The following is a 55,228-nucleotide window of genomic DNA, read 5'->3' on the forward strand; positions in this document are numbered from 1 at the left end:
GTTGATAGTTTCATAGTGTTTCGGTGGTCATAGCGTGAGGGAAACGCCCGGTTACATTCCGAACCCGGAAGCTAAGCCTTACAGCGCCGATGGTATTGCAGGGGGGACCCTGTGGGAGAGTAGGACGCCGCCGAACAATTCTTCAGAAGAACCCCCATCCGGGATCCGGATGGGGGTTCTTCGCGTTTTGCGGGGACCGACGGGGGGTCACCAGCGCTCCGAGCAACGCCTCGGGGGGTCAGACGCTCCGGCGGGACAGCCAGGTGCGTCGGCGCGCTGCGGGCGCCGTGCCGACGGGCGGTGAGTGGAGGGCGGCCACGGTGCTGCGGATCAGGATGCGGATCCCCTCGGCCGCCGTCTCCGCCGACATCGACGCGCTCTTCTCCCGGCCGGACGCCTGGCTCGGCAGGTACGGCAGGCGTGCGAACCCCCCGCGCAGCTGCGGGCGTTCGGTGGCGATCAGGTGCGCCAGCCCGTAGAAGACGTGGTTGCACAGGTGGGTGCCGGCGGTGTGCGAGACGGTGGCCGGGATCCCGGCCTGCTGGACCGCCTCCACGCAGGCCTTCACCGGCAGGGAGGAGAAGTACGCGGCCGGGCCGTCCGGCACGACCGGCTGGTCGACCGGCTGGTTGCCCTTCCGGTCGGGGGCCCGGACAGCGTCGTCGAGGTTGATCGCCACCCGCTCGACCGTGAGGTCAGGGCGGTTGCCGCCCTGGCCGGTGGCGATGACCAGGTCCGGCTCGAACCGGGCCACCGCCCGGCGCAGTTCGGTGATCGAGTCGCCGAACACCCAGGGCAACCCGGCGAACTCCAGGGCCACTCCGGCCGGCGGACCGGCGGCGACCAGCCGGCCCGCCTCCAGGGACGAATTCAGGGGATCGCGGCCGAACGGTTCGAAGGCGGTCAGCAGGACGCGGATGATGGCGGACCTCCGAGCGTGCGGGAACGTACGGACCCGATTTGTGCCGTTCGAGCGTAGGGCCGTCCCGAATGTCCCGGCAAGCCCCGCCGGTTGCCGGTGGACACCGCGGACCGGTTCTGCGTCAGGTCCGGCGCAGGGCGCCGTCCGCGCGGAGGGAGGCGAGGGTGGGATAGCCGTCGACGGCCATCAGGAGATCGGCCTCGGCGAGCAGGGAGCGCAGTACGTGGACGATGCCGTCGGTGCCCTCCAGTGCGAGGCCGTAGGCGTACGGGCGGCCCACACCGACGGCGGTCGCGCCGAGGGCGAGTGCCTTGACGACGTCGGCGCCCGAGCGGATGCCGGAGTCGAAGAGGACGGGCAGACCGTCGGCGGCCGCGACCACGTCGGGGAGCAGGTCGAGCGCGGCCAGGCCGCCGTTGGCCTGGCGGCCGCCGTGGTTGGAGCAGTAGATGCCGTCGACTCCGCCGTCCCTGGCGCGGCGGACGTCCTCGGGGTGGCAGATGCCCTTGAGGAGGATCGGCAGGTCGGTGAGCGAGCGCAGCCAGGGCAGGTCGTCCCAGGTCAGTGGGTTGCCGAAGACGCCTGCCCACTCCAGGACGGCCGCCTGCATGTCCTCCTCCGGTGTCTTGGCGAGGCGGGCGCGGAACACCGGGTCGGAGGTGTAGTTGGCCAGGCAGTGGCCGCGCAGCTGCGGGAAGTTGGCGGTGGCCAGGTCGCGCGGGCGCCAGCCGGTGACCCAGGTGTCCAGGGTGACGACGATGCCCCGGTAGCCCGCGGCCTGAGCCCGGCGCACCAGGCTCTCGGCCAGCGCCCGGTCGGTGGGGGTGTAGAGCTGGAAGAAGCCGGGGGTGTCGCCGAACTCGGCGGCCACCTGCTCCAGCGGATCGACCGTCAGGGTGGAGGCGACCATCGGCACGCCGGTCCGGGCGGCGGCGCGGGCGGTGGCCAGGTCCCCGTGGCCGTCCTGCGCGCACAGGCCGATCACCCCGATCGGCGCCATGAACAGCGGGGTCGGCAGCCGCAGGCCGAACAGCTCCACCGACAGGTCCCGCGTGCTCGCGCCGACCATCATCCGCGGCACCAGACCCCACCGCCCGAAGGCGGCGACGTTCGCCCGCTGGGTGGACTCGTCGCCCGCCCCGCCCGCGACGTAGGAGAGGACCGAGGGCGCCAGCGCCGTACTCGCCCGCGCCTCCAGGTCGGCGAAGGTCATCGGCATCGTCGGCAGCACGCCGCCGAGTCCGTGCAGGTAGATCTCGTTCTGGTAGTCGCCGAACCGTCCGTGGAACGCCTGGTCCATCCCGCTCGCCGTCCTTCCGCCCTCGGCCGCCCGGGACCGTCCCGGCCGGCGGCGCCGCCTGCCCGCCCCCGCTGCATGGGCGGCCGGGCCCGACGGCACCCCGGCATTCTCGCCACGGACGGAGCGGACGGCCAGGGGCCGGCCGCAGGTGCGTCAGGGCGTCGGCCGGGTGAGGGCGTTGGCCGGCCCACGGCGCCGACCGTGTGAGGGCGCCCGCCATGTCAGGGCGTCGGCCGTGTCACGGCGCCGGCTCGGGACGGACCCGGTGGCCGTACCGCCACACGGCGGCCGCGGCGAGCAGGGCGACCGTCCCGCCGAGCAGCATGACGGTGCCGGGGGAGGAGTGGTCCACCACCACGCCGCCGGTCAGCGCGCCGATCGAGAAGGCGGCCTGGAACGCCGAGGTGAACACCACGCCGGCGCCCTCCGGGGCGTGCGGGGCCGCGGCGAGGAACCAGGTGAGGGAGCAGACCGGGACGGCGCCGTACGCCGCGCCCCAGAGCGTCAGCAGGACGGCGGCGCCCGGACCACCGGTGCCCAGCAGCGGCAGCAGCAGGGCCGCGCCGGCCAGCAGGAGGGCCGCCGCGCCGAACACCGGCCGCAGTGCCCCGGCCGCCCGGCCGCCGGCCAGGACGTTGCCGAGCAGCCCGGCGGCGCCGTAGGCGAGGAGCAGGGCGGTGATCAGGCCGGTGCCGGCGTGGGTGGTGTCGGTGAGGAAGGGGGTGACGTAGGTGTAGCTGCCGAAGTGGGCCGGCACGATCAGGAAGGTCACGGCGATGCCGGTACGGGTGCCCCGGCCGGCCAGCAGGCCGCGCAGCACGCCCAGCCCGGTGACGGTCAGCGGGGGCAGCGGCGGCAGTGACCGCAGGAGGGCGACCAGGGCGAGCAGGGTCAGCGCGGCCATCGCGAGGAAGGCGGCCCGCCAGCCGGCCAGCGAGCCGAGGAACACCCCCGCCGGTACGCCGAGCACCGAGCCGAGCGGGACGGCGGAGAAGATCAGCGTGTTGGCCCGGGCCTGCCGGTGCTCGGGCACGAGGCGCGGGGCGAGCCCGGAACCGATCGACCAGAACGCCCCGATGACCAGCCCGAGGGCGATCCGGGCGGTCAGCACCGCCCAGTAGGCGGGGGCGAGCGCGTTGAGCAGGTCCGCGAGGGTGAGGACCAGCAGCAGTGCGCAGAGCATGGTCCGCCGGTCCGCGCGCCTGGTCACGACGGTCACCACGGGCGCGGCCACCGCGGCGACGATGCCCGGCAGGGTCATCATCAGCCCGGCCGTGCCGGCGGAGACCCGGAAGGTGGCGCCGATCGGGGTCAGCAGGCCGATCGGGAGGATCTCGGTGGTGACGATGGAGAAGACGCCGGTCGTCACGGCGAGGACGGCGAGGGTGCCGCCGTCCCGGGGGCGGGGCTTCGGGGCGGGCGGAGCGGGGTGGAGGGTGGTGCCGGTCGGCATGCCGGAGGTCCTGTCGGTGGGTGGCGGGCGTGTGACCCGAAGTCCACCAAGCCGACCGGGGGTTGGGCTGGCGTGAATCGGACGTCAACGCTTCCGCGCCGGGTCGGCTGCTGTCCCGCCCGTGGGCGGCCTCCCGGGCATCCAGGTCGTCGGTGCGGGGACGACCGTCAGGCGGGTGCGTCGTGTGTGGTGGTGAAGCGGTTGCGGTACTCGGTCGGCGTGGTGCCCAGGCGGCGGGCGAAGGCGCGGCGCAGGGTCTCGTCGCTGCCCAGGCCGCTGAGCCGGGCGGCGGCGGTGATGCCGTGGCCGTCGAGGAGCAGCTGCTGGGCGCGGTCGAGGCGGACGCGCTCGACCCAGCGGGCGGGGGTGGTGTGCAGCTCGGCCTGGAAGAGCCGGGTCAGGTGGCGGGGGCTGACGGCGGCGGTGGCGGCCATCGCGGGCAGGGTGTGGTCGGCGGCCGGGTCGGCGAGGACGGCGTCGGTGAGTGTGCGCAGCAGGTCGCTGCGGGCGGGCGGGGTGGCCAGGGCGGTGGAGAACTGCGACTGGCCGCCCGGGCGCTGCATGAAGACGACCAGCTCGCGGGCGATGGCACGGGCGACCTCGGCACCGTGGTCGTGTTCGACCAGGGCGAGGGCCAGGTCGATGCCCGCGCTGATGCCGGCGCTGGTGTGGTAGCGGCCGTCCCGGACGTGCAGGGCGTCGGGCTCGACCCGCACCCGGGGGTGGCGGAGCGCGAGGGCGGGGGCGTGGCGCCAGTGGGTGGTGGCCCGGCGGTCGTCGAGCAGTCCCAGCGCGGCGAGCACGAAGGCGCCGCTGCACACCGAGGCGACCCGCCGCGCCCGTCCGGCGAGGCCGTTCGCGGCGGAGAGCAGGCGCTCGTCGGGGCCCCGGGTGGCGAGGTGGTCGGCTCCGGCGACGACCAGGGTGTCGAGGGATGCGTCGGTGTCCTGCGGGGCGGCGGTGTCCGCGAGGGCCACGCCGTTGGAGGCCGTGACGGTGCCCCCGCAGGGGGAGACCAGGAGGGTTCCGTACGGGTGGCCGAGCCGGCCGGCCTGGTGGAAGACCTCCAGCGGACCGCTGACGTCGAGCAGCGTCACCCCGTCGAACACGAGGAAGGCGACCTGGCGCGTCATGTCCGAATCCGAGGTGCAGGTGTCTGTACGGACATGGCGGCAGCCTACGCCACCGAGCGAGGGTGGAGGAGTCAACCGAACGGCCCCGAAAGCGGAGGAAGTCATGACGAACGAGACGATCGCGGGCGTGCGCATCCCGGACAGCGCCCTGGCCCGTGAGGCGACCGAACTGGTGCGGGAGGCGGCCTCGCCCCTGCTGTTCGACCACTCGCGCCGGGTGTTCCTGTTCGGGGCGCTGCGCGGCGCCGAGCAGGGGCTGGAGTTCGATCCGGAGCTGTTGTACGTCGGCGCGATGTTCCACGACCTCGGCCTCACCGGCCGCTTCGCCCGGACCGACCAGCGGTTCGAGATCGACGGCGCCGACGAGGCCCGCCGCTTCCTGGTGGCCCACGGCATCACCGGCGAGCCGGCGCAGCGGGTCTGGACGGCCATCGCGCTGCACACCACCCCGGAGATCCCGCTGCACATGGCGCCGGAGGTCGCCCTGGTCACCCGGGGGGTGGAGCTGGACGTCCTGGGCATCGGCTACCACGCCGTCACCGAGGAACAGCGTGCCGCCGTGGTCGCCGCCCATCCGCGGCCCGACTTCAAGAACCGCATCCTGGCCGCGTTCACCGACGGCATCAAGGGCCGCCCGGACACGACCTTCGGCAACGTCAAGGCGGACGTGCTCGCCCACTTCGTGCCCGGTTTCGAGCGCGGCGACTTCGTGGCGGTGATCAAGGACTCCGAGTGGCCGGAGTGAGCCGGATCGAGGGCTCTTGAGGGCAGGCCGAAGGCCCGGTCGGCGTCGTCCGGCCGGGTTTGACGGCTGCTCGGGCTTCCACCACTCTTCCACTAATCAAATAGTGAAAGGGTACTTTGTCGATGCCCGCTTCCGCTTCCGCGCCTGCTTCCGCCGCCTCCCCGCCCCGAGCCCTTCCGCCCGCGTCATCCGCCCGGTTCGTGACCCTTCTCGCCCACCGCCCCGCCGTGCTCGCCTGGGGCCTGGCCGCCGGGTTCGCTGCGCTCTACGCCTGCGTCGCCGTCAACCGGCACCGGCGCGGCCTCACCAAGGCCTACGACCTGGGCATCTTCGAGCAGGCCGTCCGGGCGTACGCCCACGGGCAGGCGCCGATCGTGCCGCTCAAGGGGCCCGGCTACCACCTGCTCGGGGACCACTTCCACCCGCTGATCGCCGTCCTCGCCCCCGTCTACCGGGCCTTCCCGAGCCCGCTCACCCTCGTGGTCGCCCAGGCGCTGCTGATGGCGCCGGCCGTCGTCCCGCTGACCCGCTGGGCCCACGAGGTGGCCGGGCCGCGGGTGGCGCTGCTCGTCGGCTGCGCCACCGGGGCCTCCTGGGGGATCGTCCGGGCGGCGGCCGACGACTTCCACGAGATCGCCTTCGCCGTCCCGCTGCTCGCCTTCGCCGCCACCGCACTCGGCCGGGGCCGACCGCTCGCCGCCGCGCTCTGGTCGTTGCCGCTGGTGCTGGTCAAGGAGGACCTGGGGCTGACGGTGGCCGCCGTCGGCGCCCTCATCGCCTGGCAGGCCCGCCGGGAGCGGCACCGCAGTCCGCTGCCCGGTCTCGCCCTCGCCGCCGTCGGCCTCGCAGCGACCGCGCTCACCGTGCTCGTCGTGCTGCCGGCCTTCAACCCGAGCGGGGGCTTCGACTACTGGCGGCAACTGGACGGCGGCGGGCAGCCCTCGCTCTGGGCGCTGCCGCTGCGGCTCGGCTGGCCGCCGGTCAAGTGGCTGCTGCTGTTCCTGCTCGCCGCCACCGCCGGCTTCGCCGGCGTGCGCTCGCCGCTCCTCCTGCTCTGCGTGCCCACCCTCGCCTGGCGGCTGCTGTCGTCCAACTCGCACTACTGGGGCGTCAGTTACCACTACAGTGCGGTGCTGATGCCGATCGCGCTCGCGGCCCTCGTCGACGTCCTCCGCCGTGTTGACGCGCGTCGCGCCAGGCGCGCGCTCGCCGTCAGCGCCCTGGTGACCGCCGTGACGCTGCCGCTCTACCCGCTGCACGAGGTGGTGATGCCCGAAGCCTGGCGCACCTCGCCCCGGCTCACCGAGACCCGGGCACTGCTCCGCCGGATACCCGACGATGCCACCGTGGCCGCCTCCAACCGGCTGGCCGCCCAGCTCACCGGCCGGGCGGAGGTCACCCTGGTGTGCCAGGCGCCGGTGGGCCCCGGACCGCAGTGGGTGGCCGTCGACCTGCGAGACCCGAGCGTGCAGTCCCCGTGCGCCACCGCCGACACCGCCCGGATGCTGGCCGTCTACCGGGAGCGCGGCTACCTGCGGCTGGTCGAGCAGGACGGTCTGCTCCTGCTGCGACGTCCCTGAGGGCCCCCGTGCGGGGCCCCCGGGTCCAGCTTGACCCGAGTGCCGCAGTGGGCCACTATTCCACTATTGAACTAGTGAAAGGCCGAAACGCGGGTGATCGAGTACCGCATCGAGCGGCGCAGCGGCGTCTCCACCTACCAGCAGATCGTGCAGCAGACCAAGCAGGCCCTGCGGCTCGGGCTGCTCCAGCCCGGGGACAAGCTGCCGACGGCCCGTGAGGTGGTCGAGCTGACCGCGATCAACCCCAACACCGTGCTGAAGGCCTATCGCGAACTCGAACGCGAAGGACTGGTCGAACCCCGCCCGGGGCTCGGCACCTTCGTCCGGCGCTCGCTCGCCCGGCCGGAGGCGGCGGCCGACGGGCCGCTGCGTGCGGACCTGGTCGGGTGGGTGGACCAGGCCCGGGGGGCCGGACTGGAGCGCGAGGACATCGCCGCGCTGATGGCCTCCGTCCTGGAACAGCGCTTCGACACCGGGGTCTCCGGCTCCGGCACCGGGGCTGGAGCCGGAGCCGTGGACTCCGACACCGGGGCCTGAGCCTCCCCGGCAACACCGAACCGAGAACAATGGGGGGACCGGGTGGACGACCCGACGACCACGGCGCCCGCGTCGGCGCCCGTGCTGGAGGCCGCGCAGGAAGCGGGCCTGGAATCTGCCCTGGAGGCCACCGGCCTCGGCAGGAAGTACCGGAGCGGCTGGGCCCTGCGCGACTGTGACGTCACCGTCCCGGCCGGGCGGATCTGCGGCGTGGTGGGCCCCAACGGCGCGGGCAAGAGCACCCTGCTCGCCCTCGCCGCCGGTCAACTCACGCCCACCGAGGGCCGGTTGCAGGTGCTCGGCGCCGCCGCCGGCGCACCCGAGCTGCGTGCCCGGGTCGCCTACGTGCCGCAGGACAAGCCGCTGTACCCGGGCCTCACCGTCGCGGAGACACTGCGGATGGGCCGCGAGCTCAACCCGGTGTGGGACGAGAGGCTGGTCCAACGGATCGTCGAACAGGGCGAGTTGAACCCCAAGACACGGATCGGTTCGCTCTCCGGCGGCCAGCGCACCCGGGTCTGCCTCGCCCTCGCCCTGGGCAAGCTCCCCGACCTGCTGCTGCTCGACGAGCCGATGGCCGACCTCGACCCGCTCGCCCGGCATCAGCTGATGGGCACCCTGATGTCGGCCGCCGCCGAGCGCGGCACCAGCATCGTGCTGTCCTCGCACATCCTCCCCGAACTGGACGGCGTGATCGACCACCTGCTCCTCGTCCAGGGCGGACGCATCCGGCTGGCCGGCGACCTGGAGGAGATCCTCGACGGGCACCGGCTGCTCACCGGGCCGGCCGGCCGGGGTTCCGTGCTCCCGGCCGGGTCCGTGGTCGAGCAGCGCGTCAGCGGCCGCCGGGCCATCGCCCTGGTCCGCACCGACGAACCGGTGGACGGCCCGTGGGAGAGCGAGCGGCCGAGCCTGGAGGACCTGCTGCTCGGCTACCTCCGCGCACCCGCCAACCCGCACGACCCGCACGACCTGCACGACCCGCACGACCCGCACGACCCGACCGAGGTGACCGCATGAGTACGACCGTCCTGCCCGACCGCGCCGCCGCTCCGGTCGTCTCCGCGGCCCCCGGTCCGCGCGGGCTCTTCTGGCTGGTGCTCCGCCAGAACCGCTTCCTCCTCTGGACCTTGGGCACCCTGCTGATCCTGGCGGTCGCCGACCTCCTCTGGATCCACATCGCCAGCAGCCGGATCGTGAGCGATCTGCGCCGGACCGACTGCTACTACCCCGAGGCGTGGGACAGTCACCAGTGCTGGAACCGCCTCCAGTCGATCGACCGCCCGAACTTCTGGTACCTCCAGCTCCTCCAGCCCGCCGTCACCGCGCTCCCGCTGCTGATCGGCGTGTTCATCGGCGCCCCGCTGCTGGCCCAGGAGTACGAACGCGGCACCATCCGCCTGATCCGCGCACAGTCCGTCAGTCCGATCCGCTGGCTGGCCGTCCGCCTCGCCGTCCCCGGCCTCGCCGTCCTGGCCGTCAGCGGCGTGCTCGCCGTGCTGATGACCTGGGTGTGGTGGACGGACATCGTGCACGGTCCGGTCGCCTTCGACCCGCCGTTCCAGTTCTTCACCTACCCGGCCCTCGGCCTCGCCCCGATCGCCTGGTCCCTGTTCGCCCTGACCCTCGGCGTCCTCGTCGGCCAACTCGTCCGCCGCACCCTGCCCGCGATGTTCCTCACCGGCGCCCTCGTCGCCGCCACCCACGGCCTCGTCCTCTGGGCGCGTCCCTCCTTCTACCCGGCCGTGGACCGGGTGGCCGCCCTCGGCACCACCCACCCCACCAACTCGTGGCTTCTCGACCGCGGCGTCGTCCTGCCCGACGGCACCCGCGTCAGCACCAGCAGCTGCGGCTACAGCTTCAGCACCGACTGCGACGGCGCCACCGCGTCCTGGCTCCGCTATCACCCGGCCGACCACCTCGTCCCCGTCCAACTCGTCGAGGCCGGCATCCTCCTGGCGCTCACCGCGTTGTTGCTGGTCGCCGTCTTCCGTCGGATACGGGCGTAAGGCGCGGCCTCAGGGCTTCTGCAACAGCCGCCGCTGCCAGTAGGGCGTGAGGCGGGGGCGGATCAGCACCACGCCCTGCTGGGTGGCGACACCGAGGTCGAGGTGGGGGCTGTGGGGCCGGGCCGCGAGCGAGGTGACGAGAGCGGGGAGCGGAGTCGACCACACCTCCTCGGCATCGGGAAGGGTGAACAGCCTGATCCCGAACTCGTCGCTGATGGCGAGGAGGGAATCGCCGCTCGGGGCCGAGCCCGTCCAGAGGAGACGGCGCGCCCGGACGGGGAGTTCGCGGGCGGGGGCTTCGGGGTGGGCGGAGTCCCAGATGACGACAGGGGAAAGGTCGGTGTCGTCACGGCGCGGTCGGCCGGTCTCCTTCTACTTCAGCCCTGCGGTTACGGCCCGGCCGGTCTCCACCGCGGTGAGGTAGTGCGTCGCGTCGTGCATGTGCGATCCGTTGTTCACCGGGATGTCGGTGACCCGGGGGCCGAAGGCGGGGCGGAGTTCCCGCACGGTGGCGACGATGTCCGTCGAGTCGGCGATGTTGGTCCAGGCCCGGAGGGACTTGGGCCACCTGGCCTTGCGGTCCAGGGGCTCGGGCTGGAGGCGGTCGAGGACGAGCGCGCCCATGCCGAGCGGTGAGCCCAGGGTGACGAGCATCCGGACGTCCCGGTCGGGGTGGCCTTCCTGGCACAGGGTTTCGTACGCGACGACGGAGCCCAGCGAGTGGGCCACGACCACCCGGGTCTCCGGGCCGATCTGCGCGGCCAGCCGTGCACGGGCGGCCTCGCGGATCCGCTCGTCCTCCAGGTAGCGCGTCAGCTGCTTCAGACTGCCGATCAGCACAGCGTCCAGGACTCCGCGCAGGTACTTCGCGCCGGTGAGCGCGTCGAGGGCCCTGCGGACCGTGTGGATCCTGAGTGACTGGGACGCGGCCCAGCCGGCCGCCCCGCGGGTACCGGTCTCGTCCGGGGCCGGGACGCCGGGGTCCGTCCGGGCGGCCTCCGCCCACCAGGCCATGAGGAGTCGGAACTCCTCCTCGGTCTCGATGTCGGCCGCGTCGTAGTTCGGCTCGTACCCTGCGCGGGTGCCCCGGGGGCGGAACAGGTCACCGTAGAAGGCGACGGCCACGTCCGTCGGCTCGGGGACGGGACCGCCCGCCAGCCGTGCGCCGCCCATGAGTTCGGGAACGACGTCCCTCGCCAGCGAGTCCTCGCTGAGGTACTGCTTGGCGACACCGTGTACGAAGACGACCTTGGCCATTGTCCACCCCTCCCTGCGTGGCGAGAGCCTACCGCCGGTGGTCACGGCCGTGGTCCCGCACGGGCGAATGGAATCACGGGGGCTCCTGGGTGCACGGAGCGAGACGGGGGTCGGGCGGTGGGGGAGAGGCGGCGGGGTGGACGGGTTCGGTGCCGCGCCCGGGCACGCGGTGCTGCTCTGCCAGATCCAGGCCGGGGGCCTGGGGCTGAACATCCAGGCGGCTTCGGTGGTGATCCTGTGCGAGCCGCAGGTCAAGCCGACCCTGGAGGAGCAGGCGGTGGCGCGGTCGCGCCGGATGGGGCAGGTCCGCCGGGTGCGGGTGCACCGGCTGCTGGCGACGGACAGCGTCGACCAGCGGATGCTGGACCTGCTGCGGGCGAAGGGCCGGCTGTTCGACGACTACGCGCGGCGCAGCGAGGTGGCGGAGTCGGCCCCGGAGGCGGTGGACGTGTCGGAGGGGTCGCTGGCGGCGCTGATCGTCGAGGAGGAACAGCTGCGGTTGGCGGCTTCGGAGGACGGGCGGGCGGCGGAGGGTCACTCGTCCGCGAGCGTGCGCAGGTAGGTGAGGACGGCGCGCACCCGGCGGTGGCCGGTGTCGGGGGTGGGCATGCCGAGCTTGCCGAAGATGCTGCCGATGTGCTTGTTCACCGAACTCTCGGCGAGGAAGAGGAGCCGGGCGATGGTCGGGTTGTTGTGGCCCTCGGCCATCAGGGCGAGCACCTCGCGCTCGCGCGGGGTGAGGGCGGCCAGCGGGTCGGGGCCGGTGCGGTGGGCCATCAGCTGGGAGATGACCTCCGGGTCCATCGCGGTGCCGCCCTCGGCGACCCGCCGCAGCGCCTGGAGGAACTCCTCGGTGTGGCCGACCCGGTCCTTGAGCAGGTAACCGACGCCGGTGGCGCTCTGGGCGAGCAGCTCGGCGGCGTAGGCGCGTTCGACGTACTGGGAGAGGATCAGGACGGGCAGCGCGGGCAGTCGGCGGCGGGCCTCCACGGCGGCGCGCAGGCCCTCGTCGCGGAAGCCCGGCGGCAGCCGGACGTCGACCACGGCGACGTCCGGGCGGTGGTCGAGCAGGGCGGGCAGCAGGTCGTCGCCGTGCTCGACGGTCGCGCACACCTCGTGTCCCTCGCTGTGCAGCAGCAGGACCAGGCCCTCGCGGAGCAGGGCGTTGTCCTCGGCGATCAGGATCCGCACGGGATCTCCACCTCCAGTACGGTCGGGCCCCCGGGCGGGCTGGACAGGCGGGTGGTCCCGTCGAACGCGGCGACCCTGCGGCGCAGGCCGGGCAGCCCGCTGCCGGCGCCCTCGGCGGCGCCGCCCCGGCCGTCGTCCTCGACCCGGACGGCGATGGCGTCGGCGGTGATCCGCAGCCGGACCAGGGCGCTGCGGGCGCCGCTGTGCCGGGCGACGTTGGCGAGCGCCTCGGAGACCACGAAGTAGGCCGCGGCCTCGGCGGCGGCCGGTGCGCGCGGCGGCGGGCCGGCGGATGCGCCGGGAGCGTCCAGCCCGACCCGGGTGGGCACGGCGCAGCGGTCGGCGAGCGACCGTACGGCCTCGGCGAGGCCGCGGTCGGCGAGCAGCGGCGGGTGGATGCCGCGCACCAGGGCGCGCAGTGACTCCAGGGCCTGTTCGGCGACGAGCTGGGTGGAGTCCACCAACGCGGCTGCCTGCTCCGGGCGTTGGTCGAGCGCACGGCGGATCATGCCGAGCCGGAGCGAGACGGCCACCAGGTTGGCCTGGGCGCCGTCGTGCAGGTCCCGTTCGATCCGGCGCAGTTCGGCGGCGTGGGCGTCCAGCGCCTCGGACCGGCTGGTGGTCAGCTCCCGGACGCGCAGGGCGAGCGACGTGCCGGGCCGGGCGACCAGCAGCCGGCGGGACGCCCGGGCGTGCAGGTCGGCGATCGGCGGCAGCGCGGCCAGGGCGATCACGGCGTAGCCGACCCCGTCGGCTGCTGCCGCGGTGGCCATCGGCCAGGAGTCGACGGTCAGCAGGATGATCTTCCCGCGCTCGGTCGGCAGGAGCTGCCACCACACCGGCGCGGTCAGCCAGTTGACGGCGTGGCTGCACAGGGTGAGGGCGACCCCGCACAGCACCGTTCCGGCGGTCCCGTGGGCGAGAAGCCAGGCCAGGTCCTTGCGGACGGCCGGGTCGCGCACGGACACCCGGTCGCCGTACGGCGTGCTCAGCGGGCCGCCGCCCAGCCGACGGCCGACCCGCCGCCGGTGGAACTCGGCGCAGCGGCGCAGCAGTTGCAGGGCCGGCGGGAGGAGCAGCAGGCCCACGCCGACCAGGCAGAGGGCGAGGACGACGAGCAGCAGGCCGAGCGCGACCAGCGCGGCCAGACCGGTGCCGAGGCAGAGGAGGAGATAGCCGGCGGCGGCGGGGGAGCGGCGCACCGCGGACCGGGCGGCGGAGCGGACGGCGGACCGGACCGTGGCCCCTGCAATCCTGGTTGCCCGCACGACTGTTCAGTGCCTCCGAGCCTCCGAGCCGACTTTCCGATCACCCTAACACCGGCGGCGGAGCCGGCTGCGGCCTTGCGGCCCTTCCTTCGGCAGCGGGGCCCCTCCACAATGGGGCGGGTCGATCGCGGAAGTGGGGGACCGGGGTGGAGTGGCTGCTGGGGATCGGTGGGGCGCTGCTGCTCGGCGTGCTGACCAATGTGGTGTACGACTTCGCCAAGTTCGGCGGCTCGCGGCTCGGTTCCCGGGTGCCGGTGCCGCGGGTCCGGCGGGCGAGCCTGACGGCGGCGGCCCGGGCGCACGACGTGCGGGCGGACGGGCTGGCGCCGCTGATCACCTGGTCGGCGGCCAGACCGCTGACACCGAACACGCTGGTGACGGCGCACCACGGACGGGTGGAGCGCCCCCACGTGCTGGACGCGTTCGGGTGGGCCGACGAGGTGGCACGCCAGCGGGCGGCCGGTGCGGCGGGCCGGACGGCGTACGTCTCGCGGCTGACGGTCGATCACGGCGAGCACGGCGGCGCGCGGGTCTGCGAGGTGGACATCGTCGAGAGTGACTACGCGGAGTGCATGGCCACCACCCGGCTGGGCCGGGAGGACCCGGAGGCGGCCCGGCGGCTGCGCGAGGCGCTGGACGAGGGCCTGACGAGCTTCGTGGCCGTCGCGCCGCCCACGATGGTCAGTGCCTGCGTCGCAGTGCGCGACCGGCAGGGCCGACTGTTGCTGCTCCGCCGCTCGCTGGCGGTCAACACCTTCCCGGCGCAGTGGACGGTCGGGATCAACGAGACGATGAAGTACCGTGACGAGCCGGGCGCCGCCGAGGACTTCTACGGGCTGGTCCGGCGGGCGCTGGAGGAGGAGCTGGGGCTGCTGCCGGACGACGTCGGGCCGGCCGTGATCACCTGGCTGGGCTGGAGCGAGCCGGCCTCCTGCTACACGCTGGTGGCCACCGTCCGGTCCCGGCTCGACGCGGCCGAGATCGACCGCCGTCGCGAGGCCTGCCACAGCACTTTCGAGCACGACATGGCCGTCTGGGTGCCGTTCACCCGGCGTGCGGTCTCCGAACTGGTCGAGGGCGGCACCTGCCCGGACGGCTCGCGGCGCTGGTCGTACCTCGCGCCGTTGGTGGCCTGGGAAGCCTGGCGGGCAGCGCAGCAGCAACGGGTGTAGGCCGGAACGGGCGTTCCTGGGAACGGGCGTTGCGAGGAGCGGGCGTCCGTTCGGGACGGCCCCCGTCAGCCGACGGCGGCCCGCCGGTCCGCCGGACCGCTCGCCGGGAGGTGCTCCGGCAGGCCCGGGGTCCAGCGCTTCGAACCGTCCGGCAGCACGGCCAGGGCCTCGATGCCGGGCCGGCGGGCGGCCCAGGCGAGGGCGCGGTCCGGGCCCATGGCGAAGGCGGCGGTGGCCCAGGCGTCGGTGCGGGCGATGCCGGTGCCCGGGGCGCCGACCAGGGTGAGCGAGGCCAGGCCGCTGGCCGGGCGGCCGGTGTGCGGGTCGAGGATGTGCGCGCCGCGCTCGGCGGTGCCCGAGGTGGCCACGGCGAGGTCGTGGCCGGCCAGGACGGCGGCCAGCAGCCCCGGCTGCCGGGGGTCGGCGACGCCGATCCGCCACGGCCCGCCGGCGGTCTGTACGTCCCCGCCGCCGCTGATGCAGTACTGCCGGGCTCCGGAGGAGCGCAGCAGGGCGGCCGCCTGCTCGACCGCCCAGCCCTTGACCCAGCCGCTGGGGTCGAGCCGGCCGCCCGGCCGTTCGGTGAAGTACCCGTCGGTCTCGGCGGCCACCTCGCGGCAGGCGGCCAGGACGGCGAGGACCTCCGGATCGCAGTCGTCCGGGGCGAGTTCGCCCCGGTCGAGGCGGCTGATGTCGCTGTCCGGCCGGTAGGTCGAGAACACCGCGTCGATCCGGTGCAGCCGCTCGGTGATCCGTTCCAGTACGGCCGGGGTGCCGGGGCCGGGGTCGCGCACGGCGATGGAGAAGACGGTGCCCATCACGGGCTCGGCGTGGCGCAGCACGGCGCCTCAGCCCTTGGCCCGGTCGAGGGCGCTCTGCAGGGAGCGGACGTAGCCGTCGCTGGTGTACGTCGCGCCGCTGACCATGTCGATCCGGGCGCTCTGCGCGGCTATCGCCTCCTGGTTGAGGACCGGCAGCGCGGAGCTGTTGATCTCGCGGTCGCGCCGTTCGGAGTTCGGGTACTTGACCACGTCGACGGCGGTGATCCGGCTGCCCGCGAGGGTGACCTGCACCTGCACGGGGCCGTAGCGGGTGTTGACGGTGTTGCCGCTGACCTTCCGGGTGGCGCCCGCGGCGGATGCGGAGGCGGAGGGCGCGGGGGTGTTCGACGTCCCGGAGACGTCGGTTCCGGAACCGGAACCGGAACCGGAACCTGAACCGGAACCGGAACCTGAACCGACAGCGGAGCCGGAACCGGTGTCCGGCCCCGAGCCGATCACCGGGGTCGGTCCGGTCGCCTCGTGCGGTTTGAGGGACAACAGCAGCACCACCCCGGCCGCAGTGGCGGCGCTGGTGACGACGGCTCGGCGCATGGGATCGACGCTCCTCAGGGACGTGGAATCGGAACGGGCTCAGAAGGAAAAGCTCTCGTGGTGGATGCCCCCCGGCCGCACCCCTGCCGCCCGCAGCGCGCGGACGGCCTCCTGGGCCATCGCCTCCGGGCCGCACAGGTAGACCTCGTGCCGGGCGAGGTCCGGGACCAGCCGGGCCAGCGCGGCCCCGAGGTCGCCGACCTCTTCGCGCGAGCCGAGCAGCTCGTGCACCGCCGCGCCGCGCCGCCGGGCGATCGCGGTCAGCTCCGCCCGGAACAGCACGTCCTGCGGTCGGCGGGCCCGCTGGACCAGCGTCAGCTCGCCCGGCAGGGTCTCGAACAGGGCGCGCAGCGGGGTGATCCCCACCCCGGCGCCGAGCAGCAGCACCCGGTGCTGCCGCAGCCGCCGCCCGGTGAACGCCCCGTACGGGCCCTCGGCGCGCACCCTGGTCCCCGGGCGCAGGGCGGCCACCGCGGCGCTGTGCCCGCCGAGGTCCTTGACCGTGAAGCGCAGGAAGTGCGGGTGCGGCGGCGCGGACAGGGAGTACGGGTTGGCGGCCCAGCGCAGCCCGGGCGCCTGGAACTGGAGCCGGAAGAACTGGCCCGGCTCGGCGCCCAGTTCGTCCAGCCGCCGCCCGCTCAGGAAGAGCGACACCACGCCGGGGCCCTCCGGGCGCACCTCGGCGACCTCCAGACGGTGCCGCCGGTCGAGCAGCCACGGCCGCAGCAGCCGGAACCAGCCGAGCAGCGCCGCCGTGCCGAAGTAGAGGGCGTACCAGGCGGCCTGGCCGGGGCCGCCGCCCAGGTCGGCGCCGGTGGCCAGCTGGTGGGAGAAGGCCAGCGCCACCGCGAGGTAGGTTGCCAGGTGCAGGTAGTACCAGGTCTCGTACGCGAGGCGGCGGCGCGCGATCCGGGCGGAGACCACGCCGGTGCCGAGCAGCAGCAGGGTGCCCAGGGTGGCCTTGATCATCTCGGGGTAGTGGAACACGACCTCCACGCCCTCGCCGACCAGGCCGCGGCCGTCGGTCAGCGCGTAGCCCCAGACGATCGTCAGCACGTGCACCGAGACCATGGCCACCATCCAGCGCCCGCCGAAGGCGTGCCAGCGGGCCAGCCGGTCCGCGCCCACCCCGCGCTCCACCGGCGGCAGCCGGGCCATCAGCAGGAGCAGTACCGGCGCGGCGTAGCCGGCCAGCAGCCCGGTGATCCGGCCGGCGCCGCTCAGCCAGCCGGCCGCGCCGACCACCGCCGGCGTGCCCTTCCACCAGATCGCGAGCACGCCGAGCGCGCCCGCGGCGATCAGGCCGAGCGCCGCGCGCGGGTCGAGGGCGAACGGCGGACGCGGCGCCGCCCGGTGCCTGGGCCGGTCGGACGCGGGCCCGGGCCGCGCCGTCCGTGCGGCAGCAGTGGTCATCGGGAACCTCCTCAGCGCCCGGCGGCGGGTGCCGCCGAGGTCGCCAACGATCGCACCGCAAGCTCTGAGACCGCTCTGAACCGACCGGCACACGGCACCCTCCGCGAGGTCGTTCACGCAGGTCAGCGCTGGTGTGACGGTCTACGAACCATTCCTCGGGGTCTCACCGGTTTCTCATCCGGGCGCGCCAGGATGAACAATGCGAAGCACAAGCCCGAGGGAGCCCCATGGACGAGACCGCCGACCGCCCGGACTGGCGGGTCCTGGTCGTCGACGACGAACCGGACCTGGTCGAGGTGGTCTGCGGGGCCGTCCGGTACGAGGGCTGGCAGGCGTGCGGCGCGACCACCGGCCTGGCCGCCGTCCAGGCCGCCGAGGCCTGGCGGCCGCACGCCGTGGTGCTCGACGTGATGCTGCCCGACCTCGACGGCCTGGAGGTGCTGCGTCGCATCCACGCCGAGCAGCCCGAGGTACGGGTGCTCTTCCTCACCGCCCGGGACGCCGTCGAGGAACGGATCGCCGGCATCGCGGCCGGCGGTGACGACTACGTGACCAAGCCGTTCAGCCTGGCCGAGGTGGTGGTCCGGCTGCACGGCCTGCTGCGCCGGGCCGCCCCGCCCGCCGCGACGACGCAGCCGCCCCCGCACGCGCTGGTGCTCGGCGACCTCGTCCTGGACGACCGGGCCCACGAGGTCACCCGGGGCGGGGAGGCGGTCGAGCTCAGCCCGACCGAGTACGCGCTGCTCGCCCACCTGATGCGCCACCCCCGGCAGGTGCTCAGCAAGGCGCAGATCCTGGAGGCGGTCTGGTCGTACGACTTCGGCGGGCAGGCGCACATCGTGGAGCTGTACATCAGCTACCTGCGCAAGAAGGTGGACGCGGGCCGCAGCCCGATGATCCACACGGTGCGCGGCGCGGGGTACCTGATCAAGGCCGCGACGTGACACGGGGCGGCCGGCTCCGCAGCGCGAGGCCGCGTGCCGCCCGGCCGGTGCCCCGCACCCTGCGCGCCCGGCTGACCGCCGGCCTGCTGGTGCTGCTCGTCGCCACCTGCGCCGCCGTCGGCTTCGCCACCACCGCCGCGCTGCGCCACTTCCTGGTCGACCGGCTGGACCAGCAGCTCGTCGAGTCCGGCGGCCGCTATGCCGCGAGCCTGGAGCACACCGGCCGGGGCGCCGGCCCCGACACCCGGGCCCAGACCCCCGGCACCCTCGGGGTGCGGCTGCTGGCAGGCCAGGTCACCGCCGCGGGCGTGGTCGACGGGGACGCCGACGACGTGGACGAACCCGGCGACGAAGACGACCGGGTCACCTTCACCCCCGAGCAGCAGCAAGCGCTGGCGGCCCTGCCCGTCAACGGCCCGGCCCGCAGTCTCGACCTCGGCCGGACCCTGGGCCAGTACCGGGTCCGCGCGGTGGCCGGGCGGGACGGCGACGTGCTGGTCAGCGGCCTGCCGCTGCGCCAGGCCGAGGAGACCGTCGAGCGGCTGGCGACCCTGGAGCTCACCGTCTTCGCGATCGCCGCCACCGCGGCGGGCGCGGCCGGGGCCGCCTGGGTCGGCTTCTCGCTGCGCCCGCTGCGGCGCGTGGTGGGCATGGCCGAGCGGGTCAGCGCCCTGCCGCTCGCCAGCGGCGAGGTGATGCTCGCCGAACGCGTGCCGGACGACGACCCGCGCACCGAGGTCGGCCGGGTCGGCGCCGCGCTCAACCGGATGCTCGGGCACGTCGGTGACGCCCTCGCCCGCCGCCACGCGGTGGAGGAACGGCTGCGTGCCTTCGCCGCCGACGCCAGCCACGAGCTGCGCACCCCGGTCGCGGCGGTCCGCGGCCACGCCGAACTGGCGCTGCGCCACCCCGGGCCGGTGCCGGCGGAGGTCCGGCACTCGCTGGAGCGGATCGACGCCGAGGCGGTGCGGATGGGGGCGATCGTCGAGGATCTGCTGCTGCTGGCCCGGCTGGACGCCGGCCGCCCGCTGGCCGCGGAGGAGGTGGACCTGACCCGGATCGCCCTCGACGCGGTGGCCGACGCCCGCGCCGCCGGGCCGGAGCACCGCTGGCGGCTCGCCCTGCCCGAGGACCCGGTGCCGGTCCGCGGGGACGAGCACCGGCTGAGCCAGGTGGTGGCCAATCTGCTGGCCAACGCCCGGACCCACACCCCGCCCGGAGCCGAGGTCCTCCTGCGCCTCGAACGGGTGGGCGGGCAGGTCGAGCTGAGCGTCACGGACGACGGCCCGGGGATCGCGCCCGAGCTGGTCGACCGGGTCTTCGAGCGCTTCGTCCGGGGCGACCGGGCCCGTTCCCGCGCCACCGGCTCGACCGGACTCGGCCTGGCCATCGTCCGGGCCGTGGCCCGGGCGCACGGCGGCACGGTGGCGGTGGAGAGCCGGCCCGGCCGGACCGTGTTCACCGTACGACTGCCGTGACGGCGGTCGGGTCGGCTGCCGTGACCGCCGTCGTCCGGAAGCGCTGCCGGTCGTCGGCCGGCGTGGTGCCGTGGCGGCGGCGGAAGGCGCGTTCCAGGGAGCCGGTGGCGCCGACCCCGCACGCGGTGGCGGTGCGCGAGGCGATCCGGGCCCGTCGACGTCCGCCCGGATCGCCACCGATCCGCCCCCGCCTCGTTGACCAGACGGCGCACGGTGTCGGCGGAGGGCGGGGAACGGGCATGGCGGGGCACGGGGCGGCGGCGGTGGGGGGTTCGCCGGAGCTGGGGGAGTCGTACCGGGTCTGCGAGCAGGAGGTGGCCCGCCGGCTGGCCCCGCTGTGGGCTATCAGCGACATGCTGCCGTCCGAGGTGCGGCCGTACTTCCACGCCGTCAACGGCTTCGCCTCCCTGTCCGACCGGATCGCCGACGACGCCGACGCCCACGACGCCGAAGCCCACGAAGGCGACGGTGAGCTCCACGCCGTCGCCGACCCCGCCGAGCGGGAGCGCCGGTTCGCCCGGTGGCGGGCCGACACCCTGGCGGAACTGGCGGCCGGCCACAGCGAGCACCCGCTGCGCCGGGCCTTCGTGGACACCGTGCGACGCTGGGAGCTGGACCCGGCGCTGGTCGAGGAGTTCCTGGACGCCACCCTGGCCGACGGCGCCCGCCCGCCGGCTTTCGAGACCCACGCGGACCTGCGCCGCCACCTGCGGGGCGTCGCGGGGACGATCACCGAACTGTGGGCCCCACTGCTGGGGGCACGGTGCCCGCAGGCGGCGGGCGCGCTGTCCGCGCTGGGGGAGGCCTGCCAGCTGGCCGACATCCTGGAGGACCTCCCGCTCGACCTCGCGGCCGGCCGCTGCTACCTGCCGCAGGAGGACCTGTGCCGGCTCGGCCTGACCGTCGCCGACCTCGGCAGGCCCGCCCGCCGACGCGACCACCGGGCCGCCCTGGACGGGCTGGTCGAGCGCCAACAGGCGCAGATGCACCGGCTGTTGGAGCAGGCGCTGCCCGCCACCTGGCTCGCCGCCCCCGGCTGCCGCCCGTTCCTGCACACCCTGCTGCTCGGCGCCCAGCTCCAGTACGACGAAGTGGCCCTGGTGCGCTCACGCGTCCTGACCGAGGGCCTCGCACCGCTGAGCTCCGACGGCATCACGCCCCACCGCCGAGGCCGGTCGGTCTCCTCGGAGGGCGGGCCCGCCCACGTCGCCGTGATCATGGACGGCAACCGCCGCTGGGCCGAGGCCCGGCGGCTGCCCGCTCAGCAGGGCCACCAGGCCGGGCAGCGGGCCGCACTGCGCCTGGTCAACGCGGCGCTGCGGCTGGGCATCCGGCACCTGAGCCTGTACGCGTTCTCCACCGAGAACTGGGACCGCCCTCCCGAGGAGCTGACCGCACTGTTCGACTCGCTGGCCGACGGCCTCACCCGCAGCGCGGAGGGCCTGCACGCACTCGGCGTGCGGATCCGCTGGTGCGGCCGGCGGGACCGGGTGGACGAGTCGCTGGCCTCGTCGATCGCGCTGGTGGAGAGCCTGACGTCCAACAACGGCACGCTGAGCCTGACGGTCTGCGTGGACTACGGCGGACGGGAGGAGCTGACCGCCGCGGCCAGGAGCCTGGCCGCCGAGGCGGCGGCCGGCGGGATCCGGCCGGAGGCGATCGGCCCGGCCGACCTCGCCCGGCACCTGTACGTCCCGGACCTCCCGGACGTCGACCTGCTGATCCGCACCTCCGGGGAGCAGCGGATCAGCAACTTCCTGCCCTGGCAACTCGCCTACGCCGAGCTGCTGTTCGACCCCACGCCGTGGCCCGACTACGACCTGGCCCGGCTGCGCGGGGCGGTCCGGGCCTACGCGGCCCGGGAGCGCCGCTTCGGCGCCGGCGTGCCCGCGCAGTCCCGTCAGTCCCGTCAGTCCGGGCAGTCTCGCGACGACCGGCCGGCCGCCGCCGCCACTCCTACACGGCTGGGGGAGGGGTGTACGTCCCCTCGGCCGTGACGTACCCCAGCACGGTGTCCACGGTGACCGGGTGCGCGCCGAAGTTCGCGGTGTACGCGTCCACCGCCTCCTGGGTGGGGCGCAGCGGCACCCCGCTGAGCCGGACCTTCATCGGCTGCCCCGCGGGCACCGGCTGGGCCGTCAGCTTCCCCTCCGCCAGGCCGCAGTGGAAGGCCGAGCGCTGCCCCATCTCCGCCCCGCCGACCTCGCAGCGGCCGGAGCCCAGGCCGTCCTCGATCGCGCCGGCCAGGTTCACCACCTGGTAGACGCCCTGGGGGGTGCGGACGGAGACCCCGCCGTTCAGCGCCCCGTCGCCGTGCGCCTTCGGCGGGTTCGCGAGGGACGGGTCTCCCTGGGCCGAGCGGATCGGCAGGCGCACCGCCGGACCCCGGTCGTTCAGCACCATGCGCGCCGGGGCGACGACGTCCACCATCGCGTGGAGGCGGTCCAGCTGGGCCTGTGCCTCCGGGGTCCAGCGCACTTCCACCCAGCCGTCGGAGAGCGTGCCAAATCTTCCGGCGCGGTCGGTGCCGCCGTCACCGGCACCGGCCGCCGTCCCGGTGAGCCACCCCAGTAGCGGGGCGGCCAGCGTCGCGCCCAGCAGCGACCGCCGCGTCGTGCTCATCGTTCCGAACCGTCCTTCCCGGGCCGCCCAGTACGGCCCCGGGACGGATCATCCGTCCACCGACCGTCTCCGAGGCCGGTGTGGAGGGCAAAACCACTCGTGTGGGGGGAGCGAGAAGCAGTCCCGGGTGGTTCGTTCGGGCACAGGAGCCCCCCGGGACCGCTGCCCGCCGGGTGTCCGGTCCGGCAACCGGGCACCCCGTGCGGAGGCCGGCCGACAGCGTTCACGCGGCGCGGGCACCGGCCGTTCGCATACCCCTCCCACCCCGAGTTGAACGCGTTCAAAGCCGTGCGCCATGATGAGGACGTGCGAGAACACCCCGCCGCGGCCTGCGGCGGAGGGTGTGCCCGTGCTGCCCCGTCACGCTCCGAACCCCCGTACCAGACCACGGAGTCGACCGTGCGACACCTGCTGCAACGCCACCCCTTCGCGATGCGCACCCACTTCGCGCACTCGCTCGTCCTCACCTACGCCCTGCCGCCGAGCCGGCTCACCCCGCTGGTGCCGCCCGGCCTCGCCCTCGACACCTACACCGACCCCGACGGCACCGAGCACGGATTCGTCGCCGCCGCCGTCGTGGACACCCGGGCGCTGCGCCTGGCCGCGCTGCCCGCCCGCCTCGGCCGGGACTTCATCCTCACCGGCTACCGGGTCTTCACCCGCTTCCCGACCCCCGGCGGCCGCACCATGCGCGGCCTGCGCATCCTGCGCTCGGACACCGACAGCCGGATGATGGCGGTCGGCGGCAACGCCTTCTCCCGCTACCACTACCGGCACGCCCGGATCGGCACCCGGGTGCTCGGCGACACCCTGGAGTTCAAGGTGCTCAGCGGCGACGGCCGCGCCGACCTGCACGTGCGCGCCGACCTCGGCAGCGCCCCCGCCGCCCTCCCGCCGGGCAGCCCGTTCGCGGACGCCCGCGCCGCGCGCCGCTTCGCCGGCCCGCTGCCCTACACCTTCGAGTACGAGCCGCAGACCCGCTCGATGATCGTGGTCAAGGCCACCCGCGCCCACTGGGGCCCGGCTCCGGTGGCCGTCGAGGTGCCCCGGCTCACCTTCTTCGACCACGGCCCGCTGGCCGGCAGCCGGCCGGTGCTCGCCAACGCCTTCCACGTCGCCGGCCTCGACTACGGCTGGCACGCCGGAGAGCGCCGCGACCTCACCGGAGCCGTCCGATGACCGCCCCCACCGCGGCCGGGCCTCGCCCGCCGGCCGTCCGCCCGGCCGTCCTCCGCCCGGCCACTGCCCGGCTCGACGGCCCCCGCCCGTCCGGCGTGCGCGAAGTCGTCCGCTACAACTGGCCGATGTACGCCGCCGGTGCGTTCACCGTTGCCGCCGGCCTGGCGCTGGCCCGCCGGCTGCCCGGCCCCGCCGCCGCGCTCGCCCGTACGGCCGCCGCCACCGCCGCCGGCTACCTCGCCGTCAGCACCCTCGCCACCTGGTGCGTCTACGACCGCTCCGCACTCCACCGCTACGACTGGCTGCCCGCCCTGCTGCCCGACGGCCCCGGCGACCACCTGGTGGTCAGCACCGGCCTGGACGAGGCCAGCCGCCCGCTCGCCACCCGCCACCCCGAAGCCCGCGGGCGGGTCGCCGACCTGTACGACCCGGCGCTGACCGCGGGCGGCTCGGTCCGCCGCGCCCGCCGTCACGCCCCGCCCGCCCCCGACGGCATCCCGGCCCGCCCGGACGCCCTGCCCGCCGCAACGGGCGCCCTGGACACCGTGTTCGCCGTCTTCGCCGCCCACGAGCTGCGCCGGCCCGCCGACCGCACCGCCCTGTTCACCGAGGCCGCCCGCACCCTGCGTCCCGGCGGCACCCTGCTGCTGGTCGAGCACCTGCGGGACGCCGCCAACACCGCCGTCTACGGCCTCGGCGCCTGGCACTTCCTGCCCCGCGACACCTGGCTCCGGCACGCCGCCGAGGCCGGCCTGCACCCGGCCGCCGAACGCCGGATCGCCGGCCTGGTCACCGCCTTCGCCTTCCGGAAGCCCGCACCATGACCGGACTGATCACCCTGGAAGCCCAGCTGCGCCTGGTCGGCGCCGCCCTCGTGACCGTCGGCCTGGTCCACGCGGTGCTGCCCCGCGCCATCGACTGGCCCGCCGACCTGTCCGGCACCACGCTGCTGACCCGCCAGGTCTCCTACGCCCACCTCTTCTTCATCGGCCTCGTCTGCGCCCTGCTCGGCCTGCTCCCGCTCTGCCTGGCCCCCGACCTGCTCGCCGGCGGCCGGCTGGGCACCGCCCTGCTGGCGGGGCAGGCCATCTTCTGGGGCCTGCGCTGGCTCTTCGAATTCGCCTACTTCTCGCCCCGGCTGTGGCGCGGCGACCGCCTGCGCACCCTCGCGCACCTCGGCCTCTCCGTCCTGTGGACCTGGGTGACGGCCGTCTTCGCCGCCGCCCTCTGGAGCACGGTCTAGTCCGACAACGGCTTCCGGACCTCCATCCCGGACGGCGACAACCGGCCCACCACGCCCGGCGGCACCGGGCCGCCCCGCGGGTGAGCCGGCCGGACGGTTCCCGCCGTCCTCAAGCCCCCAGGTAGCGCAACACCGCCAGGACCCGCCGGTGGCCGTCCACGTCCACCGGCAGGTCCAGCTTGGCGAAGATGTTGCCGATGTGCTTGTTCACCGCCGCGTCGCTGATGAAGAGCTCCGCCGCGAGCGTGGCGTTGGAGCGGCCCTGGGCCATCAGGGCCAGCACCTCGCGCTCGCGGGCGCTGAGGCGTTCCAGCGGGTCGTGCCGCAGTCGGACCAGCTGCTGGACCACCTCCGGGTCGACCACCGTCCCGCCGGCGGCCACCCGTTCCAGGCCGGCCATGAAGTCGGCGACCGCGCCCACCCGCTCCTTCAGCAGGTAGCCGATCGCCCGGCCGCCGTCGGAGTCCAACAGCCGCATCGCATAGGACTGTTCGACGTACTGGCTGAGCACCACCACCGGCAGTCCCGAGAACTCCCGGCGCAGCCCGACAGCCGCGCGCAGGCCGTCGTCGCGGTTGCCCGGCGGCATCCGGACGTCCGTGACCACGAGGTCCGGCCGCTCGGCGCGCACGGCGGCGACCAGGGCGTCCGCGTCGCCGACGGCGGCGAGGGTGTGGTGCCCGAAGCGGCGCAGCAGCCCGACCATCCCCTCGCGGATCAGGACGGCGTCCTCGGCGACGATCACCCGAAGTGGCACGGCACCTCCACGTGGAGCAGGGTCGGGCCGCCGGCCGGGCTGGACACCCGCATCCGGCCGTCGACGGCGGTGAGACGGTCGGCGAGCCCGGTCAGTCCGCTGCCGAGCGCCGGATCGGCGCCACCGCGGCCGTCGTCTGCGATCTCCAGGACGAGCAGGTCCGCGTGGTAGCGACCGGAAACCCGGGCATGGCCGGCGCCGCTGTGGCGGGCGATGTTGGTCATCGCCTCGCTGATCAGGTAGTAGAGGCCGGTCTCCACCTGCCGGGGCAGCCGGCCGGGCAGGTCCAGGTCGACGGTGACCGGGATCGGGAACCGGCCGGCCTGCTCCCGGACGGCGGCGGCCAGCCCGTGGTCGGCCAGCACCGGCGGGTTGAGGCCGCGCACGATCCGGCGCAACTCCTCGTGCGCGGAGCCGAGTTGATCCTGCGCCCGGGCCAGCTGCGGGCCCAGCGACGATTCCGGCGGGATGTCCAGGTGCATCAGCCCGAGCGTCATCCCCAGCGAGAGCAGCCGCTGCTGCGCGCCGTCGTGCAGGTCCCGTTCGATCCGTTCCCGCTCGGCGTCGAAGGCGTCCACCAGCCGCGCCCGGGATGCCTTCACCTCCCGCAGCTGCGCGCCCAACTCCGCGTCACGCGGGGCGAGCAGGGTGCGTGCGAGGGCCGCGCGGGCGCCCGCCCAGGAGGTCACCGTGTACGGCGAGGAGAGCAGCACGAAGGCCCCGAACACCGACCACGGCCAGGTGGAGCCGTCGAGTGACGAGAAGCAGAGCGCCGGCACTCCGAAGGAGAAGAACAGCACCAGCAGGTCCAGCCACCACAGCGAGGCTGCCGAGACCAGGGTGAAGCCCAGCTCGCGCCAGGTCACCGGCTCCGTCAGCCGGGTGGCCGTCCAGGCGCGCAGCCCCGGACCGTCCGGAGCCCGGTGCGGGTCCTCGGCCGGGTCCAGGTCCACCAGCCGCAGCCGGCGCCGTTCGACGGCCGCGACCGCCACCGCCGACAGCACCACCCCCACCAGCGGTGCCACTCCCACCAGCACCACCAGCAGCACGACCCCCGCCACCAGCCCGGCGGCCACCACCGCCATTGCTGCGGCGCCCACCAGCACCCCGCTCGCCAGGTACGCCAGTGAACGCCAAGGCCACGCGGAGGTGAGGAAGTTCAACGGCCGTTGGGCCATCGCCTGCCATGCCGTTCTCGGACGCATGCGAAGAACGATAGTGCGGCGGGGCAACGGGCGGGGTAGTGCAGGCACTACCTTCCCGGTAGCGCCCGGATCAGTGCCTCCGACCTGCGGATTCGCTGGAATTCTCGGCATGGAGAACCATCGGGAACCCACGGCGGACGGCCGCGCGGCCGAACTGCGCGGCATGTCCGAACCGCACGGCGCGGCCGAACCGCACGGCGTGGTGGAGCTGCACGACGTCCGCAAGGTGCACGGCACCGGCGAAGGGGCCGTGACCGCACTCGACGGGGTGACACTCGGCTTCCCGCGCGGCACCCTGACCGCGATCATGGGGCCCTCCGGCTCCGGGAAGTCCACGCTGCTCCAGTGCGCCGCCGGCCTGGACCGCCCCACCGCCGGCCGGGTGCTGCTGGCCGGTCTCGACCTCGGTGCCCAGAACGAGCGCCGGCGCACCGAACTGCGGCGCGAGCGGATCGGCTTCGTGTTCCAGGCGTACAACCTGGTCGAGTCGCTGACCGCCGCCCAGAACGTCGAACTGCCCTCCCGCTTCGCGGGCCGCAGGAAGGGCGGGGCCGTCGGCCGCGAGGAGGTGGCCGCCGCCCTGCGCGCCGTCGGGCTGGCCGAGCGTGCCGGACACCGGCCGAGCGGACTGTCCGGTGGTCAGCAGCAGCGCGTAGCCCTGGCCCGCGCCCTGGTCACCCGCCCTGACGTGCTCTTCGCCGACGAGCCCACCGGTGCGCTGGACACCCGCACCTCGGGTGAAGTCCTGCGCCTGCTACGGCGGTTGGTGGACGAGCAGGCGCAGACCACGATCATGGTCACCCACGACCCGACGGCGGCCGCCATCGCCGACACCGTGATCTTCCTCCAGGACGGCCGGATCGCCGACCGGCTGGACCTCGACGGCGACACCACCCGCGCCGCCGCCGCCGTCGCGGCCCGCATGGCCCGGCTGGAGGCGTGATGCTGATCCTCGCCAACGTCCGCGAGCGCTGGTCGAGTCACCTCGCCTGCTGGCTCGCGGTCCTGGTCGGCACCGGGCTGATCACGGCGACCCTGACCGTGTACGAGTCCGCCCGTCCCGCCGTCCAGCCCCGCCTCGCCGCCACCACCGCCCTGGTGCTCCCGCCGCAGGCCACCGACCGCGGTGGCAGCCCCAAGGACCGCATCCCGTGGAGCCCCGCCGAGGCGACGGCTCTCACCGACCGGCTGGGCGCGCTGCCCGGCGTGGCCGCCGTCGTGGTGGACCGCGCCTTCTACGCCCAGGCCGTCCGGGACGGCAGTCCGGTCCTCGACGAGGGCGCGGCCGAGGCCGGACACGGCTGGTCCTCGGCCCGGCTGGCCCCGTACCGGCTGCTCACCGGCCGGGCCCCGGACACCGCCGAGGAGGTGGTGGTCGACCAGTCCCTCGGCGTCCCGGCCGGTGCCCGGCTGACCGTCAACCTCACCGCCGGACGCACCGAGTTCACCGTCGTCGGCACGGTGGAGGGCCCCGGCTACTACCTCAGCGACGCCGCAGCCGCGCAGCGCGACCCGGGCGTCCGGACGATCGCCCTGCTCCCCGCCCCCGACACCCCGGCCGCCCGCCTGGCCGCGGCCGCCCGGACGGCCGTCGGCGACCGGGCGACGGTGGTCACCGGTGACGGCCGCGCCGCGCTCCAGCCCCGCCACGTCGAGCACCGGCGCTTCCTCGGCACCCAGCTGATCGCGGCCCTGGCCACCCTCGGCCTGTTCACCACCGGCTTCCTGGTCGCCTCGATGCTCGTCCTCGCCACCGGCCTGCGGCGCCGTGAACTCGGCCTGCTGCGCACCCTCGGCGCCACCCCGGGCCAGCTGCGCCGGATGCTCCTCGGCGAGGCCGCGGTGGTCGGCCTGCTGGGCTCGGCGGCGGGCTGCCTCGCCGGCCTCGCGGCCGCCCCACTGCTGCGCGACGCCCTGCTGCGCCTGGACGTCGCCCCGCCGGGGCTCGTGGTCCGGGTCACGGCCTGGCCGCTGCTCACCGCCACCGCGATCGGCGTCGGCGTCAGCGTGCTCGGCGCCTGGGCGGCGAGCCGCCCGGCCGTCCGGGTCGCACCGTTGGAGGCACTGCACGAGAACCGCTCGGGAGAACGGGGGCCGAACCGCGCCCGGCCGGCCGTCGGACTGGCGGTGCTCGGCCTCGGCGCCGGCTGCGCGGTCCTCACCGCCACCGCCGCCGCGGACCGCCGGGTCAGCCTGGCGATCACCGCCACCATGGTGCTGATCACGGCGGCCGCCCTGCTCGCCCCGACGCTGGTCGGCCCGGTGGGCCGGGTGGTGACCGCACCGCTGCGACGGCTCGGCTCGGCCGGACCGCTGCTGCTGCGGGCCGGGCTGACGGCGGGCGCGGGCCGCGCCGCCGCCACAGCGGCACCGGTGATCGCGGCGGTCGGCTTCGCCGTGCTGCTCAGCGGCGCGGTGGAGACGATGCGGGCGGCCTACCCGGCCGGGCAGGCATTGCGGCTCGCCGGCCAGGCGATCGTCACCAACGACGGCACCCCGGGCCTCACCGACGAAGTGGCCGCCGCCCACCCGGTCGGCAAGGCCGCCCTCCCGACCCGCGCCTTCGTCCACCGGGCCGACGGGACGACCGTCGTGATCGACGCCCTCGGCTCCCGCGACCCGGCCTGGAGCCGGCCCGGAGAAGCGGTCCTGGGGGCGTCGACGGCGAAGTGGCTGGGCGTGACGGCGGGGCAGCAGTACCCGGTCCGCTTCGCCGACGGCGCCACCGTCCCGCTGCGCATCGCCGGGATCCTGCCGGACGACCCGGCCCGCGGCGACTTCGTCCTCGCCCGGACCCTGGTCCGCAGCCACGACCCGGCCGCCCTGGGCGACGACCTCTTCGTCCCGGCGGACAGCAGGCCCGTGGCGGTGGTCCCCGGCACGGCCGTCCACGACGCCGTCCGCTACGCGCTGGACGACTACGACACCGACGCCCGGCTGACCGACAGCCTCGCCGCGATGCTGATCGCCGTCGCCGTCGGCTACAGCGCGATCGCCACCGCCAACAGCACCGCCCTGTCCGCCCGCAGCCGCCGCCGCGACCTCGCCGTCCTGCGTTCCACCGGCGGCACCGCCCGCCAACTGGTCCTGCTCGCTGCGGCCGAAGCGGCCCTGGTGACCGCCATCGCCACCGTGCTGGGCCTGCTGGCCACCCTCCCACCCCTGGCCGGCCTCGCCTCCGGCCTCTCCCAGAGCACCGGAGCCCCCGTCACCCTCCATCTGGACCCGGCGGCCCTGGCGGCCGTGACCTGCGCCTGTCTGCTGCTGGCGGGCACGACCGGTGCGGTGGTGACGTGGCGTTCGTTGCGCCGGCCGTGAGGCGGCCGTCTTCCTGCACCGTCCACCAGCCGCCGCGCCCGCTCCGTCAGAGGTCCGCCGGGAGGGCCGGTGCCCGGCGGGGCTGGGGCGGGAGGGGGAGGGTGAGGGCCTCGCGGGAGACCGCCGGGAGGGCGAGGGCGCCGGCGGTTTCGGCCGGGAGGGGGCGGAGGCCGAGGAGGGCGGTGGTGAGGCGGGTGGTGGCGCGGTGCCAGTCGGGGATGCGCTGGAGCATGGCGTGGCCGCTGCCGGTGACGGTGTAGCCGCAGACCCGGGCGCCCGCGGCGCGGCTGCGGGCGGCGAAGGCGTGGGTTTCGGCGGGCGGGGTGACGGTGTCGCGGTCGCCGTGCAGCATCAGCACGTCCCGCCCGGCGAGCTGTTCGCACGGGTCCTCGGCCGGGCACCACGGTGCGAGGGCGATCAGGCCGGTGACGGACGGGTGCCCGCCGGCCTGGAGCGCGGCGCGTCCGCCCATCGAGTGGCCGACCAGTACGGTCGGCACCGGCCCGAGCAGCGCGGCCAGTTCGTCGAGCGCGGCGGTCGCGTCCAGCGCGGCGTCCGCCCGCTCGCCGTTCCAGCCGCGGTGGCGGTAGCGGACGGTCCCGACGGCGATGCCGGCGTCCGCGGTCGCCCTGGTGAGCCCGCGCAGGAAGCCGTGCATCCGCAGCAGCGGGAGGTTGAGGAGCCCGGGCCGGGCGAGGTTGTGCTCCTCGCCGCCGTGCAGCACCAGGACGGCGGCCCGCGCCGCTTCCGGCCGGACGTGCCAGTGCAGCGCCCGGTGGCCCACCGCGCGCTCCGTTGCCGTACCGCTCACTTCCGCACCGTCCCGTCCGTCCCGCCCCGTGGCCCGTCTCCCCGGACCGCCACTGTACGCGCGCGGACGGCTGGACGGCTCACCCGAGGGGACCGTCCCGGACACCGGAAGGGGGAGCGGAACCGGTGGTCCGCGGGGTCTGCCGGGGCTCAGACCTCCAGCAGGCCCTGCTCGCGCACCAGCCAGCAGATCGCGGTGAGGCGGTTCACGGCGTAGTCGTAGCCGACCGGCTCCCGCCAGCCGATCTCGGCGAGCGCGTCCAGGAAGCCCAGCGCGTAGTCCGACAACTCCGCACGGTCCACGGGCCGGGGCGCGAGCTCCGGCCCCTGCGCGTACAGCAGCTCCCGCAGCATCGCCGTGTGCTGGTCGACCGCCGCCACGAAGCCCGGCTCGAAGGCGAACTCGGCCAGCCGGGGCATGAAGGCGGTCACGATGCCGGGCAGCGGGCAGCCGGCCGGCTCGTCGGGGGAGTGCCGGAAGGAATCGTCGGAGGTGGCGAACATCCGTCCACGGTAGGCGAGCCCCGGGGCGGGGACGGACGCCCGCGACGGTTCCGTGCTGAGACCTTGGCCACCCCTGCCCGTGCCGGCCCGCCCGCCCTGCGGACGTTCCACGGCCCGGCGGATTCGCTGCGCCGACCCCCGGGTGGTGGGTACCAGAATGGCCGGCATGGATCTTCGCATCTTCACCGAACCCCAGCAGGGCGCGAGCTACGACACCCTCCTCGCGGTCGCCCGCACCGCCGAGGAACTCGGTGCCTTCAGCGCCTTCTTCCGTTCCGACCACTACCTGAAGATGGGCGACGTCGACGGCCTGCCCGGGCCCACCGACGCCTGGATCACCCTGGCCGGCCTCGCCCGCGACACCAGCACCATCCGCCTGGGCACCCTGATGACCGCCGCGACCTTCCGGCTGCCGGGCGTCACCGCCATCCAGGTCGCCCAGGTGGACGCGATGAGCGGCGGCCGGGTCGAGTTCGGCCTCGGCGCCGGCTGGTACGAGGCCGAGCACGCCGCGTACGGCATCCCCTTCCCGAAGGAGAAGTTCGGGCGGCTGGAGGAGCAGCTGGCGATCATCACCGGGCTGTGGAACACCAAGCTCGGCGACACCTTCGACTTCGCCGGCGAGTACTACACGCTGACCGACTCGCCCGCGCTGCCCAAGCCCGCCCAGGAACACGTCCCGGTGCTGGTCGGCGGCCTCGGCCCCAAGCGCACCCCGGCCCTGGCGGCCCGCTTCGCCGACGAGTTCAACCTGCCGTTCGCCTCGGTGGACGACACCGTCGCCCAGTTCGGCCGGGTCCGCGCCGCCGTCGAGCAGGCCGGGCGCTCGGCCGGCGACCTGGTCTACTCCAACGCGCTGGTGGCCTGTGTCGGCCGCGACGACGCCGAGGTGGCCCGTCGCGCCGCCGCGATCGGCCGCGAGGTGGACGAGCTGAAGGAGAACGGCCTGGCCGGCACCCCGGACGAGGTGGTCGAGAAGATCGGCCGGTACGCGGCGGCCGGCAGCGAGCGGATCTACTTCCAGATCCTCGACCTGGACGACCTCGACCACCTGGAGCTGATCGCCTCGCGGATCGCCCCGCAGCTCGGCTGACGCGCCCTCCGGGCCGTCGGTGCTCCGGCGGCCCGGCCCCGGCCGGGGCCGTCCGTACCCGCCCCGACCTCCGCCCTTTACTCGCTCTTGGGAATGCGCCATGCTCCTTGGACGGGAACTGCGGGGGGAGACCGGGTGAGCGGGACGGGAACGGCGCGGACGGCGGCGCCGAGGGTGCCGCCGCCGCGCACCGCCGGGGAACGCGTCGTCCTGCCCGCGCCGCACGAGCCGCCCGCCCGGCACGAGCTGCGCGGGCCCGGACCGGCGGCCCTGCGCTACCCGGCCGGGGACCTGCTGGTCGTCACCGGTCTGCCGGGCAGTGGCAAGAGCACCCTGATGCGCCGCTGCGTCCGCGCCCCGCTGATCGACTCCCAGCTGGTCCGCGAGGAGTACGCGGCCAGGCTGCCCGGCCGCCTGCCGTACGCGTTCTACCGCCCGCTGGCCCGGCTCGCCCACTACCGGCGGCTGCGCCGGGCAGTGCTGGACGGCGGACCGCTCGCGGTGCACGACTGCGGCACCCAGCCCTGGGTGCGGGCCTGGCTGGTCGGGGCCGCCGCCCGGCAGGGCCGCCGGGTGCACCTGCTGCTGCTCGACGCCGACCCGGCCGAGGCGCTGGACGGGCAGCGGCGGCGCGGGCGCGGCGTCTCGCGCTACGCCTTCGCCCGGCACCGGGCCGAGGTCGGCCGGCTGCGCCGCCGGATCCTGGAGGCCGGCCGGCTGCCGGCCGGCTGTGCGTCGGCCGTGGTACTGGACCGGGCCGCCGCGCGCGCCCTGCGGGAGATCGACTTCACGGCGTCGTAGTCTCGGCGAGTCCGCGCCGGGCGCCGGCTGGCCCGGCCGGAGCAGGCCCGGGGCGCGGCCGAGACTCCGTCAACTCCCCCGTCAGGAGCGCTGATGCGCCGTACTGCCCGGGTGCGCTCGCGTGCCCCCCGACTGTTCCCCTGCGCCGCTGCGCTGGTCGCCGTGGCCGGTCTGAGCCAGTTCGCCGTACCGGCCGCGCACCGTGCCGCTGTGCCGGCGGCCGGGTGCACGGACGACGGCGACGGTGCGGCCGGTGCTGGTACTGGTGCTGGTGTCGATGCCGCGGCCCGGCTGCCGGCCGGCAGCCGCCCGGGCCGGGACCCGAACCAGGTCAGCGCCGCGCAGGCCCGGGCGATGCAGGCCGACCTCGACCAGCGGCTCGCCGAACTGGGCACCGGCCGGGTCCGGGCCGCCGTTCCCACCACCGTCCCGGTCTTCGTCCACGTGATCCACGACGGCAACGCCGGACGGCTCGACCAGGCTGCCGTCGCGGGCCAGATCGACCACCTCAACAGCACCTACGGCGGCCAGGGCGAGGGCAACGCCCCGAGCCCGTTCCACTTCCGGCTGGCCGGCACGGACTGGACCGACAACGCCTCCTGGTACACCGGCATGACCCCGGGCTCGCCGGCCGAGCGGGCGATGAAGACCGCCCTGCGCAAAGGGGACCAGGGCACCCTCAACCTCTACACCGCCCGGCTCGGCGACTCCCTGCTCGGCTGGTCGACGTTCCCGAACGCGTACCGGACGAACCCGACCGACGACGGCGTCGTGGTGCTCGACGCCTCCCTGCCGGGCGGCGCCGCCACCCACTACGACGAGGGCAACACCGCGACCCACGAGATCGGCCACTGGCTCGGCCTCCTCCACACCTTCCAAGGCGGCTGCCGGCCCCCGGGCGACTACGTGGAGGACACCCCGGCCGAGCGCACCGCCGCCTCCGGCTGCCCCGAGGGCCGCGACACCTGCCCCGGCCCGGGGCTCGACCCGATCCACAACTTCATGGACTACAGCTACGACTCCTGCATGACCCAGTTCACCCCGGGCCAGGTCCAGCGGATGGCCAACGCCTGGGCTGCCTACCGGAGTTGAGCCGAGCCGGGGCCGACCAGGAGGGCGGCTCAGCAGAACACCACGAGGTAGAGCAGCCTCCGGCCGCCGGAGGCGCGGAACTCGTACGCCCGGTAGTCCAGGGCGGAGGCCTCCAGCCAGGCGCCCGGGCGCTCCTCGGGGGTGAGCAGGGAGGGCACGAAGAAGCCCGGTGAGGCCTCGTGCAGCTCGCCCCACAGGCCCAGCGTCATCTCGTCCGCGTCGACCGCCAGCCGCTTCGCCAGCCGCCGGTCCACCGGGCCGCGGGCCAGCCGCCAGTAGCGTCCTTCGGCGTCCACGAAGCCGCCCGACCCGAGCGGGTCGTGGAGCACCCAGCGGTCGTCGTCCTCGTCCTTGGGCGGCAGGGCGGCCAGGATCTCCGCGAAGCCGCCGGTACGGCGGCGGGGTTTGCTCGGCATCCGGGCATCCTCCCAGCTCCCAACCGCCCGCCGCACTTGGAATTGAATGCGACGGGCCACTTCCGGCGTGGCAGATGCCGACCGTTTATTCGATTTGATCTATGTTCAGAGGGTCCGGACCGATCAGGAGCAACCGAAGGAGCAAGGGCATGAGTGCCAATCCCCGGATCGTCGTCGGCGTGGACGGCTCGCCCGCCTCGGAGCAGGCGCTGCGCTGGGCGATCGACTACGCGCGGGCCGTCGGCGGGACGGTCCACGCGATCGCCGCCTGGGAGTACCCGGCCTTCTACGGCTGGGCCGGGCAGGGCGTGCCGACCGTCGAGACCTTCAACCCCGAGGAGATCGCCGGGAAGACCCTCAGCGAGACCATCACCAAGGTGGCCGGCGACGACGCCGGCGTGCGGATCACCGAGAGCGTGATGCCCGGCAACGCCGCCCGGGTGCTGCTGGAGGCCGCCAAGGGCGCCGCGCTGATCGTCGTCGGCAGCCGGGGCCTGGGCGGCTTCTCCGGCGTGCTGCTCGGCTCGGTCAGCCGCCATCTCACCGAGCACGCGCCCTGCCCGGTGGTCGTGGTGCGCGAGGGCCAGGCCGCCCCGGAGCAGTCGGCGTAGCGCACCGGGGCCGGTAGCCCGCCGGGCCGCCGCACGGACCAGAATGGAGACATGCCAGAAGGTGACTCCGTCTACCGCGCGGCGGCCCACTTGCACGAGGCCCTCGCCGGACAGCCGCTGACCAGCGCCGACCTGCGGGTGCCCGCGCACGCCACCGCCGACCTCACGGGCCACCGGGTGCTGGAGGTCGCCCCGCGCGGCAAGCACCTGCTCGCCCGCTTCGACGGCGGCCTCACCCTCCACACCCACCTGCGGATGGACGGCCGCTGGGAGGTCTACCGCCCCGGCGAGCGGTGGACCGGCGGCCCCGACTGGCAGGTCCGCGCCGTCCTCGGCACCGACGGGGGCACCGCCGTCGGGTACCGGCTGCCCGTCGTCGAACTGCTGCGCACTGCCGACGAACGGCGGATCGTCGGCCATCTCGGCCCCGACCTGCTCGGCCCCGACTGGGATCCGGTCGAGGCCGTCCGCCGGCTCCTCGCCCGCCCGGGCCGTCCGCTCGTCGAGGCCCTGCTCGACCAGCGCAACCTCGCCGGGATCGGCAACGTCTACGCCAACGAGCTGTGCTTCGTGGCGGGCGTCACCCCCTGGACCGAGGTCGGCGAACTCCCGCACCCCGACCGGCTGGTGGAGCGCGCCCGGCAGATGCTGGAGGCCAACAAGCTGCGCCCCGGCCACGTCACCACCGGCGACACCCGGCCCGGCTACCAGCACTGGGTCTACGGCCGGGCCGGACGGCCCTGCCCGCGCTGCGTCACCCCCGTGGTCACCGGGCGGCAGGGTTCGCCGCCGCGCGACCGGGCGGTGTACTGGTGCCCGTACTGCCAGCGCGGCCCGGCACCGGAGGTCACGGCCGTTCGACCAGCGCGGGGTGGCGGGGGTCGTCCACCCGGACGGTGACGTCGGCCGCCTCCGCGGGCCCGGTCTGCGCCTCGTAGCGGGCGAAGGCGGGCAGCGTCCACTGCTGGTCGGCCGGGGTGCGGCGGGCCAGTGCGGCCGGGCCGAGGGCCAGGTGGACGGTCAGCTCCAGCGGCAGCCAGCGGCCGAGCAGCAGGGCGCCGTCCAGCAACAGCACGCCTCCGGGCGGGAGTTCGGTGTACGGGGCGCGGGTCGACCGGTCGGTGACCGGGTCGCGCAGGGAGGGCAGGACGCGGCCGCTGCCGCCCGGCTCCAGCGGGTCGAGCACCTCGCGCAGCAGGGCGCCGTCGTCCAGCCAGAGGTCGTGGAAGGCGTCCGCGTCCTGGTGGCCGTACTCCAGCCGGATCGAGGCAGGGCGCAGGAAGCCGGAGGCCGAGACCCGCAGCGTCGGGTGGCCGCGCAGCCGCAGCGGCTCCACCAGGGCGTCGGCGAGCGCCTCGGGGCGGGCGGCGGCCGCGCCGTCCACGGCGACCCGCAGGCGCCGGCCGCCGGCGCCGGGCAGGGCGGTGATGCGGTCGGCGAGCAGCTCGGCCAGGTTGTCGGGGGAGATCGGGCGTACCTGCATCGGGTCGTCCTGCCGTTTCGTGCGGTCCGGTCGTTCCGTCGGGGCGCTCAGCGCAGGGGGAGGGCGTGCAGGATGTCGTCGTGGCCCGCGTAGAGGCGGCCTCCGTCGAAGGCGAGGGTCCAGACGTCCTTGCCCGGGCCCGAGTCGTGGAAGGTCCACCCCAGCTCGCCGGTCGAGGTGTGGATCGCGCTGACCCCGCCGACCGCCGTACCCGGGACGAACAGCGTCCCGTCGCCGACCAGCGGACGGTTGCGTCGGTCCAGGGGGAACGGCAGCCGGCAGGACCAGAGCACGGCGCCGGAGTGCGACTCGTGGCAGGTGACGATGCCCTGGTCCCACGGGATGTACACCTGGGGGCCGTCATGGAGGGGCGGCAGTGCCCGCCGGGAGTCGCCACGGGCGGGGGAGTACGTCCAGCCCGGCTCGCCGGTGGCCCGCAGCATGCGCACGCCGCCGTTGCCGTCGGGGACGTAGAAGTTCCCCGAGCCGGTGACGCACCAGCGCAGGTCCTCGTCACCAGGGGCGGTCCACAGCTCGCGGCCGGTGGCGGCGTCCCGGGCCACCAGCTCGGCGCGGCCGCCGAGGAAGCGGACGCAGGCGAAGAGGCCGCCTCCGCCGGGGGTGGCAGGGGGGACGGGCTGCTCCACCCGCTCGGTGCGGACGGACCAGAGCAGGGAGCGGTCGGTGACCCGCAGCGCGAAGAGACGGTTGTCCGACGGGGTGCCGTCGGCTCGCGGGCGGCCCCAGGAGTAGCCGTAGAGGACGCCGGGGCCGTAGCGGTCGTAGCCGGCGAGGTGGATCTGCCCCTGGAGCTCGTCGGGCAGCGGCAGGCTCCGGTCGGCGGCGGGGTCGGTGAGGTGGCGGGCCTCGACGTGGCCCTCGTAGGTGGTGAAGAGGTGTTCGGGCCCGACCACCACCTTGCCGAGCAGGTCGAGGTCGCTGGGCCAGCTGCGGGCGGACGGCGGGTCGACGACCAGCAGCCGGGCGGCGGTGCCCTTGGCGGGGTCGAGGACCTGCAGACCGTTCTTGGAGAGGTAGACGGGGCGGTCCGGCGGGTCGGTGAGCCGCTCCGGGGTCATCGCCTCCGGGCCGCGGTAGGTCCAGACCGGCGTCGGCCCGGACAGCGCCGTCGGAACCGGCCTGGTCGGCCCCGGCGAGGGGAGGGCCCCACCGACACCCGAACGGCCGAACGCCCAGGCGGCTCCGCCCGCCGCGAGCACCCCGGCCCCGACCAGCACCCGGCGCCGGCTCGGCCGCGGGCGCTCCCCGCCGCCCGCGATCACGTCCTCGGAGGCCTCGCCGCCGGCGGTTTCCTCGTCCCACTGCCACGACGTCCCACGCGCGGGCCCCCCGGACGACGGCGACTGCATACGGCTCTCGTTTCCCCACCGGCGGCCTCACGCCGCCACCCGCCCGGAGAATATCGAACAGGTCCCGAACCGTCCCAAACCCCCGAAACGCCCGTACACGGGGTTGTGGCACACCGCACGAGGCCCGCCCGGCAGCCCGGGGAGGTGTGCTGACGGCCGAGACGATCGCACCCGAGCGGATCCCCCGAGGCCGGTCACGGTGGCGCGACGGGAGGTGCCCGGCATGCCGTCCGTGCCGGTGCGAGCCGGGCTTCGGGGCCGCCCGGGGCCGGAGCGGGCTCGCCTTGCACCGGCACCCCGATCTTCTTCGAGTCGGTGCGGGAACTCGCCGCCACCTACCCGGGCCTGGCCCTGGACGAGATGGGCGCCTGGGCCTTCCTGCCGTTGATCGCCTCCGGCCGGCCGGTCGGCAGCTGCATCATCGGCTTCGACCTGCCGCGTCCGTTCACCGTGGAGGAGCGCGGCCTGCTCACCGCGCTCGGTGGCTTCATCGCCCAGGCCCTGGAGCGCGCCCGGCTGTACGACGCCGAGTTCCTCCTGGCCCGTGGCCTTCAGCAGGCGCTGCTGCCGCACCGGCTGCCCGAGGTGCCCGGCCTCCGGATCACCGCCCGCTACCTGCCCGGCACCCAGGGCATGGAGATCGGCGGCGACTGGTACGACGCGATCGTCACCGGCGGGGACGTCACCCTGGTGATCGGCGACGTCGAGGGCCACAGCGTCGGCGCGGCTGCCGCGATGGGACAGTTGCGCAGCGCCGTGCGCGCCTTCGCCACCGGCGGCGACCCGCCCGACGAGGTGCTCGCCCGCACCAACCGGCTGCTGCTCGACCTCGACCTCGGGCTGCTCGCCAGCTGCTGCCTGGTCCGGCTGACCCCGGCCGCCGGCCTCGCCCGGATCGCCCGGGCGGGGCACCTCCCGCCGGTGCTGCGCCACCCCGGCGGGCGGGCCGAGGCGCTGTACGTCCCGGGCGGGCCGCTGCTCGGGGTGGACGAGCGGGCCGACTACCCGGTCAGCGACCTGCGGCCGGCCGACGGAGCGGTGCTCGCCCTCTACACCGACGGGCTGGTGGAGGACCCGGCGGTGGCGATCGACCAGGGTGTGGAGCGGCTGCGGGTCGCGCTGGCCCGGGCCGTGGCGGGGGACGGGCTGGAGCAGGCGGCCGAGCGGCTGCTGCGGGAGGTCGGCTCGACCCACCGGGTGGACGACGTGGCGCTGCTGCTCACGGCCTTCGGCTGAGCGGCCGTCGGGCGGGGCCGACCAGGCGACTTTCGTCGGCGCGGGGCGGCGACGAAGGAGGACGGCGGGGGCTCGGGCCGGACCGGTAGCCTCGACGCGTGGAAGCGATCGCGCGGGCCTGGAACACGGTGGTACGGACGGCTCTGCCGGGGCCGTGGCGGCCCCGGCGGGTGGTGGGCGAGGCCGTGCTCGCCCTGCTGATGGGCGGGTTCGCCGCCCTGTTGGAGCTGCTCTCCAACAGCGGCCTGGCGTTGCCCTTCGGCCTCGCCGTCGCCGTGCTGTGGGTGCTGCGCAAGGGGTTGCCGGCCACCGTGCTGCTCGCCGCCGCGGCACTGGCCGGCTGTGGGGCCGGGCCGATGCCGATGCTGATCTGCGCGGGCTGGACGGCCGGGGCACGGATCCGCCGGGTCTGGTCGCTGGTCGGCACCTTCGTCGCGGGCTGGGTGCTGTTCACCGTGACGGGCGTGCTGAAGGACGGCGCCTCGTTCTCGCCGAAGGTGGTCGTGTCGCTGTCGCTCGGCTTCTTCCTGGTGACCGCCGTGCTGCCCGCGCTCTACGGCCGCTACCGGGCGCAGCGCCGCGCCCTGCTGGACGCGCTGCGCGAGCGCAACGAGCAGCTGCTGCGCGAGCGGGTCATGGTGGTGCACCAGGCGCGGCTGCGCGAGCGGCACCGGATCGCCCAGGACATGCACGACAGCCTGGGCCACCAGCTGGCGCTGATCTCGGTGCACTCGGGCGCGCTGGAGGTGGACCGGACGCTCACCGACCGGCAGCGTGAGGCGGTCGGGGTGCTGCGGCAGGCTGCGGTCGCGGCGATGCGCGAGCTGCGCGAGGTGGTCGGGGTGCTGCACGACGAGTCGACGGCGCTGCCGCCCGGCACCGGGACGGCCGCCGGGACGCCGGCCCGGGGCGGTGTGGACGGGGTCGAGGGGTTGGTGGAGTCCTCCCGGGCGGCCGGGGCGGAGATCGGGCTCACCCGGGAGGGCGAGCGGCGTCCGCTGTCGGCCGCCGTCGATCACGCGGCGTACCGGATCGTGCAGGAGGCGCTCACCAACGCGCACAAGCACGCCCCCGGCGCGCCGATCGGTGTCGCGCTGCGGTACGAGCCGGACGCCCTGGTGGTGGAGGTGACGAACAGCCGCGCGCCGGAGCTCGTGGGCGCACGCGTCGGCGTGGGAGCGGCGGTCAGCGGCGGTCAGGGGCTGGCCGGCCTGCGGGAGCGCGCCCGGCTGGTCGGCGGCATGGTGCACGCCGGGCCCACGCCGGAGCAGGGCTTCCGGCTGGCGGCCGTCCTGCCGTACGAAGGGGCGGAGGCGGAGGCCACGGACGGGGCCGAGGGCTGGATGCCGGACGGCCCGCCGCCGGTCGAGGAGCCGGAGCGCAGGCGGCGCAGCCCGGCGGTGGGCTGCGCCCTCGGGGTGGTCGTGGTCGGGCTGATCGTGCTCGGCCTGCTGGTCTGGGGCGTGGTCGTCTTCGTCAAGGGCACCAACGACGCGACCGTGCAGATGCCGATGTACGAGCAGATCAGGCTCGGCACCGCCGAGTCCGAGGTGCTGCAGACGCTGCCGCGCGGCAACGACTTCTTCACCGACACCTACAAGGGGACAGGGCCCGAGGTGCCGGCGGGCGCGCACTGCCGCTGGTACGTCCTGAGCGGTACGCCCGGCACCGGCTGGGACGAGGAGCACGTGGCGCGGTTCTGCTTCCGGGACGGGGCGTTGGTGGAGAAGCAGGAGTACGTGGCGAGGGGCTGAATGCCCCCGTGCGCGGGCGGGTGCTTCGACCGGGGCGGGCCGGGTCGGTTCAGACCGCGGTGGTCCGGATCGGGGTGGTTCGGACCGGTGTCGCCGGGATGTGAGGATGGTGCCGCAGCCGAAGCACCGTTCGAGGGGAATGACCAGCGTGATCCGAGTCCTCGTCGCCGACGACGAGCCGCTGATCCGGGCCGGAATCAGGATGATCCTCGGCTCCGCCGACGACATCGAGGTGGTTGCGGAGGCCGCCGACGGCCGGGAGGCGCTGGAGCTCGCGCGGGCGCACCGGGTGGACGTGGTGCTGCTGGACATTCAGATGCCGGTGATGGACGGGCTGACGGCGCTCGGGGAGCTGGCGAAGGCCGCCCCCGGCGCGCGGGCGCTGATCCTCACCACCTTCGGGGAGCGCGAGAACGTCCTGCGCGCCGTGACCGAGGGCGGTGCCGGCTTCCTGCTCAAGGACACCGCGCCGAACGAGCTGATCCAGGCCGTCCGGGCGGCGGCGGGTGGGAACGCCTTCCTCTCCCCGGCCGCCACCCGGCACATCGTCGACTCGCTGGCCTCCGGGCGCAGCGCCTCGCTGGCCGCCCGCGGCGCCGCGGCGCGGCGCCGGCTGGAGGTGCTCACCCCACGCGAGCTGGAGGTGTTGGCGCTGCTCGGAGAGGGTCTGTCCAACGCCGACGCGGGGGCACGGATCCACATGAGCGAGGCGACGGTGAAGACCTACGTCAGCCGGATCCTGGCCAAGCTGGGCTGTGAGAACCGGGTCCAGGCGGCGCTGCTGGCGCGGGACGCGGAGCTCGACGGCCGTCACTGAGGGTGCCTCTCCGGTTGCCGTGGGTGCCGGGCGTGACGGATGCCACTCGGGGGCGGCGCGGAACCGGGAACTCCGGGTGCGGCGGTGACGGTACGTCAGCTGACGGTTCCTCCGTGTGGATGGCGTGCCGGCTTTCTCGGATGGACAGGTGTGAGCGATGGCACGGAATTTGACCGTTTGATCTTGAAAATTCGGTCAAAAATGGTCAAATCGGGCATGATTTCTTGATCGATACCGCCGGTAACAGTCAACTGACCTGCGACGTCCAAGAATTGCTTGCTGCGTCCGGGTGATGGCCCCTAGCTTCATTGGCGGCGCAACGAGCGCCACCCGGGTTCACCCCGACGCACTGCCCGCCGACTGACCCGCGGCGCGAGGGCGGTGCCCGCCGACCAGGCCGGCTCGAACAGGCCGTCGGCGTGCGGAGGTGACCGGGGCGGCACGGCACGTCCGACACGTGTCCGGCCGCCCGTCGAGTGAGGTGAGCGAACAACTGCCGGCCCATGTCCCGGGCCTGGTTCCGCATGCCCACCCGGGACTTGTCGAGAGGACCTGTATGAATCCCCGTCACGAGACCGCCGCTGCCACCGACACCACCGCCACCACCAAGCGCAACCGCGTACGGATGGCGGTCGTCGCGGGAGCCGCTGTCGCGGCCCTGCCGGTGGCCGGCCTCGTCACGGCCACCTCGGCCTCCGCCGCTACCGCCTCGACCTGGGACGTCGTCGCCCAGTGCGAGAGCGGCGGGAACTGGAGCATCAGCACCGGCAACGGCTTCCACGGCGGACTGCAGTTCACCCCGTCCACCTGGGCCGCGTACGGCGGGACCGCGTACGCCTCCCAGGCCAACAAGGCGACCAAGGCGCAGCAGATCGCCGTCGCGGAGAAGGTCCTCGCCTCGCAGGGCCCGGGCGCCTGGCCCGTCTGCTCGCAGAAGGCGGGTCTGGGCAGGGGTGGCGCTCCGGCCGCCGTCGACGCCTCGGCCGGCACGCCGGCCAAGGCGGCCGCCCCGAGCACCAAGGCGGCGAAGCCCGCCGCCAAGCCCTCTGCCGCCGCCAAGCCCCCCGCCGCCAAGCCCGTGGCCAAGCCGCAGGCGGCCAAGGGCCGGCCCTCGGCCAAGCCGGTGCAGTCCGCGCCGGTCGCGCCGAAGAACACCGCCGGTGGTGGCTACACCGTCAGGAGCGGTGACACCCTGAGCGACATCGCGGCGAAGTTCGGCACCGACACGGACAGCCTCTACCGGAAGAACGCGCGCACCATCGGCGGCGACCCGGACCTGATCTTCCCGGGCCAGACGCTGACCGTCTGACAGGAAACCGCCTGACAGGAAACCGCCTGACGGCAAACCGCCTGACGGAGCCTTGCCGACCGCCGAGCGGCCACCCTGTACCGGGGTGGCCGCTCCGGCCGGTTCCGGGGCGTGCCGGGTGCGTTTCCGAACCGTCCCCGGCCTGTTCCCCGCGCCGGTAGGGTCGGCTGATGGTCCGACTGATCGGCGACAGTGAGCTCACCGCCTCCCCGGTGGTGGCCAACAGCACCATGAACCGCGAACGCGGGCTCGACGGGGTGAACAGCTACGCCCGCGAGCTCGGCTTCGACCCGCTGGACTGGCTGACGGAGCACGGCGGCACGACGCCGGGGTGGCTGGACCTGTGCAGCGGCGAGGGCCGGGCGCTGGTGGAGGCGGCGCGGCGGCCGGCCTCGGAGGCGGCACGGACCGGAGCCCCCCGGGCGGGCGTGGAGCTGACCGGCGTGGACCTGGTCGGCCCGCTGGCCCCGCCGCCGGACCTGGCGGCGCTGCCGCACGTGCGTCTGGTCACGGCGGCCGTCGCGGACTGGGCGCCGGAGCGGTCCTACGACCTGATCACCTGTGTGCACGGGCTGCACTACCTCGGCGACCAGCTCGGCGTGATCGCCCGCGCCGCCTCCTGGCTGACGCCGAACGGCCGGTTCGCCGCCCACTTCGACCCCGAGTCGGTGCGCCGCCCGGACGGCTCCGGAGCGGCCCGCGCGGTGGTGGCGGCGCTGCGGGCGGCCGGCTTCGAGTACCGGGCGCGCCGGCACCTGCTGGTCCTGGACGGCGGACGGAAGGTCGTGCTGCCCTTCGGCTACGCCGGAGCCGACCCGGCGGCCGGGCCGAACTACACGGGCCAGCCGGCGGTCGGGTCGTACTACCGGTAGCCGGCGCGTACGCCGGGGGCGCGGGCGCTTCGAGGCATGGTTGAACGTTGAACGCAACGTCCGAATACCGCCGGAGGTTTGAAGCGCCTCGGAGCAGGATCGAGTCATGTCCGAGGTCGGAACGAGGAGTTCTGGAGATATGACGATGAACGGTGCGGCGGTGCTCGACGGCAAGGTGGCCCTGGTGACCGGCGGCAGCCGGGGGATCGGAGCCGCGGTCGCCCTGCGGCTGGCCGAGGACGGCGCCGACGTGGTGCTGACCTACCAGGGCGGCGCGGAGCGGGCCGAGGAGGTCGCAGACAAGATCACCGCGATGGGGCGGACCGGCTGGGCCGTGCGGGCGGACAGCGCCGACCCGCAGGCGGTGCAGGGCGTGGTCGAGGCCGTCGCCGAGCGGTTCGGGAAGCTGGACGTCCTGGTGAACAACGCCGGCGTCGGCGTCCTCGGCCCGATCGGCGACCTCACGCTGGACGACGTCGACCGGGTACTGGAGGTGAATGTCCGGGCGCCCTTCCTGTACGCCCGGGCGGCCTCCGCGCACCTGGCCGACGGCGGGCGGATCGTCACCGTCGGCAGCTGCATCGCCCAGCGCGTCGCCTTCCCCGGCGCGACGCTGTACGCGACCAGCAAGGCCGCGCTGATCGGCCTGACCAAGGCGCTGGCGCGGGAGCTCGGGCCGCGCGGGATCACCGCCAACCTGGTCCACCCCGGGCCGATCGACACCGACATGAACCCGGCCGACGGCCCGTCGGCGGAGGCCCAGAGCGAGCTCACCGCGCTCGGCCGCTATGGAACCGGCGCGGAGGTCGCCGCCGCCGTCGCCTACCTGGCGGGCCCGGACGGCCGGTACGTCAGCGGCGCCGAGCTGGCGGTGGACGGCGGCTTCGCCGCCTGACCCGTGGTGGCGGCGGGCACGGTGTCGTGCCGGGCGGTGGTCGGCGCCCGTGCTTACGATCACCCGGCACGACACCGTGCTCCCGCACCGGGACCCCCGTACCGAGAGGTGTGCCATGACCGCAGCGGAAGACCCGATCGGGCTGCTCGCCCGGGCCCTCGCGCAGACCGCCGGGCTGATCGACGGCACCGGCGTCGAGCTGGCCGGCCACCCGACGCCCTGCCGCTCCTGGGACGTCGGCGATCTGATCAGCCACCTCCTGCACGACCTGCGGCAGTTCACCGTACGGGCGAAGGGCGGGCAGCCGGACTGGTCGCAGCCCTTCGAACGGGTCGAGGAGGACTGGCTGCACGCCTTCGAGGCCGGGGCGGAGGAGCTGGTCGACGCCTGGCGCGCGGCCGGCGACCTCGGGGGCACCCTGGAGGTCCCCGGCGTCGGCACCCTGCCGGCCCGTTTTCCGGTGGACCAGCAGATCGCCGAATTCGCCGTCCACGGCTGGGACTTGGCCCGCGCCACCGGCCAGTCCACCGAGGGCCTGGACCACGAGGTCGCGCTCGCCTCGCTCGCCTGGGCCCGCGGCGCCCTCAAGCCCGGGTACCGCGGTGCCGAGGAGGAGCACCACGCCGTCGGCCCTGCCGTCGCCGTCCCCGAGGAGGCGCCGGCGTACGACCGGCTCGCCGCCTTCTTCGGCCGCGACCCGGAAGCGCACCCGGAAGCGCACCCGATGGGTTAGCGAGCTGCCGGCGGCTCCAGCGGAACCCGATCTCCGGGTGGCGCGGCGACGGGCCGTCCGAGGAGCGGGGTGGGGCGGCCGCGAAGGAAGTCGGGGTGGTCCGGACCGGCTGGACCGGGGTGCCGGTCGGCGGGGCGAGGGCGCGCCCGCTGCCGCTCAGGGCTTGGCGGCCTGCCGGGCGGCGGCCTGCTTGATCGCCTCGCGGATGCGCGGGTAGCTGCCGCAGCGGCAGATGTTCTGGATCTGGTCGATGTCCGCGTCCGTCGGGTTCGGGGTGTGGCGCAGCAGGGCGACGGCGGTCATGATCTGGCCGGGCTGGCAGAAGCCGCACTGGGCGACGTCGCAGGCCAGCCAGGCCTCCTGGACCGGGTGCAGGACCTCGCCGTCCGCCAGCCCCTCGATGGTGGTGACGGTGTGGCCCGCGCAGTCCTTGACGGAACGGGTGCAGGGCTGGAACTCCTGGCCGTCCAGGTGGCTGGTGCAGGCGCGGCAGACGCCCACCCCGCAGCCGTACTTGGGGCCGGTGACGTCGAGCTTGTCGCGCAGCACCCAGAGCATGGGCATGTCGTCCGGGGCTTCGACGGTGACGGGCCGCCCGTTGAGGACGAAGGTGTGGGTGGGCATGGGGAGTCGGGATTCCTCAGCTGGTGGTCAGAAGGTGCCGGTGGTCAGAAATTGATCGGGAAGGAGCGCGGGCCGGTGCCGGTCGCGCGGGCGTAGGCGTTGGCGACGGCGGCGGAGGCGGCCGGGACGCCCAGCTCGCCCGCACCGCCGGGCGGTCCGCTCGGGGGCATCAGGTGGATCTCGACCACGGGCGGGGTGTGCCGCTGCCGGGCGTAGTGGAAGTCGCCGTAACTGCCTTCCCGGAAAGCCCCGTTGTCCAGGTGGTTGCCGGCCTGGAGGATCACCGAGATGCCGTCGACCAGCGCACCGGTCAGCTGGGCCTCCAGGCCGCTGGGGTTGATCACCCGGCCGACGTCGGCGACGATGACGGCCCTGGTCACCCGGGGGTTGGCCCGGTCGGTGGCGTCCAGTTCGACCAGGTAGGCGGCGCAGGCGCTGTGCTCGTCGTGGTAGCCGATGCCCTGGGCCTGGCCGGGGGGCATCGGGCGGCCCCAGTTCCCCCTCCTGGCGAGTTCGTCCAGCACCGCCCGCCCGGAGGCGCTGCGCATCCGGGCCCGGCGGAAGGCCAGCTCGTCCTGGCCCATCCGGCGGGCGAGTTCGTCCATCATGATCTCGTCGGCGACCCGGACGGTGCCCGAGTAGACCGAGCGCCAGCTGCCGGTGTGCAGCTCCAGGGGCAGTTCGGCGAGCAGCTGGGTGGGCACTCCGACGTCGTACGGGATCTTCTCGGTGAGCAGGAAGAACAGTTCGGAGGCGGTGAGCCCGGCCAGCGGGAGGTTGTAGCCGGCGGCGGTGAGCATGTCGCCGAGGCCGTGCCCGAGGTCGGTGCGGACGCCGGCCACGTGGTGCTCCCAGCTGAACACCTGGCCGAGGCCGTAGGTGGCGCGGATCAGGTGGTGGCTGGCCGGGCGCATCCGGCCGTGGCGCATGTCGTCGTTGCGGGTCCACATCAGCTTGACCGGGCGGCCGGCGGCCTTGGAGACCTGGGCGGCCTCCAGTGCGGCGTCGAAGAACAGCCGGCGGCCGAACGAGCCGCCACCGCGCACCACGTGGACGGTGACGGCGTTCTCCGGCAGTCCGAGTTCGGCGGCGATGGTGCCCTGGGCGAGGATCGGGCTCTGCGCGGCGAACCACAGTTCGGCCCGGTTCGGCCGGACGTCCGCGACGGCGGTGAGCACCTCCATCGGGGCGTGGTTGACGAAGGCGAAGTCGAACTCCCCTTCCACGCGGTGGGAGAGCAGCGGCGGTGGGAGGGACGGCAGGTGGGCGGCGCGCAGCCGGGAGCGCACGTCGGCGTCGGACAGGCCCGCGACCGGCCCCGGGTTCCAGGTGGTGCGCAGTGCGTCGCGGGCCTTGAGCGCCTGGTCGAAGGTCTCGGCGAGGACGGCGACGCCGCTCGGGATCCGCACCACGCCGAGCACCCCGGGCATGGCGCGGGCGGCGGAGGCGTCGAGTGACTTGAGGGTGCCGTTGACGGTGTCCGGGCGGGCGACCACGGTGGGCACGGCGCCCGGAATCCGGAGGTCCCCGGCGTACTTGGCACGGCCGGTGACGATGTCGCGGGCGTCGATCCGCCCGGTCGGTTTGCCCACCAGGCGCAGCTGGTCGGCGGTCTTGGGGGCGGCCGGGACGGCGGGTGCGGCGACGCCGGCCGCCTCGGCGGCGAGGTCTCCGTAACCGAGCCGGCGGCCGTCGGGGGCGAGGACGGCGGAGTCGGCGGTGCGCAGGGTGGTCGCGGGAACGTTCCAGCGCTTGGCGGCGGCGGTCACCAGCCGGGCCCGGGCGGCGGCGGCCGCGGCGCGCACCGGGTCGTACAGCGAGCGGATCGAGTTGGAGCCTCCGGTCAGCTGGTTGAACTGCAGCTCGGGGCGGGCGTCGGAGAGCGGGACGTCGACGTCGGAGAGCCGGGCGTCGAGCTCCTCGGCGACGATCATGGCGATCGCGGTGGTGAGGCCCTGGCCGACCTCCAGCCGGGGCAGGTACAGCGCGGCGCGCCCGGCGGTGGTGACTTCGAGGACCAGCAGGTACGAGGTCGGCAGCCCGGCGATGATCATCGCGTCGCCGAGGTCGACGATGTCCGGGATGCCGGGCAGGCCGATCAACTGCTGGGGGAGGGCGGTCTCCCGGGCGGGCACGGCCGCCCCGGTGGGGGTCGGGGCGGCGGCCTGCGCGGTGGCGGGTGCGGCGGCGTCGAGGCCGAGGCGGGCGGCGACGGTGAGGGTGGGCGCGGCCAGCAGGTAGGTGAGGAAGCGCCGGCGGCGGGTGGCGCCGTCCGTCGCCCGGGCGTCCGGGGCGTCAGGGATGTGCGGGGTGTTCGGGAGGGCGTGGGTGCGCGGGCGTCCGGCGTCGCCCGGTTGGCCGGTGGAGTCCGAGGGGGCGATGGAGGTGCTGATGGGAGGACACCCTTCGAGCCGGAGACGGCGACGGAACGGGCGGGCGGGGCGGCCCCGGCCCGGTGCCGGATCGCGAACGCCGTTGAGCATAAAAGGGTGCTACTGACGGGTCAACACGGTCAAAGTTGCTCCCTGGTCTGCCTGATCGCGGTTTTGTGACGGTCGGCGGGAGCGGATTCGGAGCGGGTACGGACGGCGCTTCGGAGGTGCGGGCGAGGCCCGGGCGAGACCGTCTCGAAGGGCCCAGGGGCGCCAACTGGCGCACCTCGCACGCGGGTTCAGGGCTCGGTCGGCGGTGCGGCGGCGGAAGGAATTGGCCCAGGGAATTCCTTGATCACTGGACCGGTCCACTGGGCCGGTCCTTCCCTAGGGTTGGGGGCGCACCGGAACCGGCGGTTGCGGAGACCGACTCCGCGCGCCGCCCGTCCGGGGCCACGGACAAGGGTGACGGACCGTGAGTCGTCCACCCGCCGTGGACACGTGCGGGTGACCGCCCGGCACGTCCGGCGGGCGACACCCGCGAACGAGTGAAGGAGGGGCATGCCGACCGACCGAGCCGCCCGTTGGGACGCCCTGCCGCCCGCCGGGCCCCAGCGGACCCTGGCCGCAGCCCAGTTGGCCGCCGCCGTGGGCGACGGTGCGTACTACACCTGCTCCGCGCTCTACTTCACCCGGGTGGTCGGGATGTCGCCGACCGCCCTCGGGCTCGGCCTCACCCTCGCCTGGGCGCTCGGCTCCGTCGCCGGCGTCCCGCTGGGCCACCTCGCCGACCGGCGCGGCCCGCGCCGCACCTCGGTGGCGCTCGCGCTCGGCACGGCGGCCGTGGTCGCCGCCTTCCTGGTGATCCGCTCCTACCCGCTGTTCCTGCTCGGGGTCTGCCTCTACGCCACCGCGCAGTCCGGTCTGACCGCCGCCCGGCAGGCGCTGGTCGCCGCCCTGGTGCCGCCCGCCCAGCGGACCGCGCTGCTCGCCCACGTCCAGTCGACCCTCAACGGCGGACTGGCCGTCGGCGCGGCGATCGGCGGCATCGCGCTCGGCGTCGGCACCCGCGCCGCGTACCTGGCCGCCTTCGCCGTCACCGCGTGCGGGTTCCTGATCGGCGCGCTGGTCCTGCGGCGGCTGCCCGAAGCCCCGCCCGCGGCAGGGCCGTCGGACGCCGGGCCGCGGCTGGCCGTGCTGCGCGACCGCCGGTACGCGGCCGTCACCGTGGTCAACGCCGTGCTGCTGCTGCGGATGCCGCTGCTCAGCCTGATCATCCCGCTCTGGATCGCCGAGCGCGCCCCCGGGATCGGCTGGCTCGGCTCGGCGCTGTTCGTGCTCAACACCCTCGCGGTGCTGGCCTTCCAGGTCCGGGCGGCGCGCGGCGTCACCGGTTTGGACCCGGCCGCCCGGGCGGTCCGCTCCGCCGGCCTGCTGCTGCTCGGCTCCTGCGCCGTCTTCGGGCTGTCCGCGCTGGACGTGCCGGTCTGGGCGGTCGCCGCGCTGCTGGTCGCCGCGTCCGTCCTCCAGGTGGCCGGAGAGATGCGGCAGTCGGCCGGCAGCTGGCAGATCGCCTTCGACCTCGCCCCGCCCGGGCGGATCGGCCAGTACCAGGGCTTCTTCGGCACCGGCGTCGCCGTCGCCCGCACCCTCGGGCCACTGCTGCTCACCGCGCTGCTGCTGGACGGGGGCCTGGTCGGCTGGCTGGTCCTGGGCGGGCTGTTCCTCGCGGCCGGGTGCGCGATGGGTCCGGTCGCCCACTGGGCGGCGCGGGACCGCGGTCACGAGATGTCACCGCCGTCGCCGGTGGTGCCGGGCACCGTGCCGGGGACGCCCTGACGACCGGCACCGCGTCGGGGCCCGACCTCGAACGCCGCGACGGCGGGCCGGAAACCCGGTGGCCCCGGCCCGCCGCCCGCTGGCATGCTGGCCACGTGGACCGACCCCAGATCTGGCTCGACTTCGCCCCCGAACTGCACCTCTTCGTCTCCGCGCCCCGGCGGGCCGGCCGCACCGCGCTGCGCACCGACGGCACCTCCACCCTCGGCCACGTCGTCGAGTCCCTGGGTGTCCCGCTCACCGAGGTCGGCGGCCTGCTGGTGGACGGCCGGGCGGTGCCCGAGGCCCACGTTCCGGCCGACGGCGAGGAGATCGCCGTCCGGGCCGTGACCAGGCCGCAGCCCTCGCCCGTCCCGCCGCGCTTCCTGCTGGACGTCCACCTCGGCACCCTCGCCCGCCGGCTGCGCCTGCTCGGCGTGGACGCCGCGTACGAGAACCCCGACATCGGCGACGCCGCGCTGGCCGCCCGCTCGGCCGCCGAGGAGCGGATCATGCTCTCCCGCGACCGCGGCCTGCTGCGCCGCCGCGAACTGTGGGCCGGCGCCTACGTCTACAGCCACCGCCCCGCCGAGCAACTGCGCGACGTGCTCTCCCGGTTCGCGCCGTCGCTCGCCCCCTGGAGCCGCTGCACCGCCTGCAACGGCACGCTGCGGCCGGCCACCAAGACCTCGGTGCGCGAGCAGCTGCGGGACGGCACCGAGCGCTCCTACGACGCCTTCGCCCAGTGCACCGACTGCGGCCAGGCCTACTGGCGCGGCGCCCACCACGCCCGGCTGGAGGCGATCGTCACCGAGGCGGTGCGCGACTTCGGGGACGGCCGGACCACCGGACACGGCCAGGGGCCCGGGGAGGACCAGGGCCGGATCGGGGTCGTCTCAGGGTAGCCCGCTCTGGCGGACGGCCGGGCGCCCGTGATCCCATCGGCGGTGGGGGACGAGACCACGCTACTCGCTCGTACGAGAGAGGCCAGGTCGTCGCATGAGCAATCAGGCAGGTCAACAGCCCTTCCGCAGCGCGGACACGGAGGACGCGCCGGTGGTCACCGCCCCGGACGGGGCCGAGGTGCGCCCGCTGCTGGTCCTGGAGGGCGCCGGGAGCCTCGCGGTCTTCGTGCTCGCCCCCGGGCAGGTGACCCACGCGGTGTCGCACGCCACCGTGCAGGAGTTGTGGCAGGTCACCGCGGGCAGCGGAGAGCTGTGGCGCCGCCAGGGCGGGCACGAGGAGACCGTACGGCTCACGCCCGGCACGGCGGTGTCGATACCGCTGGGCACCGCGTTCCAGTTCCGGACGGACGCGGACTCCGACGGGCCGCTGCGGATCACCGCCGTCACCATGCCGCCCTGGCCGGGGACGGACCGCGAGGCGCGGCCGGAAGAAGGCCCCTGGAAGGGGACCGTCCGATGAGGCGGGGGCTGCTGCGCCGCCCGCTGGCGGCGCTGGTCGCGGTCGCGGCCGTGCTCGGGCTCTCGGCCGTCCCGGCAGCCGCCGCCGGGCCCGCCGGGCCTGCCGAGCCGCATCTGCGCTCGCGCTACGTCACCATGCCGGACGGGGTCCGCCTCGCCGTCGACGTCTACCTGCCCGAGGGCACCCGGGCCGGCGCCGGACTGCCCACCGTCCTGGTCACCCAGCGCTACTGGCGGGCCAGGGTCCGGACCGGCGAATCCGGCGGCACCAGCGGCGAGGCCGAGCAGTGGACCGCCCGCGGCTACGCCTTCGTGGTCGCCGACCTGCGCGGCACCGGCGCCTCCTTCGGCACCCTCGGCTCCGAACTCGGCGCCGACGCGATCGCCGACAGCGGCCCGCTCAGCGACTGGATCGCCGCCCAGCCCTGGTCCAACGGCCGGGTCGGCACCACCGGCATCTCCTACGGCGGCGACACCGCGATGCTCGCCACCGCCCTCCGCAACCACCACATCACCGCCGCGGCCCCGATCTCCTACGACTTCGACCCCTACGAGGACCTGGTGCGCCCCGGCGGCGTGCTCATCGAACCCCGGGTCGCCCCGTACGCGCTGCTGCTGCGCATCCTCGACCAGGCCGGCGGCACCACGTGCGAGACGGACGAGCAGGCCCGGCAGCTCTGCGCGCACGTCGGCCTCACCGGCCTCCAGCCCCGGCCGGTCGACGGCTCCGACGGCCAGGCCCTGCTCGCCGCCGCGCGCGCCGAGCACGCGAACAACGCCAACCTGGTCGAGATGGCGAACGCCGGTGCCTACCGCGACTACCGGGACGGCCCGAAGAGCTGGACGGTCGGCAGCGTCGGCGAGAAGACCGACGCCGTCGAAGCCGGCCGGGTGCCCGTCCTGACCCGGGCCGGCTGGCTCGACGCGGGCACCGCCAACGGGGCGCTCTCCCAGTTCACCGGCCTGTCCAACACCCAGGACGCCTGGATCGGGCCCTGGAACCACGGCGCCGGCTGGCGCGCCGACCCGTTCCGGCCCGCCCGCCCGCTCACCGCGCAGGAACACGACGAGAACGACCGGCGCGTGCTCGACTTCTTCGACCGCTACGTCCGGGGCGACGCCCGCCCCGACGGCCGGCGGCAGGTGCACTACTACACCTTCAACGAGGGCGTCTGGCGCACCACCACCCGCTGGCCGGTACCGGGCACCCGCACCCAGCGGTTCCACCTCGGCGAGGGCGGCACGCTCGGCAGCCGACCGGACGACCGCCGCACCGGCTCCGACCCGCTGCACCTCGACCCGACCGCGGGCACCGGCCCGCTGGACCGCTGGAACACCAACCTCAGCGGTGACGAGGTCAGTTACCCCGACCGCGCCGCCGTCGACGCCAAGCTGCTCAGCTACACCACCGCGCCGCTGACCGCCGACACCCGGGTCACCGGCAACGGCAAGGTCACCCTCGACGTCACCGGACTGGCCGGCTCGGCCCGCGGCGCCCTGCACGTCTACCTGGAGGACGTCGCGCCGGACGGCCGGGTCACCTACCTGACCGAGGGCCAACTGGCCCTGGCCGACCGGGCGGTGGCCGACCGCGAGGACAACCCGGACTGGCGCCGGCTGCGCACGCCGCGCAGCTACGCCGCCGAGGACGCCGAGGACTTCCCGCAGGGCCGCGCCCAACGCGTCACCATCGACCTCCAGCCCGTCTCGGTACTGTTCCGCTCCGGCGAGCGGATCAGGCTCACCGTCGCCGCCGCCAACCCCGACTCCTTCCAGCTGCTCCCGGCCGACGGGCGGGCGAGCTACCGGATCGGCTGGGGCGGCGACCGGGGATCGGCGCTGGAACTGCCGGTCGTGCGCTGAGGTACGCCGCACGGGGCGCCCGGCTTCGGCCGGGCGCCCCGCCCCCGTCACGCGTCCACGACCTCCAGCCCGTACGCGATCACGGCCTGGCGCAGCCCGCCCGGGTACCCGGCGAGCGCGGGGGTGAACTCCCAGTCCCCGGAGGGCTCGCGGTCGAACCGGCCGAGCCGCATCGCGGTGTTGGTCTCCGCGCCGTCCGCCAGGTGCACCACGGCCGCGTCCTGCCCGGAGCCGGCCTCCAGGATCAGCGCCGGCCCGGCGAACCCGCCCATGGTGGCCCCGGGGTGGTTCTCGGTGTCGGCGGCGGCGATGACGACCAGCCGGTCGACTTCGGCGGGCAGCGCGTCGAAGTCGACCATCAGGCAGGCGTTCGCGTCGCCGTAGCCGGTCACCAGCCGCACCGAACCGTCGGGCGTCGAGGCGTTGTTGTAGAACACCAGGTGGTCGTCGGAGAGCGCCACGTTCCCCGTGCAGACCAGGGCGGCGATGTCGTACTCCTCCTCCCCGGTCCAGTGCAGGAGCAGGCGGGAGGGCTCGGCGGCCACCTCGATCGCGGGCAGTCCGTCCAGGGCGCCGGCCTCGGCGGAGGCCTCGTCCTGGGCGGCCTCGAAGACCTCGTGGAAACCGTGGTGCTTGAGCAGCCCGACCAGCTCGGCGCCGTTGATCAGGCTGATCGGCTTGCCCGCGACGAACTGGTGCGAGCTGGGGCCGAACCTGCTGGTGGTGACCAGGACGGCCTTGGTCGCGGCCTGGTCGTGCCGCAGCGTCCCGTACAGGTCCCGCACCGCCGTGGGCGTCACCGTGTCCCGGTACCGCTTCACCTGCACGATGACGTTGCCGCCGCGGAACGGGTCGGGGTCGATGCCGCGGACGTCCACCCCGCCGTCCCGCGACCGGGCGGTGAGCTCGACCTTCATGCCCATCGCCTCCATCAGCCGGGCGATCAGTCCCTCGAACTCGATCGGGTCCATCGCCAGCAGGAGCTGGAGCTCACGGACGCGCTTGGCCATCCGGCCGCGATTGGCGTTGGTGTCGTCGCGGAGGTGACGGAAGAGCGCGCGCTGGGCGCGGCGTTCGTCGGCGTCGGGGTTGCTGAGGCGGTGGAGCTTCCGGCTCCGGGACATGGGCGTGCCCCCTCTTGCATGGTGACGGTTGTTGCAGCCGTCACCGTAGGGGAATCGTGGACGAAGGACTGTCGCGCCGTCAGTTCGCAGCCCAATCGAGACCTGGGA

The 55,228-nt window shown here is 74.9% G+C and carries 51 protein-coding genes, 1 rRNA gene and 2 pseudogenes; 32 read left to right on the plus strand and 22 right to left on the minus strand.

The window, feature by feature from the left end:
* Positions 1-19: 19 nt before the first annotated feature.
* Positions 20-136, plus strand: a 5S ribosomal RNA gene (gene rrf, locus AB0O11_RS27675).
* A 102-nt stretch (positions 137-238) separates the two neighbouring features.
* Here rrf and pcp read toward each other — a convergent pair.
* The 4 genes from pcp to AB0O11_RS27695 all read right to left on the minus strand — a co-directional run bounded on the left by pcp (position 239) and on the right by AB0O11_RS27695 (position 4,808).
* The gene (gene pcp / locus AB0O11_RS27680) at positions 239-922 is read right to left on the minus strand and encodes a pyroglutamyl-peptidase I (protein WP_363392316.1); all 684 of its coding nucleotides are present in this window, start codon (positions 920-922) and stop codon (positions 239-241) included.
* Positions 923-1,043: 121 nt separating this feature from the next.
* Positions 1,044-2,222 carry an alpha-hydroxy-acid oxidizing protein gene (locus AB0O11_RS27685; protein WP_363392189.1) on the minus strand — a complete coding sequence of 393 codons (1,179 nt, stop codon included), beginning with the start codon at positions 2,220-2,222 and terminating at the stop codon, positions 1,044-1,046.
* A gap of 238 nt (positions 2,223-2,460) precedes the next feature.
* Positions 2,461-3,675: an MFS transporter gene (locus AB0O11_RS27690; protein WP_363392191.1), complete on the minus strand. Its 1,215-nt coding sequence runs from the start codon at positions 3,673-3,675 to the stop codon at positions 2,461-2,463.
* Between the two features lie 167 nt (positions 3,676-3,842).
* Positions 3,843-4,808: a helix-turn-helix domain-containing protein gene (locus tag AB0O11_RS27695; protein ID WP_363392193.1), complete on the minus strand. Its 966-nt coding sequence runs from the start codon at positions 4,806-4,808 to the stop codon at positions 3,843-3,845.
* A 103-nt stretch (positions 4,809-4,911) separates the two neighbouring features.
* On the opposite strand from AB0O11_RS27695, the gene AB0O11_RS27700 reads away from it, so the two are divergent.
* The 5 genes from AB0O11_RS27700 (at position 4,912) to AB0O11_RS27720 (ending at position 9,679) form a co-directional block, all read left to right on the plus strand.
* A complete protein-coding gene (locus AB0O11_RS27700) occupies positions 4,912-5,553 on the plus strand; it encodes an HD domain-containing protein (RefSeq protein ID WP_363392195.1) in 642 nt (213 codons plus the stop codon).
* 200 nt (positions 5,554-5,753) lie between these two features.
* Positions 5,754-7,133 carry a DUF2079 domain-containing protein gene (locus AB0O11_RS27705; protein WP_363392197.1) on the plus strand — a complete coding sequence of 460 codons (1,380 nt, stop codon included), beginning with the start codon at positions 5,754-5,756 and terminating at the stop codon, positions 7,131-7,133.
* 93 nt (positions 7,134-7,226) lie between these two features.
* Positions 7,227-7,670 carry a GntR family transcriptional regulator gene (locus AB0O11_RS27710; protein ID WP_363392199.1) on the plus strand — a complete coding sequence of 148 codons (444 nt, stop codon included), beginning with the start codon at positions 7,227-7,229 and terminating at the stop codon, positions 7,668-7,670.
* Positions 7,671-7,778: 108 nt separating this feature from the next.
* Positions 7,779-8,690 (plus strand): ABC transporter ATP-binding protein, encoded by a 912-nt coding sequence (locus AB0O11_RS27715; protein ID WP_363392318.1) that lies wholly within the window; start codon positions 7,779-7,781, stop codon positions 8,688-8,690.
* Positions 8,687-9,679, plus strand: a complete 993-nt coding sequence (locus AB0O11_RS27720) for a hypothetical protein (RefSeq protein ID WP_363392201.1) — start codon at positions 8,687-8,689, stop codon at positions 9,677-9,679. Before AB0O11_RS27715 ends, AB0O11_RS27720 begins: the two co-directional genes overlap by 4 nt.
* A gap of 9 nt (positions 9,680-9,688) precedes the next feature.
* Here AB0O11_RS27720 and AB0O11_RS27725 read toward each other — a convergent pair whose 3' ends face one another.
* Both AB0O11_RS27725 and AB0O11_RS27730 read right to left on the minus strand, forming a co-directional pair.
* Positions 9,689-9,844: a hypothetical protein gene (locus tag AB0O11_RS27725; RefSeq protein WP_363392202.1), complete on the minus strand. Its 156-nt coding sequence runs from the start codon at positions 9,842-9,844 to the stop codon at positions 9,689-9,691.
* A gap of 207 nt (positions 9,845-10,051) precedes the next feature.
* The gene (locus tag AB0O11_RS27730; RefSeq protein ID WP_363392204.1) at positions 10,052-10,936 is read right to left on the minus strand and encodes a hypothetical protein; all 885 of its coding nucleotides are present in this window, start codon (positions 10,934-10,936) and stop codon (positions 10,052-10,054) included.
* Positions 10,937-11,072: 136 nt separating this feature from the next.
* Here AB0O11_RS27730 and AB0O11_RS27735 point away from each other — a divergent pair.
* Positions 11,073-11,498: pseudogene (locus AB0O11_RS27735) on the plus strand (C-terminal helicase domain-containing protein); the annotation flags it as partial.
* On the opposite strand, the gene AB0O11_RS27740 reads toward AB0O11_RS27735, so the two are convergent.
* Entirely contained in the window at positions 11,471-12,127 is a 657-nt protein-coding gene (locus AB0O11_RS27740) for a response regulator transcription factor (RefSeq protein WP_363392206.1), read from the minus strand. The pseudogene AB0O11_RS27735 and the gene AB0O11_RS27740 overlap by 28 nt on opposite strands.
* The gene (locus AB0O11_RS27745; protein ID WP_363392208.1) at positions 12,115-13,395 is read right to left on the minus strand and encodes a sensor domain-containing protein; all 1,281 of its coding nucleotides are present in this window, start codon (positions 13,393-13,395) and stop codon (positions 12,115-12,117) included. The genes AB0O11_RS27740 and AB0O11_RS27745 overlap by 13 nt, the downstream gene beginning before the upstream one ends.
* A gap of 146 nt (positions 13,396-13,541) precedes the next feature.
* On the opposite strand from AB0O11_RS27745, the gene AB0O11_RS27750 reads away from it, so the two are divergent.
* A complete protein-coding gene (locus tag AB0O11_RS27750) occupies positions 13,542-14,567 on the plus strand; it encodes an NUDIX domain-containing protein (RefSeq protein WP_363392209.1) in 1,026 nt (341 codons plus the stop codon).
* A 65-nt stretch (positions 14,568-14,632) separates the two neighbouring features.
* Here the strand turns inward: AB0O11_RS27750 and AB0O11_RS27755 are convergent, their stop codons facing one another.
* Genes AB0O11_RS27755 through AB0O11_RS27765 form a run of 3 tightly spaced genes read right to left on the minus strand, consistent with a single transcriptional unit; the run spans position 14,633 to position 17,353 of the window.
* A complete protein-coding gene (locus AB0O11_RS27755; protein WP_363392320.1) occupies positions 14,633-15,385 on the minus strand; it encodes an FAD:protein FMN transferase in 753 nt (250 codons plus the stop codon).
* A 30-nt stretch (positions 15,386-15,415) separates the two neighbouring features.
* A complete protein-coding gene (locus AB0O11_RS27760; protein WP_363392211.1) occupies positions 15,416-15,940 on the minus strand; it encodes an FMN-binding protein in 525 nt (174 codons plus the stop codon).
* A gap of 39 nt (positions 15,941-15,979) precedes the next feature.
* Entirely contained in the window at positions 15,980-17,353 is a 1,374-nt protein-coding gene (locus AB0O11_RS27765) for a ferredoxin reductase family protein (RefSeq protein ID WP_363392213.1), read from the minus strand.
* 227 nt (positions 17,354-17,580) lie between these two features.
* On the opposite strand from AB0O11_RS27765, the gene AB0O11_RS27770 reads away from it, so the two are divergent.
* From AB0O11_RS27770 to uppS, 3 genes are all read left to right on the plus strand, one after another.
* Entirely contained in the window at positions 17,581-18,297 is a 717-nt protein-coding gene (locus AB0O11_RS27770) for a response regulator transcription factor (RefSeq protein WP_363392214.1), read from the plus strand.
* Between the two features lie 47 nt (positions 18,298-18,344).
* A complete protein-coding gene (locus AB0O11_RS27775; protein ID WP_363392216.1) occupies positions 18,345-19,775 on the plus strand; it encodes a HAMP domain-containing sensor histidine kinase in 1,431 nt (476 codons plus the stop codon).
* Between the two features lie 239 nt (positions 19,776-20,014).
* Positions 20,015-21,772, plus strand: coding sequence for a polyprenyl diphosphate synthase (uppS, locus tag AB0O11_RS27780; RefSeq protein WP_363392218.1), 1,758 nt, complete (start codon positions 20,015-20,017; stop codon positions 21,770-21,772).
* Here the strand turns inward: uppS and AB0O11_RS27785 are convergent.
* The gene (locus AB0O11_RS27785) at positions 21,732-22,397 is read right to left on the minus strand and encodes a hypothetical protein (protein WP_363392220.1); all 666 of its coding nucleotides are present in this window, start codon (positions 22,395-22,397) and stop codon (positions 21,732-21,734) included. The two genes, uppS and AB0O11_RS27785, sit on opposite strands and share 41 nt — an antisense overlap.
* 399 nt (positions 22,398-22,796) lie before the next feature.
* Here AB0O11_RS27785 and AB0O11_RS27790 point away from each other — a divergent pair, with 399 nt between their 5' ends.
* Genes AB0O11_RS27790 through AB0O11_RS27800 form a run of 3 tightly spaced genes read left to right on the plus strand, consistent with a single transcriptional unit; the run spans position 22,797 to position 24,819 of the window.
* Positions 22,797-23,576 (plus strand): DUF2071 domain-containing protein, encoded by a 780-nt coding sequence (locus AB0O11_RS27790; RefSeq protein ID WP_363392222.1) that lies wholly within the window; start codon positions 22,797-22,799, stop codon positions 23,574-23,576.
* Positions 23,573-24,400, plus strand: coding sequence for a class I SAM-dependent methyltransferase (locus AB0O11_RS27795; RefSeq protein ID WP_363392224.1), 828 nt, complete (start codon positions 23,573-23,575; stop codon positions 24,398-24,400). Before AB0O11_RS27790 ends, AB0O11_RS27795 begins: the two co-directional genes overlap by 4 nt.
* The gene (locus AB0O11_RS27800) at positions 24,397-24,819 is read left to right on the plus strand and encodes a hypothetical protein (RefSeq protein WP_363392226.1); all 423 of its coding nucleotides are present in this window, start codon (positions 24,397-24,399) and stop codon (positions 24,817-24,819) included. The genes AB0O11_RS27795 and AB0O11_RS27800 overlap by 4 nt, the downstream gene beginning before the upstream one ends.
* 109 nt (positions 24,820-24,928) lie before the next feature.
* On the opposite strand, the gene AB0O11_RS27805 is transcribed toward AB0O11_RS27800, so the two are convergent.
* On the minus strand, positions 24,929-25,576 hold the full coding sequence (locus AB0O11_RS27805; protein WP_363392228.1) for a response regulator transcription factor: 648 nt from the start codon (positions 25,574-25,576) through the stop codon (positions 24,929-24,931).
* Entirely contained in the window at positions 25,561-26,781 is a 1,221-nt protein-coding gene (locus AB0O11_RS27810; RefSeq protein ID WP_363392230.1) for a sensor domain-containing protein, read from the minus strand. The genes AB0O11_RS27805 and AB0O11_RS27810 overlap by 16 nt, the downstream gene beginning before the upstream one ends.
* 163 nt (positions 26,782-26,944) lie before the next feature.
* On the opposite strand from AB0O11_RS27810, the gene AB0O11_RS27815 reads away from it, so the two are divergent.
* Positions 26,945-27,724 carry an ABC transporter ATP-binding protein gene (locus AB0O11_RS27815; protein ID WP_363392322.1) on the plus strand — a complete coding sequence of 260 codons (780 nt, stop codon included), beginning with the start codon at positions 26,945-26,947 and terminating at the stop codon, positions 27,722-27,724.
* Positions 27,724-30,099, plus strand: a complete 2,376-nt coding sequence (locus tag AB0O11_RS27820) for an FtsX-like permease family protein (RefSeq protein WP_363392231.1) — start codon at positions 27,724-27,726, stop codon at positions 30,097-30,099. The genes AB0O11_RS27815 and AB0O11_RS27820 overlap by 1 nt, the downstream gene beginning before the upstream one ends.
* A gap of 46 nt (positions 30,100-30,145) precedes the next feature.
* Here the strand turns inward: AB0O11_RS27820 and AB0O11_RS27825 are convergent, their stop codons facing one another.
* The gene (locus AB0O11_RS27825) at positions 30,146-30,910 is read right to left on the minus strand and encodes an alpha/beta hydrolase (protein ID WP_363392233.1); all 765 of its coding nucleotides are present in this window, start codon (positions 30,908-30,910) and stop codon (positions 30,146-30,148) included.
* 149 nt (positions 30,911-31,059) lie between these two features.
* Positions 31,060-31,413, minus strand: coding sequence for a DUF6401 family natural product biosynthesis protein (locus AB0O11_RS27830; RefSeq protein ID WP_363392235.1), 354 nt, complete (start codon positions 31,411-31,413; stop codon positions 31,060-31,062).
* Between the two features lie 166 nt (positions 31,414-31,579).
* On the opposite strand from AB0O11_RS27830, the gene AB0O11_RS27835 reads away from it, so the two are divergent.
* The 3 genes from AB0O11_RS27835 (at position 31,580) to AB0O11_RS27845 (ending at position 34,399) form a co-directional block, all read left to right on the plus strand.
* Positions 31,580-32,506, plus strand: a complete 927-nt coding sequence (locus AB0O11_RS27835) for an LLM class F420-dependent oxidoreductase (protein ID WP_363392237.1) — start codon at positions 31,580-31,582, stop codon at positions 32,504-32,506.
* A 246-nt stretch (positions 32,507-32,752) separates the two neighbouring features.
* Positions 32,753-33,307 carry an AAA family ATPase gene (locus AB0O11_RS27840; RefSeq protein WP_363392324.1) on the plus strand — a complete coding sequence of 185 codons (555 nt, stop codon included), beginning with the start codon at positions 32,753-32,755 and terminating at the stop codon, positions 33,305-33,307.
* A 93-nt stretch (positions 33,308-33,400) separates the two neighbouring features.
* On the plus strand, positions 33,401-34,399 hold the full coding sequence (locus AB0O11_RS27845) for a zinc metalloprotease (protein ID WP_363392239.1): 999 nt from the start codon (positions 33,401-33,403) through the stop codon (positions 34,397-34,399).
* A gap of 29 nt (positions 34,400-34,428) precedes the next feature.
* Here the strand turns inward: AB0O11_RS27845 and AB0O11_RS27850 are convergent, their stop codons facing one another.
* Entirely contained in the window at positions 34,429-34,815 is a 387-nt protein-coding gene (locus AB0O11_RS27850; protein ID WP_363392241.1) for a hypothetical protein, read from the minus strand.
* Positions 34,816-34,964: 149 nt separating this feature from the next.
* Between AB0O11_RS27850 and AB0O11_RS27855 the strand changes: the two genes are divergently transcribed.
* Complete coding sequence (locus AB0O11_RS27855; protein WP_363392243.1) at positions 34,965-35,426, plus strand: universal stress protein; 462 nt, start codon at positions 34,965-34,967, stop codon at positions 35,424-35,426.
* A 51-nt stretch (positions 35,427-35,477) separates the two neighbouring features.
* Positions 35,478-36,326, plus strand: coding sequence for a DNA-formamidopyrimidine glycosylase family protein (locus AB0O11_RS27860; RefSeq protein ID WP_363392245.1), 849 nt, complete (start codon positions 35,478-35,480; stop codon positions 36,324-36,326).
* On the opposite strand, the gene AB0O11_RS27865 is transcribed toward AB0O11_RS27860, so the two are convergent.
* Positions 36,274-36,909 carry a uridine kinase gene (locus AB0O11_RS27865; protein WP_363392247.1) on the minus strand — a complete coding sequence of 212 codons (636 nt, stop codon included), beginning with the start codon at positions 36,907-36,909 and terminating at the stop codon, positions 36,274-36,276. The genes AB0O11_RS27860 and AB0O11_RS27865 overlap by 53 nt on opposite strands.
* Positions 36,910-36,956: 47 nt before the next feature.
* On the minus strand, positions 36,957-38,279 hold the full coding sequence (locus AB0O11_RS27870) for a PQQ-binding-like beta-propeller repeat protein (protein ID WP_363392249.1): 1,323 nt from the start codon (positions 38,277-38,279) through the stop codon (positions 36,957-36,959).
* A gap of 291 nt (positions 38,280-38,570) precedes the next feature.
* Here AB0O11_RS27870 and AB0O11_RS27875 point away from each other — a divergent pair.
* From AB0O11_RS27875 to AB0O11_RS27905, 7 genes and pseudogenes are all read left to right on the plus strand, one after another.
* Positions 38,571-39,515, plus strand: a pseudogene (locus AB0O11_RS27875) (GAF domain-containing SpoIIE family protein phosphatase); the annotation flags it as partial.
* Positions 39,516-39,613: 98 nt separating this feature from the next.
* Positions 39,614-41,269 (plus strand): histidine kinase, encoded by a 1,656-nt coding sequence (locus tag AB0O11_RS27880; protein ID WP_363392251.1) that lies wholly within the window; start codon positions 39,614-39,616, stop codon positions 41,267-41,269.
* 148 nt (positions 41,270-41,417) lie between these two features.
* The gene (locus AB0O11_RS27885) at positions 41,418-42,086 is read left to right on the plus strand and encodes a response regulator transcription factor (RefSeq protein ID WP_363392326.1); all 669 of its coding nucleotides are present in this window, start codon (positions 41,418-41,420) and stop codon (positions 42,084-42,086) included.
* 556 nt (positions 42,087-42,642) lie between these two features.
* The gene (locus AB0O11_RS27890) at positions 42,643-43,395 is read left to right on the plus strand and encodes a transglycosylase family protein (RefSeq protein ID WP_363392252.1); all 753 of its coding nucleotides are present in this window, start codon (positions 42,643-42,645) and stop codon (positions 43,393-43,395) included.
* A 170-nt stretch (positions 43,396-43,565) separates the two neighbouring features.
* On the plus strand, positions 43,566-44,267 hold the full coding sequence (locus tag AB0O11_RS27895; protein WP_363392253.1) for a class I SAM-dependent methyltransferase: 702 nt from the start codon (positions 43,566-43,568) through the stop codon (positions 44,265-44,267).
* 139 nt (positions 44,268-44,406) lie between these two features.
* The gene (locus AB0O11_RS27900) at positions 44,407-45,162 is read left to right on the plus strand and encodes a 3-oxoacyl-ACP reductase family protein (protein ID WP_363392255.1); all 756 of its coding nucleotides are present in this window, start codon (positions 44,407-44,409) and stop codon (positions 45,160-45,162) included.
* A gap of 115 nt (positions 45,163-45,277) precedes the next feature.
* Positions 45,278-45,895, plus strand: coding sequence for a TIGR03086 family metal-binding protein (locus AB0O11_RS27905; protein WP_363392257.1), 618 nt, complete (start codon positions 45,278-45,280; stop codon positions 45,893-45,895).
* Between the two features lie 156 nt (positions 45,896-46,051).
* Here AB0O11_RS27905 and AB0O11_RS27910 read toward each other — a convergent pair whose 3' ends face one another.
* Both AB0O11_RS27910 and AB0O11_RS27915 read right to left on the minus strand, forming a co-directional pair.
* Positions 46,052-46,519: a (2Fe-2S)-binding protein gene (locus AB0O11_RS27910; protein WP_363392258.1), complete on the minus strand. Its 468-nt coding sequence runs from the start codon at positions 46,517-46,519 to the stop codon at positions 46,052-46,054.
* A 44-nt stretch (positions 46,520-46,563) separates the two neighbouring features.
* On the minus strand, positions 46,564-49,002 hold the full coding sequence (locus AB0O11_RS27915; RefSeq protein ID WP_363392260.1) for a molybdopterin cofactor-binding domain-containing protein: 2,439 nt from the start codon (positions 49,000-49,002) through the stop codon (positions 46,564-46,566).
* A 450-nt stretch (positions 49,003-49,452) separates the two neighbouring features.
* Here AB0O11_RS27915 and AB0O11_RS27920 point away from each other — a divergent pair, with 450 nt between their 5' ends.
* From AB0O11_RS27920 to AB0O11_RS27935, 4 genes are all read left to right on the plus strand, one after another.
* Positions 49,453-50,730: an MFS transporter gene (locus AB0O11_RS27920; RefSeq protein ID WP_363392262.1), complete on the plus strand. Its 1,278-nt coding sequence runs from the start codon at positions 49,453-49,455 to the stop codon at positions 50,728-50,730.
* A gap of 95 nt (positions 50,731-50,825) precedes the next feature.
* A complete protein-coding gene (locus AB0O11_RS27925) occupies positions 50,826-51,614 on the plus strand; it encodes a Mut7-C RNAse domain-containing protein (RefSeq protein ID WP_363392264.1) in 789 nt (262 codons plus the stop codon).
* Between the two features lie 94 nt (positions 51,615-51,708).
* Entirely contained in the window at positions 51,709-52,134 is a 426-nt protein-coding gene (locus tag AB0O11_RS27930; RefSeq protein WP_363392266.1) for a cupin domain-containing protein, read from the plus strand.
* Positions 52,131-53,996, plus strand: a complete 1,866-nt coding sequence (locus AB0O11_RS27935; protein ID WP_363392268.1) for a CocE/NonD family hydrolase — start codon at positions 52,131-52,133, stop codon at positions 53,994-53,996. The genes AB0O11_RS27930 and AB0O11_RS27935 overlap by 4 nt, the downstream gene beginning before the upstream one ends.
* Positions 53,997-54,043: 47 nt before the next feature.
* Here AB0O11_RS27935 and AB0O11_RS27940 read toward each other — a convergent pair whose 3' ends face one another.
* Positions 54,044-55,120 carry a restriction endonuclease gene (locus AB0O11_RS27940; protein WP_363392270.1) on the minus strand — a complete coding sequence of 359 codons (1,077 nt, stop codon included), beginning with the start codon at positions 55,118-55,120 and terminating at the stop codon, positions 54,044-54,046.
* Between the last annotated feature and the right edge of the window lie 108 nt (positions 55,121-55,228).

The sequence above is a fragment of the Kitasatospora sp. NPDC093102 genome (genome assembly GCF_040683915.1).
Taxonomy (GTDB): Bacteria; Actinomycetota; Actinomycetes; order Streptomycetales; family Streptomycetaceae; genus Kitasatospora.

Excerpts from the sequence above, each read along its gene's own strand:
- AB0O11_RS27860 (WP_363392245.1), top strand. The coding sequence starts at position 35,478 with ATGCCAGAAGGTGACTCCGTCTACCGCGCGGCGGCCCACTTGCACGAG.
- AB0O11_RS27920 (WP_363392262.1), top strand. The coding sequence starts at position 49,453 with ATGCCGACCGACCGAGCCGCCCGTTGGGACGCCCTGCCGCCCGCCGGG.
- AB0O11_RS27755 (WP_363392320.1), bottom strand. The coding sequence starts at position 15,385 with ATGGGCACCGTCTTCTCCATCGCCGTGCGCGACCCCGGCCCCGGCACC.
- AB0O11_RS27685 (WP_363392189.1), bottom strand. The coding sequence starts at position 2,222 with ATGGACCAGGCGTTCCACGGACGGTTCGGCGACTACCAGAACGAGATC.
- AB0O11_RS27865 (WP_363392247.1), bottom strand. The coding sequence starts at position 36,909 with ATGCAGGTACGCCCGATCTCCCCCGACAACCTGGCCGAGCTGCTCGCC.
- AB0O11_RS27760 (WP_363392211.1), bottom strand. The coding sequence starts at position 15,940 with ATGCGCCGAGCCGTCGTCACCAGCGCCGCCACTGCGGCCGGGGTGGTG.
- AB0O11_RS27935 (WP_363392268.1), top strand. The coding sequence starts at position 52,131 with ATGAGGCGGGGGCTGCTGCGCCGCCCGCTGGCGGCGCTGGTCGCGGTC.
- AB0O11_RS27940 (WP_363392270.1), bottom strand. The coding sequence starts at position 55,120 with ATGTCCCGGAGCCGGAAGCTCCACCGCCTCAGCAACCCCGACGCCGAC.
- AB0O11_RS27900 (WP_363392255.1), top strand. The coding sequence starts at position 44,407 with ATGACGATGAACGGTGCGGCGGTGCTCGACGGCAAGGTGGCCCTGGTG.
- AB0O11_RS27855 (WP_363392243.1), top strand. The coding sequence starts at position 34,965 with ATGAGTGCCAATCCCCGGATCGTCGTCGGCGTGGACGGCTCGCCCGCC.
- AB0O11_RS27830 (WP_363392235.1), bottom strand. The coding sequence starts at position 31,413 with ATGTTCGCCACCTCCGACGATTCCTTCCGGCACTCCCCCGACGAGCCG.
- AB0O11_RS27800 (WP_363392226.1), top strand. The coding sequence starts at position 24,397 with ATGACCGGACTGATCACCCTGGAAGCCCAGCTGCGCCTGGTCGGCGCC.
- uppS (WP_363392218.1), top strand. The coding sequence starts at position 20,015 with ATGGCGGGGCACGGGGCGGCGGCGGTGGGGGGTTCGCCGGAGCTGGGG.
- AB0O11_RS27870 (WP_363392249.1), bottom strand. The coding sequence starts at position 38,279 with ATGCAGTCGCCGTCGTCCGGGGGGCCCGCGCGTGGGACGTCGTGGCAG.
- AB0O11_RS27720 (WP_363392201.1), top strand. The coding sequence starts at position 8,687 with ATGAGTACGACCGTCCTGCCCGACCGCGCCGCCGCTCCGGTCGTCTCC.
- AB0O11_RS27850 (WP_363392241.1), bottom strand. The coding sequence starts at position 34,815 with ATGCCGAGCAAACCCCGCCGCCGTACCGGCGGCTTCGCGGAGATCCTG.
- AB0O11_RS27730 (WP_363392204.1), bottom strand. The coding sequence starts at position 10,936 with ATGGCCAAGGTCGTCTTCGTACACGGTGTCGCCAAGCAGTACCTCAGC.
- AB0O11_RS27795 (WP_363392224.1), top strand. The coding sequence starts at position 23,573 with ATGACCGCCCCCACCGCGGCCGGGCCTCGCCCGCCGGCCGTCCGCCCG.
- AB0O11_RS27700 (WP_363392195.1), top strand. The coding sequence starts at position 4,912 with ATGACGAACGAGACGATCGCGGGCGTGCGCATCCCGGACAGCGCCCTG.
- AB0O11_RS27910 (WP_363392258.1), bottom strand. The coding sequence starts at position 46,519 with ATGCCCACCCACACCTTCGTCCTCAACGGGCGGCCCGTCACCGTCGAA.
- AB0O11_RS27785 (WP_363392220.1), bottom strand. The coding sequence starts at position 22,397 with ATGAGCACGACGCGGCGGTCGCTGCTGGGCGCGACGCTGGCCGCCCCG.
- AB0O11_RS27695 (WP_363392193.1), bottom strand. The coding sequence starts at position 4,808 with ATGACGCGCCAGGTCGCCTTCCTCGTGTTCGACGGGGTGACGCTGCTC.
- AB0O11_RS27930 (WP_363392266.1), top strand. The coding sequence starts at position 51,709 with ATGAGCAATCAGGCAGGTCAACAGCCCTTCCGCAGCGCGGACACGGAG.
- AB0O11_RS27895 (WP_363392253.1), top strand. The coding sequence starts at position 43,566 with ATGGTCCGACTGATCGGCGACAGTGAGCTCACCGCCTCCCCGGTGGTG.
- AB0O11_RS27810 (WP_363392230.1), bottom strand. The coding sequence starts at position 26,781 with ATGCGTCCGAGAACGGCATGGCAGGCGATGGCCCAACGGCCGTTGAAC.
- AB0O11_RS27770 (WP_363392214.1), top strand. The coding sequence starts at position 17,581 with ATGGACGAGACCGCCGACCGCCCGGACTGGCGGGTCCTGGTCGTCGAC.
- AB0O11_RS27765 (WP_363392213.1), bottom strand. The coding sequence starts at position 17,353 with ATGACCACTGCTGCCGCACGGACGGCGCGGCCCGGGCCCGCGTCCGAC.
- AB0O11_RS27845 (WP_363392239.1), top strand. The coding sequence starts at position 33,401 with ATGCGCCGTACTGCCCGGGTGCGCTCGCGTGCCCCCCGACTGTTCCCC.
- AB0O11_RS27690 (WP_363392191.1), bottom strand. The coding sequence starts at position 3,675 with ATGCCGACCGGCACCACCCTCCACCCCGCTCCGCCCGCCCCGAAGCCC.
- AB0O11_RS27820 (WP_363392231.1), top strand. The coding sequence starts at position 27,724 with ATGCTGATCCTCGCCAACGTCCGCGAGCGCTGGTCGAGTCACCTCGCC.
- AB0O11_RS27835 (WP_363392237.1), top strand. The coding sequence starts at position 31,580 with ATGGATCTTCGCATCTTCACCGAACCCCAGCAGGGCGCGAGCTACGAC.
- AB0O11_RS27915 (WP_363392260.1), bottom strand. The coding sequence starts at position 49,002 with ATGCTCAACGGCGTTCGCGATCCGGCACCGGGCCGGGGCCGCCCCGCC.
- AB0O11_RS27890 (WP_363392252.1), top strand. The coding sequence starts at position 42,643 with ATGAATCCCCGTCACGAGACCGCCGCTGCCACCGACACCACCGCCACC.
- AB0O11_RS27905 (WP_363392257.1), top strand. The coding sequence starts at position 45,278 with ATGACCGCAGCGGAAGACCCGATCGGGCTGCTCGCCCGGGCCCTCGCG.
- AB0O11_RS27815 (WP_363392322.1), top strand. The coding sequence starts at position 26,945 with ATGTCCGAACCGCACGGCGCGGCCGAACCGCACGGCGTGGTGGAGCTG.